52 protein-coding genes (2 of these 52 only partly in view) are annotated in these 57,671 nt (G+C 71.7%); 26 read left to right on the forward strand and 26 right to left on the reverse strand.

Going from position 1 to position 57,671, the window contains the following annotated elements:
* The 3 genes from purL to purS form a co-directional block, all read right to left on the reverse strand.
* On the reverse strand, positions 1-1,581 hold the 5' portion of the coding sequence (purL, locus tag O3597_RS24060; RefSeq protein ID WP_281602465.1) for a phosphoribosylformylglycinamidine synthase subunit PurL. It extends 1,215 nt beyond the left edge of the window; 1,581 of the gene's 2,796 nt are visible here — the first part of the coding sequence; the start codon lies at positions 1,579-1,581; its stop codon lies off the left edge, out of view.
* Positions 1,582-1,648: 67 nt separating this feature from the next.
* A complete protein-coding gene (purQ, locus tag O3597_RS24065; RefSeq protein ID WP_164446663.1) occupies positions 1,649-2,332 on the reverse strand; it encodes a phosphoribosylformylglycinamidine synthase subunit PurQ in 684 nt (227 codons plus the stop codon).
* Positions 2,329-2,592 (reverse strand): phosphoribosylformylglycinamidine synthase subunit PurS, encoded by a 264-nt coding sequence (gene purS, locus O3597_RS24070; RefSeq protein ID WP_164446664.1) that lies wholly within the window; start codon positions 2,590-2,592, stop codon positions 2,329-2,331. Before purS ends, purQ begins: the two co-directional genes overlap by 4 nt.
* Positions 2,593-2,985: 393 nt before the next feature.
* Between purS and O3597_RS24075 the strand changes: the two genes are divergently transcribed.
* Together O3597_RS24075 and O3597_RS24080 are read left to right on the forward strand one after the other, a co-directional pair.
* Positions 2,986-3,666 carry a trypsin-like serine protease gene (locus O3597_RS24075; protein ID WP_093403817.1) on the forward strand — a complete coding sequence of 227 codons (681 nt, stop codon included), beginning with the start codon at positions 2,986-2,988 and terminating at the stop codon, positions 3,664-3,666.
* A 25-nt stretch (positions 3,667-3,691) separates the two neighbouring features.
* Entirely contained in the window at positions 3,692-4,255 is a 564-nt protein-coding gene (locus O3597_RS24080) for a YbjQ family protein (RefSeq protein WP_164446666.1), read from the forward strand.
* 105 nt (positions 4,256-4,360) lie between these two features.
* Here O3597_RS24080 and purB read toward each other — a convergent pair whose 3' ends face one another.
* Positions 4,361-5,785 carry an adenylosuccinate lyase gene (gene purB / locus O3597_RS24085; RefSeq protein WP_281602466.1) on the reverse strand — a complete coding sequence of 475 codons (1,425 nt, stop codon included), beginning with the start codon at positions 5,783-5,785 and terminating at the stop codon, positions 4,361-4,363.
* A 96-nt stretch (positions 5,786-5,881) separates the two neighbouring features.
* Here purB and O3597_RS24090 point away from each other — a divergent pair, with 96 nt between their 5' ends.
* The gene (locus tag O3597_RS24090; protein ID WP_164446670.1) at positions 5,882-6,136 is read left to right on the forward strand and encodes a hypothetical protein; all 255 of its coding nucleotides are present in this window, start codon (positions 5,882-5,884) and stop codon (positions 6,134-6,136) included.
* On the forward strand, positions 6,133-6,477 hold the full coding sequence (locus tag O3597_RS24095; RefSeq protein ID WP_164446672.1) for a type II toxin-antitoxin system PemK/MazF family toxin: 345 nt from the start codon (positions 6,133-6,135) through the stop codon (positions 6,475-6,477). The genes O3597_RS24090 and O3597_RS24095 overlap by 4 nt, the downstream gene beginning before the upstream one ends.
* 27 nt (positions 6,478-6,504) lie before the next feature.
* On the opposite strand, the gene O3597_RS24100 is transcribed toward O3597_RS24095, so the two are convergent.
* On the reverse strand, positions 6,505-7,797 hold the full coding sequence (locus O3597_RS24100) for an acetyl-CoA C-acetyltransferase (protein WP_164446674.1): 1,293 nt from the start codon (positions 7,795-7,797) through the stop codon (positions 6,505-6,507).
* A 54-nt stretch (positions 7,798-7,851) separates the two neighbouring features.
* Here O3597_RS24100 and O3597_RS24105 point away from each other — a divergent pair, with 54 nt between their 5' ends.
* From O3597_RS24105 to O3597_RS24135, 7 genes are all read left to right on the forward strand, one after another.
* A complete protein-coding gene (locus O3597_RS24105) occupies positions 7,852-9,225 on the forward strand; it encodes a 3-oxoacyl-ACP reductase (RefSeq protein ID WP_281602467.1) in 1,374 nt (457 codons plus the stop codon).
* 272 nt (positions 9,226-9,497) lie between these two features.
* A complete protein-coding gene (locus O3597_RS24110; protein WP_235944631.1) occupies positions 9,498-10,379 on the forward strand; it encodes a MaoC/PaaZ C-terminal domain-containing protein in 882 nt (293 codons plus the stop codon).
* 84 nt (positions 10,380-10,463) lie between these two features.
* Entirely contained in the window at positions 10,464-11,216 is a 753-nt protein-coding gene (locus O3597_RS24115; protein WP_281602468.1) for an NUDIX domain-containing protein, read from the forward strand.
* Entirely contained in the window at positions 11,213-12,187 is a 975-nt protein-coding gene (locus O3597_RS24120; RefSeq protein ID WP_281602469.1) for a serine/threonine protein kinase, read from the forward strand. The genes O3597_RS24115 and O3597_RS24120 overlap by 4 nt, the downstream gene beginning before the upstream one ends.
* Positions 12,188-12,197: 10 nt before the next feature.
* Positions 12,198-13,157 carry a hypothetical protein gene (locus tag O3597_RS24125; protein ID WP_281602470.1) on the forward strand — a complete coding sequence of 320 codons (960 nt, stop codon included), beginning with the start codon at positions 12,198-12,200 and terminating at the stop codon, positions 13,155-13,157.
* 119 nt (positions 13,158-13,276) lie between these two features.
* Entirely contained in the window at positions 13,277-14,569 is a 1,293-nt protein-coding gene (locus O3597_RS24130; protein WP_281604625.1) for an adenylosuccinate synthetase, read from the forward strand.
* Between the two features lie 54 nt (positions 14,570-14,623).
* Positions 14,624-15,238: a DedA family protein gene (locus O3597_RS24135; protein WP_281602471.1), complete on the forward strand. Its 615-nt coding sequence runs from the start codon at positions 14,624-14,626 to the stop codon at positions 15,236-15,238.
* Positions 15,239-15,249: 11 nt separating this feature from the next.
* On the opposite strand, the gene O3597_RS24140 is transcribed toward O3597_RS24135, so the two are convergent.
* Complete coding sequence (locus O3597_RS24140; protein WP_216592742.1) at positions 15,250-15,888, reverse strand: TetR/AcrR family transcriptional regulator; 639 nt, start codon at positions 15,886-15,888, stop codon at positions 15,250-15,252.
* Positions 15,889-15,955: 67 nt separating this feature from the next.
* Here O3597_RS24140 and O3597_RS24145 point away from each other — a divergent pair, with 67 nt between their 5' ends.
* Genes O3597_RS24145 through O3597_RS24155 form a run of 3 tightly spaced genes read left to right on the forward strand, consistent with a single transcriptional unit; the run spans position 15,956 to position 19,188 of the window.
* Positions 15,956-16,408 carry an SCP2 sterol-binding domain-containing protein gene (locus O3597_RS24145; protein WP_093403799.1) on the forward strand — a complete coding sequence of 151 codons (453 nt, stop codon included), beginning with the start codon at positions 15,956-15,958 and terminating at the stop codon, positions 16,406-16,408.
* Between the two features lies 1 nt (position 16,409).
* Positions 16,410-17,624: an acyl-CoA dehydrogenase family protein gene (locus tag O3597_RS24150; RefSeq protein ID WP_164446683.1), complete on the forward strand. Its 1,215-nt coding sequence runs from the start codon at positions 16,410-16,412 to the stop codon at positions 17,622-17,624.
* A 1-nt stretch (position 17,625) separates the two neighbouring features.
* Positions 17,626-19,188: an AMP-binding protein gene (locus O3597_RS24155; RefSeq protein ID WP_164446684.1), complete on the forward strand. Its 1,563-nt coding sequence runs from the start codon at positions 17,626-17,628 to the stop codon at positions 19,186-19,188.
* A gap of 87 nt (positions 19,189-19,275) precedes the next feature.
* Here the strand turns inward: O3597_RS24155 and O3597_RS24160 are convergent, their stop codons facing one another.
* The 8 genes from O3597_RS24160 to O3597_RS24195 form a co-directional block, all read right to left on the reverse strand.
* Complete coding sequence (locus tag O3597_RS24160; RefSeq protein ID WP_281602472.1) at positions 19,276-24,357, reverse strand: DNA repair ATPase; 5,082 nt, start codon at positions 24,355-24,357, stop codon at positions 19,276-19,278.
* Positions 24,350-26,371: a flotillin family protein gene (locus tag O3597_RS24165; RefSeq protein ID WP_164446685.1), complete on the reverse strand. Its 2,022-nt coding sequence runs from the start codon at positions 26,369-26,371 to the stop codon at positions 24,350-24,352. Before O3597_RS24165 ends, O3597_RS24160 begins: the two co-directional genes overlap by 8 nt.
* Before the next feature lie 142 nt (positions 26,372-26,513).
* Positions 26,514-27,146, reverse strand: a complete 633-nt coding sequence (locus tag O3597_RS24170) for a hypothetical protein (protein WP_164446687.1) — start codon at positions 27,144-27,146, stop codon at positions 26,514-26,516.
* Positions 27,147-27,263: 117 nt separating this feature from the next.
* Positions 27,264-27,860, reverse strand: coding sequence for a hypothetical protein (locus tag O3597_RS24175; protein WP_281602473.1), 597 nt, complete (start codon positions 27,858-27,860; stop codon positions 27,264-27,266).
* Positions 27,857-28,360, reverse strand: a complete 504-nt coding sequence (locus O3597_RS24180; protein WP_281602474.1) for a sigma-70 family RNA polymerase sigma factor — start codon at positions 28,358-28,360, stop codon at positions 27,857-27,859. The genes O3597_RS24175 and O3597_RS24180 overlap by 4 nt, the downstream gene beginning before the upstream one ends.
* Positions 28,361-28,520: 160 nt before the next feature.
* Positions 28,521-29,771 carry a phosphoribosylamine--glycine ligase gene (purD, locus tag O3597_RS24185; protein WP_281602475.1) on the reverse strand — a complete coding sequence of 417 codons (1,251 nt, stop codon included), beginning with the start codon at positions 29,769-29,771 and terminating at the stop codon, positions 28,521-28,523.
* An 84-nt stretch (positions 29,772-29,855) separates the two neighbouring features.
* Positions 29,856-30,794, reverse strand: coding sequence for a type IV toxin-antitoxin system AbiEi family antitoxin domain-containing protein (locus O3597_RS24190; RefSeq protein WP_281602476.1), 939 nt, complete (start codon positions 30,792-30,794; stop codon positions 29,856-29,858).
* Positions 30,795-30,973: 179 nt separating this feature from the next.
* On the reverse strand, positions 30,974-32,263 hold the full coding sequence (locus O3597_RS24195) for an adenylosuccinate synthase (RefSeq protein WP_164446695.1): 1,290 nt from the start codon (positions 32,261-32,263) through the stop codon (positions 30,974-30,976).
* 125 nt (positions 32,264-32,388) lie between these two features.
* On the opposite strand from O3597_RS24195, the gene O3597_RS24200 reads away from it, so the two are divergent.
* Complete coding sequence (locus O3597_RS24200; RefSeq protein WP_281602477.1) at positions 32,389-33,387, forward strand: hypothetical protein; 999 nt, start codon at positions 32,389-32,391, stop codon at positions 33,385-33,387.
* Between the two features lie 76 nt (positions 33,388-33,463).
* Positions 33,464-35,482 carry a chromosome partitioning protein gene (locus O3597_RS24205; protein WP_281602478.1) on the forward strand — a complete coding sequence of 673 codons (2,019 nt, stop codon included), beginning with the start codon at positions 33,464-33,466 and terminating at the stop codon, positions 35,480-35,482.
* A gap of 97 nt (positions 35,483-35,579) precedes the next feature.
* Here O3597_RS24205 and O3597_RS24210 read toward each other — a convergent pair whose 3' ends face one another.
* Positions 35,580-36,008 carry a DUF3151 domain-containing protein gene (locus tag O3597_RS24210; RefSeq protein ID WP_164446696.1) on the reverse strand — a complete coding sequence of 143 codons (429 nt, stop codon included), beginning with the start codon at positions 36,006-36,008 and terminating at the stop codon, positions 35,580-35,582.
* A gap of 249 nt (positions 36,009-36,257) precedes the next feature.
* On the opposite strand from O3597_RS24210, the gene O3597_RS24215 reads away from it, so the two are divergent.
* Positions 36,258-37,502: a hypothetical protein gene (locus O3597_RS24215; protein WP_281602479.1), complete on the forward strand. Its 1,245-nt coding sequence runs from the start codon at positions 36,258-36,260 to the stop codon at positions 37,500-37,502.
* An 86-nt stretch (positions 37,503-37,588) separates the two neighbouring features.
* Here O3597_RS24215 and fbaA read toward each other — a convergent pair whose 3' ends face one another.
* On the reverse strand, positions 37,589-38,614 hold the full coding sequence (gene fbaA, locus O3597_RS24220) for a class II fructose-bisphosphate aldolase (RefSeq protein WP_164446700.1): 1,026 nt from the start codon (positions 38,612-38,614) through the stop codon (positions 37,589-37,591).
* A gap of 190 nt (positions 38,615-38,804) precedes the next feature.
* Complete coding sequence (locus O3597_RS24225) at positions 38,805-39,197, reverse strand: phage holin family protein (RefSeq protein ID WP_166458181.1); 393 nt, start codon at positions 39,195-39,197, stop codon at positions 38,805-38,807.
* 159 nt (positions 39,198-39,356) lie between these two features.
* On the opposite strand from O3597_RS24225, the gene O3597_RS24230 reads away from it, so the two are divergent.
* From O3597_RS24230 to O3597_RS24250, 5 genes are all read left to right on the forward strand, one after another.
* Positions 39,357-39,569: a hypothetical protein gene (locus O3597_RS24230; RefSeq protein ID WP_093403775.1), complete on the forward strand. Its 213-nt coding sequence runs from the start codon at positions 39,357-39,359 to the stop codon at positions 39,567-39,569.
* A 112-nt stretch (positions 39,570-39,681) separates the two neighbouring features.
* On the forward strand, positions 39,682-41,265 hold the full coding sequence (locus O3597_RS24235; RefSeq protein WP_281602480.1) for an LPXTG cell wall anchor domain-containing protein: 1,584 nt from the start codon (positions 39,682-39,684) through the stop codon (positions 41,263-41,265).
* Between the two features lie 229 nt (positions 41,266-41,494).
* A complete protein-coding gene (locus O3597_RS24240; protein WP_281602481.1) occupies positions 41,495-42,928 on the forward strand; it encodes a 3' terminal RNA ribose 2'-O-methyltransferase Hen1 in 1,434 nt (477 codons plus the stop codon).
* On the forward strand, positions 42,925-45,450 hold the full coding sequence (locus O3597_RS24245; RefSeq protein ID WP_281602482.1) for a polynucleotide kinase-phosphatase: 2,526 nt from the start codon (positions 42,925-42,927) through the stop codon (positions 45,448-45,450). Before O3597_RS24240 ends, O3597_RS24245 begins: the two co-directional genes overlap by 4 nt.
* Before the next feature lie 96 nt (positions 45,451-45,546).
* Positions 45,547-46,482, forward strand: coding sequence for a DUF368 domain-containing protein (locus O3597_RS24250; protein ID WP_166458182.1), 936 nt, complete (start codon positions 45,547-45,549; stop codon positions 46,480-46,482).
* Positions 46,483-46,532: 50 nt separating this feature from the next.
* Here the strand turns inward: O3597_RS24250 and O3597_RS24255 are convergent, their stop codons facing one another.
* From O3597_RS24255 to clpB, 9 genes are all read right to left on the reverse strand, one after another.
* A complete protein-coding gene (locus O3597_RS24255; RefSeq protein WP_007073957.1) occupies positions 46,533-46,910 on the reverse strand; it encodes a metalloregulator ArsR/SmtB family transcription factor in 378 nt (125 codons plus the stop codon).
* A 57-nt stretch (positions 46,911-46,967) separates the two neighbouring features.
* Positions 46,968-47,498, reverse strand: coding sequence for an orotate phosphoribosyltransferase (pyrE, locus tag O3597_RS24260; RefSeq protein ID WP_164446710.1), 531 nt, complete (start codon positions 47,496-47,498; stop codon positions 46,968-46,970).
* A 168-nt stretch (positions 47,499-47,666) separates the two neighbouring features.
* Complete coding sequence (locus tag O3597_RS24265; protein ID WP_281602483.1) at positions 47,667-48,482, reverse strand: SDR family oxidoreductase; 816 nt, start codon at positions 48,480-48,482, stop codon at positions 47,667-47,669.
* Positions 48,482-49,192 carry a hypothetical protein gene (locus O3597_RS24270; RefSeq protein ID WP_281602484.1) on the reverse strand — a complete coding sequence of 237 codons (711 nt, stop codon included), beginning with the start codon at positions 49,190-49,192 and terminating at the stop codon, positions 48,482-48,484. The genes O3597_RS24265 and O3597_RS24270 overlap by 1 nt, the downstream gene beginning before the upstream one ends.
* Positions 49,193-49,343: 151 nt before the next feature.
* Positions 49,344-50,159 (reverse strand): hypothetical protein, encoded by an 816-nt coding sequence (locus tag O3597_RS24275; protein WP_281602485.1) that lies wholly within the window; start codon positions 50,157-50,159, stop codon positions 49,344-49,346.
* A gap of 129 nt (positions 50,160-50,288) precedes the next feature.
* Complete coding sequence (locus O3597_RS24280; protein ID WP_281602486.1) at positions 50,289-50,891, reverse strand: DUF4178 domain-containing protein; 603 nt, start codon at positions 50,889-50,891, stop codon at positions 50,289-50,291.
* A 72-nt stretch (positions 50,892-50,963) separates the two neighbouring features.
* Complete coding sequence (locus O3597_RS24285; protein WP_281602487.1) at positions 50,964-51,983, reverse strand: hypothetical protein; 1,020 nt, start codon at positions 51,981-51,983, stop codon at positions 50,964-50,966.
* 70 nt (positions 51,984-52,053) lie between these two features.
* The gene (locus O3597_RS24290) at positions 52,054-52,434 is read right to left on the reverse strand and encodes a hypothetical protein (RefSeq protein WP_164446717.1); all 381 of its coding nucleotides are present in this window, start codon (positions 52,432-52,434) and stop codon (positions 52,054-52,056) included.
* A gap of 62 nt (positions 52,435-52,496) precedes the next feature.
* The gene (gene clpB / locus O3597_RS24295) at positions 52,497-55,088 is read right to left on the reverse strand and encodes an ATP-dependent chaperone ClpB (RefSeq protein WP_281602488.1); all 2,592 of its coding nucleotides are present in this window, start codon (positions 55,086-55,088) and stop codon (positions 52,497-52,499) included.
* 472 nt (positions 55,089-55,560) lie between these two features.
* Here clpB and O3597_RS24300 point away from each other — a divergent pair, with 472 nt between their 5' ends.
* From O3597_RS24300 to O3597_RS24315, 4 genes are all read left to right on the forward strand, one after another.
* Positions 55,561-56,034, forward strand: coding sequence for a hypothetical protein (locus tag O3597_RS24300; protein WP_164446719.1), 474 nt, complete (start codon positions 55,561-55,563; stop codon positions 56,032-56,034).
* Between the two features lie 55 nt (positions 56,035-56,089).
* Entirely contained in the window at positions 56,090-56,737 is a 648-nt protein-coding gene (locus O3597_RS24305) for a hypothetical protein (protein WP_164446720.1), read from the forward strand.
* The gene (locus O3597_RS24310; RefSeq protein WP_164446721.1) at positions 56,694-57,266 is read left to right on the forward strand and encodes a hypothetical protein; all 573 of its coding nucleotides are present in this window, start codon (positions 56,694-56,696) and stop codon (positions 57,264-57,266) included. Before O3597_RS24305 ends, O3597_RS24310 begins: the two co-directional genes overlap by 44 nt.
* 80 nt (positions 57,267-57,346) lie before the next feature.
* On the forward strand, positions 57,347-57,671 hold the 5' portion of the coding sequence (locus O3597_RS24315) for a cation:proton antiporter regulatory subunit (protein WP_164446722.1). Its footprint extends 176 nt past the window's final position; 325 of the gene's 501 nt are visible here — the first part of the coding sequence; the start codon lies at positions 57,347-57,349; its stop codon lies off the right edge, out of view.

A 57,671-nucleotide genomic window follows, 5' to 3' on the forward strand; every position in this document is an offset into this window, starting at 1 on the left:
GCCCTGGTACGGGTCGAGCCGGGCGTACCGGCCGTTGCCGTCCACGGACAGCGCCACGCCCAGCCCGGTGCGCTCGTCGATGCGGATCACACCCGAGTCCTCCGGCTGGGCGAGCACGGTGTTGCCCAGCACGTAGCGGTCGTACTGCTCGGTGACCCAGGTCTTGTCGCAGAGGTTGGGTGAGGCGATCATCCGCAGCACGGTCTCGCGCAGCGTGTCCGGGTCGCCCGGCCGGGGCAGCGTCTCGGCCCGGTCGGCCTGGAGCAGGATCAGGTCCGCCGGCTCGCGCATCGGCCGGGCGTAGACCGGCCCGTCGTCCACGAGCGAGCCCGGCGGCACATCCACCACCAGGTGGTCCCGCCAGGTGATGTGCAGCCGGCCCGGTGAACCGTCCGACTCGGGCGCGGTGACCTCGCCGATCGCGGTGGCCCAGACGCCCCACTTCTCGGCGGTCTTGAGCACCGCCTCAAGCTTCTCCGGCGCGACGACCAGCAGCATCCGCTCCTGGGACTCGCTGGCCAGGATCTCGTGCGGCTCCATCGAGGGCTCACGCAGCGGCACCCGCTCCAGCCACACCCGCATGCCGGTGCCGGCGGAGGCGGCCGTCTCGGTCAGGGCGCAGGTCAGGCCGGCACCGCCGAGGTCCTGGATGCCGACGACCAGTTCGGCGTCGTACAACTCCAGGCACGCCTCGATCAGCAGCTTCTCCATGAACGGGTCGCCCACCTGCACGGACGGGCGACGCTGCTCGCTGCCTTCGGTGAAGGTGGCGCTGGCCAGCACCGAGACGCCGCCGATGCCGTCCCGGCCGGTCTTGGCGCCCATCAGCACCACCACGTTGCCGGGGCCGGTGGCGTCCTTCTTCTGCAGCCGGTCGACCGGCAGCACGCCCAGGCAGAGCGCGTTGACCAGGGGGTTGCCCTGGTAGCAGGGGTCGAAGACCACCTCGCCACCGATGTTGGGCAGACCGAGACAGTTGCCGTAGCCGCCGACACCGGCGACCACGCCGGGGAGCACCCGGGCGGTGTCGGGGTGGTCCGCGGCGCCGAAGCGCAGCGGGTCCATCACCGCCACCGGACGGGCGCCCATCGCCAGGATGTCGCGGACGATGCCGCCGACACCGGTCGCCGCGCCCTGGTACGGCTCGACGAAGCTCGGATGGTTGTGCGACTCGACCTTGAAGGTCACCGCGAGTTCGTCGGAGATCCGCACGACCCCGGCGTTCTCCCCGATGCCGGCGAGCATCCGGTCGCTCGGCGGGGCCTTCTCCCCGAACTGCCGCAGATGCACCTTGCTGGACTTGTAGGAGCAGTGCTCGCTCCACATGATCGAGTACATCGCCAGCTCGGACTGGGTCGGCCGGCGGCCCAGGATGTGCCGGATGCGGTCGTACTCGTCGTCGGCGAGCCCCAGCTCGGTGTACGGCTGAAGTTCCTCCGGGGTGCCCGCGGCGCGCGGCACGGTGTCCACCCCGTCGGCCCAGTCGGTGGCCGCCGGGACGGCGGCGTGCCGGGCCGGAGCGACCGGCTGGGCCGGCACCGCCTCCGGGTTCTCCCGCACCGGGTCCGGGTGCGTGGTCATGACGTCTCCTTGTTGCGCTCGCCGCCCGACGGGCGGGTGAGCCGACCGATGATCCCGCCGCGCACGGTCACGCCGGCGCCCCCACCAGGTGCTTGAGCACCGAGGTGAAGAAGCCGAGACCGTCGAGGGAGGGGCCGGTGAGCGCCTCCACCGCGTGCTCGGGATGCGGCATGATGCCGACCACGTTGCCGGCCTGGTTGGTGATCGCGGCGATGTCGCGCTGCGATCCGTTGGGGTTGCCGCCGACGTAACGGGCGACGACCCGGCCCTCGGCCTCCAGCTGGTCCAACGTCGCCGGGTCGGCGACGTAGCAGCCCTCGCCGTTCTTGACCGGGATCAGCACCTCCTGGCCCGGCTGGAACGTGTTCGTCCAGGCGGTGCCGGTCGCCTCGATGCGCAGGATCTGGTCGCGGTTGCGGAAGTGCAGGTGCTGGTTGCGGGTGAGCGCCCCGGGCAGCAGGTGCGCCTCACAGAGGATCTGGAAGCCGTTGCAGATGCCCAGCACGGGCAGGCCACCACCGGCCGCGTCGATGATCTTCTCCATCACCGGCGCGAACCGGGCGATGGCGCCGCAGCGCAGGTAGTCACCGTAGGAGAAGCCGCCGGGCAGGACGACGGCGTCCACCCCGTGCAGCTCCGCCTCGCCGTGCCAGAGACGGACCGGTTCGGCGCCGGCGATCCGTACGGCCCGGGCGGCGTCCCCGTCGTCGAGCGAGCCGGGGAACGTCACCACACCGACCCGGGCGGTCACGGCCGGGCTTCCGCGGGCTCGTCGGTCTCGACCAGATGGACCGTGAAGTCCTCGATGACCGGGTTGGCGAGCAGCTTGTCGGCGATCTCCCGGGCCCGGTCCAGGTCCGGTTCACCGGTAAAGTCGATCTCGATCCGCCTGCCGATCCGTACCGAGGCGACGTCGTTGACGCCGAGCCGGGGCAGCGCGTTTGCGACGGCCTGGCCCTGAGGATCGAGGATCTCGGGCTTGAGCATGACGTCGACGACGACGCGAGGCACTGGGCACTCCTGACTGTGTACGCAGTTGGGTGCCGACCCACAACGGGCGAGCGCAGCCAGCCTACCTGGCAGATGCCGCACCGGACGCACCGGCCGGACGCCGCTGGAGTGCCGCTCGACCCTAGCCGCACGGACCGATCGGGACCGATACGGGTTCGTTGCGATCCCGATACGGCTTCGTTGCCCGCCACCGATCGATCGCGGGTGGCCTGGCGACGGGAAATCGAGCTGTTACATCACCTTGTTTCAATGAACCTCTTGTGAAACACCTCACCGGGCCCTACGGTACATCGTCAGACGTCGATGTAACGACGTCGCGGTGGCGGATCACCCCCGTCCGTCGCCGCAGGCCGGCCCGGTGAACCCGGGTCCTGGGAACCCCGAAGGAGTCCCATGCGCATCCGATCCCTGATCGCGGTCCTCGCCACCGCCATGGCCGCGGTGATGGGCGCCAGTTCAGGCGCCGTCGCCTCACCCGTCGCTCCCCTCATCATCGGCGGCGGCACCGTCTCCTCGGCGCCGTGGGCCGCCGCGGTCTTCAGCAACGGCTCGTTCACCTGCTCCGGCACGATCATCGCCCCGCAGTGGGTCCTCACCGCTCGGCACTGCCTCGGCGGCTCGATGTCGGTCCGGGTGGGCAGCGTCTACCGCTCCTCCGGTGGTGTCACCCGCACGGTCAGCGCCACCTACGGCCGGTACGACCTGGCCCTGATGCGCCTGTCCAGCTCGGTGAGCACCAGCTACGTCACGCTGGCCTCAAGCAACCCGCCGGTCAACTCGACCAACTCGATCTACGGCTGGGGCATGACCTGCTACAGCGGCTGCTCGGCGTCGAGCCAGCTCAAGACCGCGAGCGTCCGGGTCACCAGCACGAACGTGAGTGACGCGTACGGCGGGCAGGCGATCCGGAGCACCCGGATCAACGGCAACGCCTGGCGTGGCGACTCGGGCGGCCCGCAGTTCTACAACGGCCAGCAGGTCGGGGTGGCCTCCACCGCCGACGGCCAGAGCATCCAGAACTACGGCAGCGTCGCGTACAACCGTGCCTGGATCCGGTCCGTTTCCGGCGTCTGACGCGTTAGCGCCCGTGGCGGCGCGGATGGTGGGCCCTGCGCCTGCCGTCCGCGCCGCGCGGTTTTTCAGCATCCGGGCAGGTGAACAAGGCTCACGATGTACCGCACCCGGGCCTGCCAGCATCGGAATCGTGCTGGTCGTGACGACGGATCAACTTCCCGGCTACGAGATCCGCCAGATCCTCGGCGAGGTGGTCTCCTCCATGGCCAGAACCCGTAACCCGTACCGCGAAGGGGTGAAGAACCTGCGCGGTGGCGCGTACGACCCGATGGCGCCGGACAACCTCACCCGCTGGCGTACCGACTCGGTGGCCCGCCTCGGCGAGGAGGCCCGGCGGCTCGGCGCGAACGCGGTGGTGGGGATGCGGTTCGACAGTCGCGACTGCGGCGAGATGTGGATGGAGATCTGCGCCTACGGCACGGCCGTCATCGTGGTCCCCAAGGTCCCCGACGTGATGCCCCCCGACCAGCCCCTGGTGGCTGCCGAGACCGCCCAGGAACCAGCCTTCGCCGAGGAACCTGGCAAGATCGCCGAGCCCCCCAGCGCCCCCACCCTCGGCACCGCCCCCGAAACCCCCACCCGCGACTAACCCCACCCCGCCTCAGCCGCGTCGATCATGAAGTTGTTGCCATCCCGCCCGGCGTGGCGCGACAACAACTTCATGATCAACGAGAGATGTCCCCGGGGCGCCGAGTTAGAGGATGGGGGGTGGGGAGTAGGCGGCGGCCTGGGGGTGGGACTCGACGATTTTGGTGATTCGTGCGGTGACTGCCTGGATCTGGGCGGGGGTGGCGCCTACGAAGGCGGCACGGTCGGCCACCAGGGCGTCGATCTCGGGGCGGGACAGGCCCAGGCGAGGGTCGGCGGCCAGACGGTCGAAGAGGTCGTTGTCGGGGGTGCCCTGCTCGCGCATGGCCAGGGCGACCGCGACCGCGTGCTCCTTGATCGCCTCGTGGGCGGTCTCCCGACCCACGCCCCGGCGCACCGCCGCCACCAGGATCTTCGTGGTGGCCAGGAACGGCAGGAACCGCTCCAACTCCCGGTTGATCACCGCCGGGTACGCGCCGAACTCGTCGAGCACGGTCAGGAACGTCTGGAACAGCCCGTCGGCGGCGAAGAACGCGTCCGGCAGGGCCACCCGGCGCACCACCGAGCAGGAGACGTCACCCTCGTTCCACTGGTCACCGGCCAGCTCGCCGACCATCGACAGGTAGCCCCGGATGATCACCGCGAAGCCGTTGACCCGCTCCGACGAGCGGGTGTTCATCTTGTGCGGCATCGCGCTGGAACCGACCTGGCCGGGCTTGAAGCCCTCGGTGGCCAGCTCCTGACCGACCATCAACCGGATCGTGGTGGCCAGCGACGACGGTGCCGCGGCCACCTGAGCCAGCGCGGAGAGCACGTCGAAGTCGAGCGAACGCGGGTAGACCTGCCCGACGCTGCCCAGCACCCGACTGAAGCCGAGGTGCTCGGCGACCCGGTGCTCCAGCTCGGCCACCTTCGCCGCGTCGCCATCGAAGAGATCGAGCTGGTCGGCGGCTGTGCCCACCGGCCCCTTGATCCCCCGCAACGGGTACCGGACGATCAGGTCCTCCAGCCGCTCGTACGCGATCAGCAGCTCCTCGGCGGCCGACGCGAAGCGCTTGCCCAGCGTGGTGGCCTGCGCCGCCACGTTGTGCGATCGGCCGGCCATCACCACGTCGGCGTACTCGTGGGCGTGCCAGGCGAGCCGGGCCAGCGTCGCCACCACGCGGTCCCGGATCAGCTCCAGCGAGCGGCGCACCTGGAGCTGCTCGACGTTCTCGGTGAGGTCCCGGGAAGTCATCCCCTTGTGCACGTGCTCGTGCCCGGCGAGCGCGCTGAACTCCTCGATCCGGGCCTTCACGTCGTGCCGGGTGACCCGCTCCCGTGCGGCGATCGAGGCGAGGTCGACGTCGTCGAGCACCCGTTCGTACGCCTCGACCACCCCGTCCGGCACCGGCACGCCCAGCTCCCGCTGCGCCCGGAGCACGGCGAGCCAGAGCCGTCGTTCCAGCCGGATCTTCTCCTCCGGCGACCAGAGGGTGACCAGCTCGGGCGAGGCGTACCGGTTGGCAAGCACGTTAGGGATCGTCGTCACCCCGCCATTCTCGCGATCCCGCGGCACAGGTGGCCGGGCGGGTACCGGGGTGATGTCACCCCACCTCGTTCGTTTACGGCGACGTATACTCGATGGATGACGACGATGATGCGGGTCAGTCCGGAGACGCGGGAGCAGGTGCTCCGGGTCGCAGCCGAGGACTTCGGCGGGGTGACCGCCGACGAAGCGGTCAAGCGTCTGCTCGAAGAGCACTGGCGGGTCAAGGCAGTCGCCGCGATGGATCACTATCGGGCAGCCGACCCGGACGGCTGGGCGGAGTATCTGGTCGAATCGGAGGGGTGGCACCGGACCGACGCGCCCGTCAGCGACCCGTGGGACGAGCAGGAGTGACCCGCGTTCGCCCCTGGGAGATCTGGTGGCTCGACTTCGACCCGACTGAGGGCCGTGAGCAGGCCGGGCAACGTCCGGCCCTGGTCGTCTCGTCCCGTTTCCATCTTGATCTGACCGCAGGCGCATTGGTCAGCGTGCTGCCTCTGACGACCCGGGAGCGACCCGGCTGGCTACACCGGGTGGCGATCGAGGTACCGGGCCGTAAGGCAGGGTGGGTGATCACCGAGCAGGTGCGGACGGTGTCGGCGAACCGGCTGACCGGTCGCGGGCCCGTGTATCGACTGCGCTCGGAGCAGGTCAACGACGTGCGTCGGGTACTCCGGCAGATGATCGACCTTTGAGCCGTCCGCCAACCTCCCGGCCCGGCCTTATCGCTCCAGGATGGCGGTGACGCCCTGGCCGCCGGCGGCGCAGATGGAGATCAGGCCACGTCCGCTGCCCTTCTCGGCCAGCAGTTTGGCCAGGGTGGCGACGATCCGGCCGCCGGTGGCGGCGAACGGGTGACCGGCGGCCAGCGACGAGCCGTTGACGTTGAGCTTGTCGGTGTCGATGGCGCCGAGCGGGGCGTCCAGGCCGAGCCGGTCCTTGCAGAACTCCGGTGACTCCCAGGCCGCCAGGGTCGCCAGCACCTGCGAGGCGAACGCCTCGTGGATCTCGTAGTAGTCGAAGTCCTGGAGGGTGAGCCCGGCCCGGTCGAGCAGCCGGGGCACCGCGTACGCGGGCGCCATCAGCAGCCCCTCCTCGCCGTGCACGAAGTCCACCGCGCCCGTCTCGGACCAGGAGAACCAGGCCAGCACCGGCAGGTTGTGCTCGCGCGCCCAGTCCTCGCTGGCCAGCAACACGGTGGAGGCGCCGTCGGTCAGCGGCGACGAGTTGCCGGCGGTCATGGTGGCCCGTTCGGCGTCCGGCCCCTTGGCGCCGAAGACCGGCCGCAGCGTGCCCAGCTTCTCCAGGGTGGTGTCCGGGCGCAGGTTCTGATCGCGGGTCAGCCCCAGGTAGGGGGTCATCAGGTCGTCGAAGAAGCCCTTCTCGTACGCGGCGGCCAGCCGCTGGTGCGACCGCAGCGCCAACTCGTCCTGCGCCTGCCGGTCGACGTTCCAGCGCAGCGCGGTCTGCGCGGCGTGCTCACCCATCGACAGGCCGGTACGCGGCTCGGCGTTGCGGGGGATCTCCGGCCGGAACGGCTGGGCCGGGCGCAGTTTCGCGGCGATCCGTAGCCGCTCGCCGAGGCTGCGGGCGGAGTTCAGCTTGAGCAACGTGCGGCGCATGTCCTCGTTGACCGCGAGCGGAGCGTCGGAGGTGGTGTCCACGCCACCGGCGATGCCGACGTCGAGCTGACCGAGGGCGATCTTGTTGGCGACCAGGATGACGGCCTCCAGGCCGGTGCCGCAGGCCTGCTGGATGTCGTACGCCGGGGTGCGCGGGTCGAGCTTCGAGCCGAGCACCACCTCACGGGTGAGGTTGAAGTCCTTCGCGTGCTTGAGCACCGCACCGGCGACGACCTCGCCGACCCGCTGCCCGGCCAGACCGAACCGGGCGATCAGCCCGTCCAGGGCCGCACCTAGCATGTCGGAGTTGGAGGCGCTGGCGTAGCGCGAGTTGGAGCGGGCGAAGGGGATCCGGTTGCCGCCGATGATCGCGACCCGTCGAACGTTTTGCACGATCCGCCTCCTCGAAAGTGTTGCCCGCACCTTACTCACCAGTAGGCTACGCCTATGACCGACAGGTATGCGAGCTTCGTCCAGTCGGGGGCCGGGCGGGCGCTGGTCAAGCGCCTCGGGCTGCCCGACCCGCCGCGACTGCGCCGGCACGCACCCGGCGAGCCGATTCTGCCCGGGCTGGTCCTGCTCGGTGCCGCCCCCGGCGGGCGGCTCGCCGAACCGGTCGGCAAGGCCCTGGCCGCCGCCGGGCTCGCGCTGCGCGACCCGGCCACCGCCGTGCCCGATCCGGCAACCGGTCGTACGCCGGAAAGTGCCGCCCTCGTCTTCGACGCTACCGGCATCACCGAGTCGTCCCAACTGCGCCAGCTCTACGACTTCTTCCACCCGCAGGCCCGGGCGGTGCAGCCCAGCGGCCGGGTGATCGTGCTGGGCACCCCGCCGGCCGAGTGCGGCACGCCCCGCGAGGCGACCGCCCAACGGGCGCTGGAGGGGTTGACCCGCAGCATCGGCAAGGAGTTCGGCCGGGGCATCACCGCACAGCTGGTGTACGTCACGCGCAACGCCGACGAGGGGACCTGGACCAGCCTGGAGGGGACCCTGCGGTTCCTGCTGTCGGGCCGTTCGGCGTACGTGTCGGGACAGGTGATCCGGGTCGGCGCTGGCCAGGCCACCGCTCCGGCCGACTGGGACCGCCCTCTCGACGGGCAGGTGGTGCTGGTCACCGGTGCGGCCCGGGGCATCGGTGCGGCGTTGGCCCGGGTGCTGGCCCGCGACGGGGCGACCGTGGTGGCCCTGGACGTCCCGGCCGCCGGGGACGAGTTGGCCGCGGTGGCCAACGAGATCGGCGGCAGTGCCGTGCAGCTCGACCTGACCGCCGCCGACGCACCGGCCCGGCTCGCCGAGCACCTGGCCAACCGGCACGGCCGGGTGGACGTGGTGGTGCACAACGCCGGCATCACCCGGGACAAGACCCTCGGCCGGATGGACGCCGACCGGTGGGACCAGGTCATCGACGTCAACCTGTCCAGCCAGGAGCGGATCAACGACCTGCTGCTGGAGCGCGGGCTGATCCCGGCCGGCGGGCGGATCATCGGCGTCTCCTCGATCGCCGGGATCGCCGGCAACCGGGGCCAGACCAACTACGCCACCAGCAAGGCCGGCGTCGTCGGGCTGGTCGACGCGCTCGCCCCGGCGTTGCGCGAGCGGCAGATCAGCGTCAACGCGGTCGCCCCCGGATTCATCGAGACCCGGCTGACCGCCCGGATCCCGTTGGTGCTGCGGGAGGCCGGCCGCCGGATGAACAGCCTCTCGCAGGGCGGGTTGCCGGTGGACGTCGCCGAGACCATCGGCTGGCTCGCCTGGCCGGCCTCCGGTGCGGTCAGCGGCAACGTGGTCCGGGTCTGCGGACAGAGCCTGCTGGGGGCGTGATGGCCAGACGTAGACGTGGCGACGAGCCGGCCGACGACCTGTCGGTCGGCGAGCTGATCGACGGGCCGACCGAGATCCTGACCCCGGAGATCCGGGCTGCCGCGCTCGCCGGCGCGGCAGGCGACGCGGACCTGGAGCAGACCCGCGACCTGTCCGGGCACGTTCCGGCCGGTGGTGGCGACGCACCGACCGTCTCACCGACGGCGGATCCGGCGGCGTCAACGTCCTCCGGCGCGCGCCCGACCGGCACCAGCGGCGGCGTCCCGACCGGCCTGACGGCGAGCGGGCATCCGGCGGCTCGGGCCCGGGTGGAGTTGCCCCGGTTGCCGGCGGCCGGGCCGTTGTACCGGCGGGCGTTGCTGAACGCGGTGCCAGGGCTGGGTGGGCGGCGCGGTGAGACGGTGCCGGCGGTGGAACTGGCGGTGAGTGGCGTGCCGGTGGATCCGGAGCGGCTGGCCGACTACGACCGGGTCTGCGGGTTCCGCCTCGCCGACCGGCTGCCCGCGACCTTTCCGCACGTCCTGGGCTTTCCGCTGGCGCTGCGTCTGATCACCGCGCCGGAGTTTCCGATCCCGCTGACCGGGGTGGTGCACGTCGGCAACCGGATCACGGTGCGCCGACCGGTCACCGTCACCGATCGGCTGGACTTCACCACCTGGGCGGAGAATCTGCGTCCGCACGACCGGGGGCGGCAGGTGGACGTCGTACTCGTCGGGTCGGTCGATGGGGAGGAGGTGTGGCGCGGTGTCTCGACGTACCTCGGCCGGCAGCGCACCCCGGACGGCGGTGAGCGGCGCGACCACGGTGAGCGGCCCCCACCGCCGGCCGCCACCGCCCGCTGGCAGGTCACGCCCCGGGTGGGTACGGACTACGCGCGGGTCTCCGGCGACCACAACCCGATCCACACCTCGCGGCTGGGCGCACGGCTGCTCGGCTTCCCCCGACCGATCGCGCACGGCATGTGGAGCAAGGCACGGTGTATCGCGGCGCTGGAGAGCCGGCTGCCGGACGCGTACACGGTGGACGTGGCGTTCAAGCTGCCGGTGCCGCTACCCGGCACGGTGGCCTTCAGCGCCACCGCGCTCGATTCGGGCTGGGATTTCAGCCTGCACGACCGGCGGGGCCGCCCACACCTGGTGGGCACCATCCGCTGAGCGGGGCCGGGCACTTGCCCGGCCCTGTCTTTTCCGCTAGGTTATTCTCAAGTCGAGATGTTCTCAGAATGAGAGTTACCAGACGTGAACGAGCAGGATTTCCTCGCCGCCTACGACCCGCACGCCTACCCGGCGGTCGCGGTCACCGTCGACGTCGTCGCCCTGACCATCCGCGACGGCGCTCTGCACCTGCTGCTGATCCGCCGGGGCGAGCAGCCGCACGCCGGCCTCTGGGCCCTTCCCGGTGGTTTCGTCCGGCCGGACGAGGACCTGGTGACCGCCGCCCGGCGAGAGCTGGCCGAGGAAACCGGTCTCGCCGGCGAGCCCCTCCGTCGCGTCCACGTCGAGCAGTTGGCCTCCTACGGCGCGCCCGACCGCGATCCCCGGATGCGGATCGTCTCGATCGCCCACCTCGCCTTCGCGCCCGACCTGCCGGACGCGACGGCCGGCACCGACGCCGACGAGGCGGCCTGGGTGGCGGTCGCCGAGCTGACCAACCGGCAGCTCGCCTTCGACCACGGCCAGATCGTCGCCGACGGGCTGGAGCGGGCCCGCTCCAAGCTGGAATACACCCCGCTGGCCACCCGCTTCCTCGCACCCGAGTTCACCATCGGCGAGCTGCGGGCCGTCTACGAGACGGTCTGGGGGCACCAGCTGCACGCCGGCAACTTCCACCGCAAGGTGCTCTCGGTGCCGGGCTTCGTGGAGAGCACCGGCGCCAGCACCGAACGCGGCGGCACCCGGGGCGGCCCGCGTGCCCGGCTCTACCGGGCCGGTGACGCGCGGCTGCTGCACCCGGCGCTGCTGCGCCCGGCGCGCGAGGAGACGGTGCGATGACCACCGACGAGGCGATCCGCCTGGTGACCACCGCCCGTGACGACGACGAACTGTTCGGTGGCGACGCGCCGGAGCGGCGCTACCGGGAACTCGTCGGCGCCCTGCACCCGGACCGGCTCGGCTGGGCCGGTCCGGGGATCCGGGCCGCCGCCACCGCCGCCTTCCTCCGGGTCACCAGCCGCTGGCGGGCCCGGCGGGTCACCGTGCTGCACGGTTACCGGTGCGGGCGGCCCGCGTACTCCGGCGACCTCGCCGACCTGTACGACGTCGGTGCGGACCGGCTGCTCAAGTTGCCGCGCGACGCGGCCGACAACGACCTGATGGTGCGCGAGCAGCACGCCCTGCGCACGCTCGCCGAACGGGGTGCCCCGCGCTGGCTGCCGTACGTCCCCCGGCTGGTCGACAGCTTCACCCACCGCGACGCCGACACCGGTGCGGAACGCCGGATCACCGTGCTCGGCACCGCGACAGGGCTGCACAGCCTGGTCGAGGTGCGGCGCGCCTATCCGGACGGGCTCGACGGCCGGGACGTGGCGTGGATGTGGCAGCGACTCCTGGTCGCCCTCGGCCTGACCCACCGCGCGGGTCTGGTGCACGGTGCGGTGCTGCCGTCACACGTGCTCATCGACCCCGACGCCCACGGCCTGGTGCTCGTCGACTGGTGCTTCTCCACCGCGCCGGGCGGCCGGGTGCCGGCGATGGTGCCCGACCACGACACCTGGTACCCGCCCGAGGTGCCCGACCGTGGCCCGTGCGGGCCCGGCACCGACATCTTCATGGCCACCCGCTGCATGACCTGGCTGCTGAACCGCGACGCCCCACGCCGGCTGCTCGACTTCGCCCGGGGCTGCCGGCAACGGTTCCTGCGGGCCCGCCCCGACGACGCCTGGCTGCTGCTACGCGAACTGGACGAGGTGCTGCACCGCCTCTACGGGCCGCGCACCTTCCGTCCCTTCACCCTCAACCCCTAAGGAGGCTGCCATGGGCAGCGGAGCATGGTCCACCGATGTGTACGACGCCGCCGACCGCTACCGCCGGGCCACCGGCACCAGCGCCTTCTCCTACAGCGACAGCGGAGCCCGGGTGGTGCACCCGGCGCTGGACCCGCGCGGCGCGGTCCGGGAGAGCCGGGACAGCGCGGAGCACCCGCAGTCGACCCCCGTCGCGGTCCTGTTCGACGTGACCGGCTCGATGGGGCACGTGCCCCGCGTTCTCCAGGCCAAGCTGCCGCAGTTGCTGGGGCTGCTGCTGCGCCAGGGCTACGCCCGCGACCCGCAGATCATGTTCGGCGCGATCGGGGACGCCACCTGCGACCGGGTGCCGTTGCAGGTGGGGCAGTTCGAGTCCGACAACCGGATGGACGACGACCTCGGCCGGATCGTGCTGGAGGGTGGCGGTGGCGGCCAGATGCGGGAGTCGTACGAGCTGGCGCTGTACTTCATGGCCCGGCGCACGGTCACCGACAGCTGGGAGAAGCGTGGCCGGCGGGGCTACCTGTTCGTGATCGGCGACGAGCTGGCGTATCCGCGGGTGAAGACCGGCGAGGTGAGTCGACTCGTCGCGGACGACCTGCGCGAGGACGTGCCGGTGCGGCAGATCGTCGACGAGGTCACCCGCCGCTGGGACACCTACTACCTGCTGCCCGCCGGCAGCCACTACGCCGGCAACCGCCGGGTGCTCGACTTCTGGCGTGACCTGCTCGGCCAGCACGCTTTGGAGCTGGACGACCTGGCCGCGGTCTGCGAGACCATCGCGCTCACCGTCGGTCTCGGCGAACAGGCGATCGACCTCGACCAGGGTCTGCGGGACCTGGACCGGGCCGGCTCGTCCGCCACCGGCACGGTGTCGAAGGCGCTCGCCCGGTTGGGCGGGAGATCGCGGGCCGAGGTGTCGGAGCTGCCGACGGGTCGGACCACCGGTCGCGGAGTGGTCCGGCTGTGACCCGGACGGCGGCGGGTGTGGTCCCGGGTGGCCCGGTGACCGGCGAGCCGGCGGATGCCGTGGCGGGTCGGTGGTCGACGGGCGGGCCGGCGGCGAGGGGGCCGCGCGGCCAGCACGTGATCGTGGTCGACCTCGGGTACGGCGACGCGGGGAAGGGCACCGTCGTGGACTGGCTCTGCGCGACCCGGCCGGTACGGACGGTGGTGCGGTTCAACGGGGGCGCGCAGGCGGCACACAACGTCGTGCTGCGCGACGGCCGGCACCACACGTTCGCCCAGTTCGGCGCGGGCACCTTCCGGCCCGGGGTACGCACCCACCTGTCCCGGCACGTGGTGGTGGACCCGCTGGCCCTGGCCGCCGAGGCGGACCACCTCGCCGCCGTCGGGGTGCCCGACGCGCTCGGCCGACTGACCGTGGACGGTGCGGCGCTGCTGGCCACCCCGTACCACCGGGCCGCCAACCGGGCCCGGGAGCTGGCCCGCGGAGCCGACCGGCACGGTTCCTGCGGGCTGGGGGTGGGTGAGGCCGTCGCGTACGGTCTCGCCCACCCCGACCAGGCGCCCCGGGTGGCGGACTGCCGCAGCCCGGAGTTGCTGCGCCGCCGGCTGACCGTGCTGCGGGACCGGCTCAGCGCCGAACTCGGCCCGCTGGACGCCCCGCCGGTCGCCGACTGTCTGCCCGCGTACCGGGCCTTCGCCGAGCGGGTGGAAATCGTGGACCGGGGCTGGCTCGTCGCGGAGCTGCGCGCCGGCACCTGCGTGTTCGAGGGCGCGCAGGGGGTGCTGCTGGACGAGTGGCACGGCTTCCACCCGTACACCACGTGGAGCACCACCACCGCCGCCAACGCGGAGGCGCTGCTGGCCGAGGCGGGGCTGGCCGGGTCGGCGACCCGGCTGGGCGTGCTGCGTACGGTCACCACCCGGCACGGGCCGGGTCCGCTGGTGACCGAGGATCCGGCGCTCGGGTTGACCGATCCGCACAACCCGACGAACCCGTGGCAGGGCCGTTTCCGATTCGGCCACTTCGACGCCGTCGCCCACGCGTACGCCCTGGCGGTCGCCGGTGGGGTCGACGGCCTGGCGCTGACCCACCTGGATCTCGTCGGTCAGGGTCTCGACCTGCGGATCTGCCACCGCTACACCGACTCGGACGGGCTGGTGCCCGGCCCACCCGGCGACCTCGACCGGCAGGCGGCGCTCACCACCCGCCTGCTGCAGGCCAGACCGGTGTACGACCGCCCGTCGCCGGTCGACTGGCCCACGGCGGTGGAGCAGACGCTGGGCGTGCCCGTCGTGCTCACCTCACACGGTCCCACCGCCGAGGACAAGCGGGTGCGGGCGGTTCAGCTCGACGCCGCCCGTTCCGACCGCGGCACGGTCACCCGGTCGGCGGTGGGTGGAAGGCCCCATTAGCGGTGATCCGTCCGTCCCGCCCCGATGTCCCCGCCCGACGGCGAGCATGTAGCCATGGAGGCCGCGCTCGACCTGCTCCGGCACACGCTCACCTCGCCGTGGGTGTATCTGCTGCTGTTCGGGCTCACCGCCGTCGACGCGGTCTTCCCGCTCGTGCCGGCCGAGGCGGCGGTCATCACCGTCACCGTCCTCGCCACCGGCGGCGAGCCGAATCTGGTGGTGGTGTTCATCGTGACCATGCTCGGTGCCGTGCTCGGCGACCACATCTCCTACGCCATCGGGCGCGGCGGCGGCTCCGGTCGGCTGGATCGTTCGCCGGAGAACAGCCGACGCCGGGCCGGATCGCAGTGGGCGCGGCGGGCGGTGTGCCGGCACGGCGGCGTCATCCTGACCTCCGCCCGGTACCTGCCCGGCGGGCGGACGGCGGTCACCCTGACCATGGGGGCGGTGCGCTACCCACTGCGCCCGTTTCTGCTCTACGACCTGATCGGCGGCGGCACGTGGGCGCTGTACTGCGTGCTGCTCGGCCTCGTCGGCGGGCTGGCCTTCGAACGCGAGCCGATCTACGGCATCCTGGCCGGCATCGGCCTGTCGATCGCGGTCACGTTGCTGGTGCAAGTGGCACGCAGGCTACGCCGCCGCGCCCACCACCGGGCCGCCCGGCGCTGAGGCCCGGCCGGTCAGGCCACGGGCGGATGCCAGGTCAGGCCGTGCAGCAGTTGCCCGGCGCCGAGCCAGGCGACGTTCATCATCTGGGTGGCGGTCTTCTCCGGGTCGGCCTCCGGATGGTCGGCCAGCCAGTCGGCAAGTGACTCGCTCGCACCGACCAGCGCGTACGCGACCACCTCCAGCTCGGTGTCGGCCACCTCGCGCCCCTCGGCGCGCAGCGCGTGGTCGAGCATCCCGGCGACCACCTCCACCAGCCGGGCCCGCATGACGGTCAGCTCACGCGCGAAGGGCTGCTCGGCGCGGGCCTGCCGGTAGAGCACCGCCCAGCCGTCCCGGTGCGCGCCGACGAAGCCGAGGAAGGCACGTAACCCGCGCCAGAGTCGCTCGTCGGCGGGCAGGTCGGGGGCGGCGGCACCGGCGATGGCCTCCACCATCCGGGTGCCCTCGCGGTGCAGACAGGCGACGAAGAGTTCCTCCTTGCTGCCCAGGTACGCGTACACCATGGGCTTGGAGATGCCCGCCACCTCGGCGATCTCGTCCATGCTGGCACCGTGGTACCCACGCCGGGAGAAGATCCGTACCGCGGAGTCGAGCATCTGCTGCTGCCGTACGGCGCGCGGGAGGCGCTTGAAGGCGGGACCGGTGGACACCTTGCGAGCATACCTACTCGTGCGTAAGGTTACGCACGAGTAGCCAATGTCCGAGAGGTGCCTTCCCATGACTGACTTCGACCCGGCCAACTTCGCCAACGTCGGCCCGAAGGAGTTCGCCCAGCTCGTCAAGAACACCCCGGAGAGCAAGCTGGCCGAGGTGATGTCCGGTGACCTGCGCGGCAAGATCCTCGGCGAGGTCTTCGGGCGGATGCCGCAGCTGTTCCGCGCCGACCGGGCCGGCTCCACCAACGCCGTCATCCACTGGAACATCACCGGCGCCCCGGACGGCGGTACCGACACCTACGAGGTGGTCATCGCCGACGGCACCTGCACGGTCAACGAGACCCCGCAGCACGACCCCCGGCTCAGCCTGACCATGGGCCCGGTCGAGTTCCTGAAGATCGTCTCCGGCGGCGCCAACCCGGTCATGATGTTCATGACCGGCAAGCTCAAGGCCAAGGGTGACCTGGGCCTGGCCGCCAACATCGCGAACCTCTTCGACATCCCCAAGGCCTGACATGGCCGAGTTCTCGCTCGACCTGAACGAGGAACAGCGGGATCTACGGGACTGGGTGCACGGCTTCGCCAGCGAGGTCGTGCGCCCAGCCGCGGCCGAGTGGGACACCCGCGAGGAAACCCCCTGGCCGATCATCCAGGAGGCGGCGAAGGTCGGGCTCTACGGCTTCGAGTTCCTCGCCACCTGCTGGGCCGATCCCACCGGGCTGTCGCTGCCGATCGCCAGCGAGGAACTGTTCTGGGGCGACGCCGGCATCGGGCTGAGCATCTTCGGCACCTCGCTGGCGGTCGCCGCCATCTACGGCGCCGGCACCCCGGACCAGCTCGTCGAATGGGTGCCGCAGTGCTTCGGTGACGTCGACTCCCCGGCCGTCGCCGCCTTCTGCAGCTCGGAGCCGGAGGCCGGTTCGGACGTCGCCGCCATGCGTACCCGGGCGACCTACGACGAGTCCACCGACGAGTGGGTGCTGCGCGGGCAGAAGGCGTACGCCACCAACGGCGGGATCGCCGGAGTGCACGTGGTGACCGCCTCCGTCGAACCGGAACTGGGCTCGCGGGGACAGGCCGCGTTCGTCGTACCACCGGGCACCGCCGGCCTCAGCGCCACCCGCAAGCTGCGCAAGCTCGGCCTGCGCGCCTCACACACGGCCGACGTCTTCCTCGACGACGTCCGGGTACCGGGCCGGTGCCTGCTCGGCGGCAGGGAGGCGTTGGCGGAACGCCTGGCCCGCGCCCGCACCGGGCAACGCGCCTCCGGCCAGGCCGCGATGCGTACGTTCGAGCTGTCCCGACCCACCGTCGGCGCGCAGGCGCTCGGCGTGGCCCGGGCCGCCTACGAGTACGCCCTGGACTACGCGAAGGAACGCGTCCAGTTCGGTCGCCCGATCATCACCAACCAGGCGGTCGCATTCACGCTCGCCGACATGAAGATGGAGATTGACGCCGCGCGGCTGCTGGTCTGGCGGGCCTCCTGGATGGGCCGGAACAACCGACCGTTCACCGCCGGTGAGGGCTCGATGTCCAAGCTCAAGGCCGGCGAGGTGGCCGTCTCGGTGACCGAGAGGGCGGTCCAGCTGCTGGGTGGTGCCGGCTTCCTACGGGACCACCCGGTCGAGCGCTGGTACCGGGACGCCAAGATCTACACCATCTTCGAGGGCACCTCGGAGATCCAGCGGCTGGTCATCTCCCGGGCGATCTCCGGGATGCAGATCCGCTGACATGGATCTGCCGTTCATCGTCACCACGCTGACCCGGCGGGGCCTGCTCGCCCCGGGTCGTCCGATCCGCGTCGCATCGCAGCTCAGCGCGCTACGCAAGTGGGGTTGGAGCCTCGCCGGTGAACTGCGCCAGGCGGCGGCCCGGGACCCGGGCCGGGTCGCCGTCATCGACGAGCAGGGCACCGAGCTGACGTACGCCGAACTGCTCGACCGGTCCATGCGGCTCGCCCGCGCGCTGCGTGCCGCACTCGGCGTCCAGGCCGGCGACCGGATCGCCGTGCTCGGTCGCAACCACCCGGGGCTGATCGAGACCATCGTCGCCGCCACCCTGCTGGGCGCGGACGCGGTGCTGGTCAACACCGGTCTCTCAGCGGCGCAACTGGCCACCGTGGCGCAGGAGCAACGACTGCGGATCCTGGTGCACGACGACGAGTTCACCGAACGGACCCTCGGGCTGCCGGCGGACCTGCACCGCCTCGACGAGCAGGCCCGAAACGAACTGATCGACACCGCGCTCCCCGGCGAGCTGCACCCGCCCGAGCGGGACGGCCGGATCATCGTGCTCACCTCCGGCACCACCGGTGCGCCCAGGGGCGCCCGCCGACCCACCCCGAACGGCTTCGGCCCGCTGGTCTCCATCATCGACCGGATCCCGCTGCACGTCCGGGACCGGGTGCTGATCGCCGCCCCGATCTTCCACACCTGGGGGTACGCGGCCCTACAGGTCTGCTTCGCCCTGCGGGCCACGATCGTGCTGCACCGACGCTTCGACCCGGCCGCCACCCTCGACGCCCTGGTGCGGCACCGCTGTCAGGCACTGTTCGCGGTGCCGGTGATGCTGCAACGACTGATTGAGCTGCCGCCGCCGGAGCACCGACCGCCGCTGAAGGTGGTCGCGGTGAGTGGCTCGGCGCTGCCCGGCGGGCTGCCGGCGGCGTTCATGGACACCTACGGCGACGTGCTCTACAACCTCTACGGATCGACCGAGGCGTCCTGGGCTTCCATCGCCACCCCCGCCGACCTGCGCCGGGCACCCACCACCGCGGGCAGGCCGCCGCACGGCACCCGGCTGGAGATCGTCGACGACGACGGTCGACCGGTGGCCGCCGGCCGGGTCGGGCGGATCCTGGTCGGCAACGAGATGCTCTTCGAGGGCTACACCTCGGGCGCCGACCGGGCTCGGCACGACGGCCTGCTGGACACCGGCGATCTGGGCCGGGTCAACACCGACGGACTGCTCTTCGTGGACGGCCGCGCCGACGACATGATCGTCTCCGGCGGGGAGAACGTCTTCCCCGCCGAGGTGGAACAGCTGCTCACCCAGCTCCCCCAGGTGCGCGAGGCCGCCGTCATCGGCGTACCCGACCCCGACTACGGCCAGCGGCTCGCCGCCTTCCTCGCGCTGTACCCCGGCGAGACCCTCGACGCCGAGGCGGTCCGCGAGTACGTCCGGCACTACCTGGCCCGTTTCTCGGTGCCCCGCGACGTCGTCTTCGTCAGGTACCTGCCCCGCAACGCCACCGGCAAGGTGCTCACCCGCGAACTACGCCGCTACTACGGCTGACGTCGGCAGAGGTACCACGACTTGCGGCAACCCGGGCCATCACCTCGGCGGGAAGGCCCCACTTGCCGCAAGTCGTGACGTCGGGGATCAGCGGTCGGTGGCGCGGCCGATGGCGGCGGCGACGCCGCCGACCCGGTCGGCGAGCAGGCCGAGCGCGCCGACCGCCCGGTCGACCGGGTCGTCGCCGGTGCCGCCGAGCGCCCGCGAGCGCTGGAAGGCGTCCTTCACCTCGGCCCAGCGGGCGGCCTGCTCCGGCGTGAGCCGACCGCGTAGCTCGGCGAGCTTGAGCAGGTTGGCCTCCGCGCCGGCCGCCAGGGTCTGCGCCTCACCCAGGTAGTGATCGTCGATCACCGCCTCCAACTCCTCGTCGGTGAGCACCGGGACGATCCGTTCGGCCAGCTTGTTCATGTTCCGGTACGACCCCTGTAGCTGGAACGGCGGTTCGGTGCGGGCGTCGTCGGACTGCGCCGCCGAGGCGATGTACGCCTGGTTGTTGGCCAGCACCACCTGCTGCACCCGCAGCAGCTTGCGCAGCACCGAGACGACCTGCTCCAGCTCCACCGGCTGGTACGGGTGGGACAGCTGGTCGGCGCGGACCGTGTCGTCGCCCCGAGCCATCCGCACCAGCAGCTCCAGGTCGGCCCGGTCCCGACCGGACAGCGGTGCCAGCACCGGGTTCGCGGTGAGCGCGTTCTCGACGTAGCTGAGCGCGAAGACCTCCTCCCGGCCGGAGAGCACGTCGCCGAGGTTCCACACGTCGGCCCGGTTGGCGAGCATGTCCGGCACCCGGAAGCGCCGGCCCGACTCGGTGTACGGGTTGCCCGCCATGCACACCGCGAACCGCTTGCCGCGCAGGTCGTACGTCCGGGTCCGGCCCTCCCAGACGCCCTCCATCCGGCGTTGCCCGTCGCAGAGCGAGATGAACTTCTGCAACAGCTCCGGGTTGGTGTGCTGGATGTCGTCGAGGTAGAGCAGCACGTTGTTGCCCAGCTCCAGGGCGAAGGAGATCTTCTCGACCTCCTGCCGGGCGGTGGCGTCTGGCGCCTCCGCCGGGTCCAGCGAGGTGACCTTGGTGCCCAGGGCCGGCCCGTTGACTTTGACGAAGACCAGGCCGAGCCGACTGGCCACGTACTCCATCAGGGTGGTCTTGCCGTAGCCGGGCGGTGAGATCAACAGCAGCAGGCCGGACTGGTCGACCCGCTTGCCGTCGCCGGTCGCGCCGAGCTGCCGGGCCAGGTTGTCGCCGATCAGCGGCAAATACACCTCGTCGAGCAGCCGGTTGCGGACGAAGGCGTTCATCACCTTCGGCCGGTACTCCTCCAGCCGCAGTCGCTCCCGCTCGACCTCCACCAGCGCGTTGCGTCGCCGCTGGTAGTCCCGGTACGCCGGCACCAGGTCGGTGCGGAACGTGCGGGTCCGGGCCAGCATCTCGTCCAGCCGTACGTCGAGAGTGGAGCCGTCGATGCGCGGATGCGCGCCGAGCAGGCCGCCGACCGTTTCCGTCATCGTCGCCGCGCTGTCCTCCCGCGCCAGGTCGGGGCCGCACAGCTCGACGGCGACCGCCTCCGGCAGGTCGTAGCCGGACAGGCCGCCGTCGTCGGTGGCCAGGAAGGCGGTCAGCCACGCCTCGATCAGCTGGTATCGGCCGGCCAGGTCGTCACCGAGCGCCCTCAGGTCGTCGTCGAACTCGCGGGAGGAACGGGACTGCGGGCCGCCGAGCGCCCGGCGGAACCGGTCCAGCAGGGCACGCGCCCCACCGCCGGTGACGAACCGCACCGGCGGTGCGGCGAGTTCGGCGAACAGGTACTCGCCGGCGAGCGCGGTGCCGCCGGGCGGCACCGGCAGTCCGGCGTCGCGCAGGAACACCTCGATCGCCTCGGCCAGTTGGCCGCAGAGCTGGTCGGTGGCGTCCGCGCCGTCAGGGCGACCGAACCGCGCCCGGGCCCGGGCCAGCGAGGCGGCGCGTGCCGTCCAGGTCGACCGGGCCGACTCGTCGGTGGCGTACCGCCAGAAGAGTTGGGCGGCGGCGCGGTCGGCCGGCGGGTAGCGCAACAGCCCCGCGCCGGCGTGCAGGCGCAGCAGTACCCGCAGGATCTCGGCCGCGTCGTGGTCGTGCACGCCGCGCTCGTAGCCCTCGTCGTAGCGGGTCTCGGCGATCCGCCGGACCAGTTCCCGCAGCCCGTCGACGTCCACCGCCGCCGTGTGCAACTCGTCCAGTCCGGGGCCGTCGCGACCGGCCTCGGCGGCGGCCAGGATCGAGGTGGCCAGGTACTCGGCCCGGTACACCTGCGCCGACTCGGAGACCAGCAACTGGTCCCAGAACCGTCGGGTCTGCTGGAACTCCTCGTCGCGTACCGGGGCGCGGTAGTCGGTGCCGGTCACCGCCACCACCATCCGGCCCTCGGCTGGCACCACCGCCACGTCGATCGGTTGGGTGTTCACCGCGAAGCGGTGCCGACCCAGCCGGATCGTCTCGCCGCCGTCGGCGTACAGGTCGAGCCGGTCGCGCAGGCCACGCCCGGCCTCCTGGCGGGCGGCCCGGACCCGGCCGTCCAGCTCCTCGGCCCGCACCGCGTCGCCGAGGGTACGCAGCTCCTCGACCACCGCGCGCAGCTTGTCCACCATCGGATCGGCCGCGAAGTAGGTGTTGATGTCGTCGAGCGAGCCGAGGGTGCCGGCTCGCCGGTGCACGCTGACCAGGATCCGTTCGGCGGAGGCGACGAGCCGGTCGGCGCGGCGGGCCCGCTCGTCGAGCAGCGCCTGCTTACGGGAGGAGAACGCCTCGTAGATGTCGGTGCGCCGGGTGGCCAGTTCGGCGAGGAAGTCGTCGAACTCGCCGAATCGGGACTCCAGCTCCTCCACCCGCAGCAGCAGCCGGCCCAGTTGCTCGTCGCAGCGCTCGGCGGTGTCCGCCGCCGCCAGCGCCCCGGTGACCGCCTGCCCGAGCAGGGCGAACTCGGCGGCGAAGCCGGCCCGGCCCTCCGCGGCGGCCAGCTCCCGGCGGCGCTTGTCCAGCACGGCGCGGGCCCGGTTGACCGCGCCCAGCACCTCACCGACGCGGCCCAGGATGCCGGTGCGGACGGTCGCGTCGGCGATGTCCAACCCGCCGACCACGTCGGTGATGGTCTGTAGTCCGTCGGTACGCGCGGCCAGCTCGTCGTGGACGGTGCCCGCCTCGGCCACCGTGCCGATCTCGGCGGCCTTCGTGGCGAGCCGCGCGACCTCCTGCTGGTAACCGGTGAACGCCTCGTCGCGGCGCAGGAACTCCACCGCCCGGCGACCGGCCACCGCCAGTTCCTCGTCGAGTCGACCGGCCAGCTCGTCGATCCGGGCGTGGTCGACGTAGCGCAGCTCCCGCAGCGTCTCCAGGTGCCCCCGGGCGCGGCGCAGGCCACCCAACTGGGTGACCCAGTCGTCGGCGGTCAGCGGCGCCTCGCCACGCGCCCGACGGGCCAGCGAGGCGATCTGCTCGGCGCTGTCGTCCAGTTCGGCACGGGCCCGCTCGGTGAGGGTCCGGACCTTCTCGTGCTCCTCCAGCACGGCCGCGGCGGTGCGACGCAGCCCGGCCAGCGGGGTGGCCAGGTCACCGAGGTCGTCCTCGCCGAGCCAGTGGTAGTGGTCGGTGATCCGGGCACAGGCGGCGAGCAACGCGTCGTAGACCTCGGCGGTGGCGGTGCCGTCGACCATCCGGGCCGCCGAGAGGCAGTCGGAGATGCCGCGTACCAGGTCGGCGTTGCCGATCCGCTCCAGCGGCCCGGTGCCGGCCGGCTGCGCCGCCGCGTACGCGTCCGAGACGTACGGCGTCTGCCAGACCTGCATCGGGTGGACCCGGGTCGGTTCCTCGGACACGGCCCGGAACACCACGAGGGTGCCGTCGTCGAACAGCGAGAAGCCGTGGCACGGGATCGGTGCGGCCACCTCCTTGCGGATCGCGTTGTACGGCAGCAGCAGGCTGCGGCCGTCGGCGCGGGCATGGAAGACGTAGAGCACGTCCTCGCCGTTCGGCGAACGCACCACCCGCTCGAACTCCAGCTCCGACACGTCGGTGTCGAACGTCCTGGTGACGCCGGTGACCAGGTGGTATCCGCCCGGAAAGATGATGCCGTGGTCCTCGGGGAGCCGCTGGCAGGCGACGCCGATGCCGTCGAGCCGGACCACCTCCCGGGTGAGCGTGTTGAACACGAGGTGCCGCCACTGCGTCTCCTTGTACGGCCGCAGCCGCAACAGGATCAGCGGCCCCACCCGGGCCCAGTGCACGTCGGCGTCGGCGAGACTCTGCAACGGCTCGTCCACCGGCTCGCTGTAGACGCCCTCGCCGACCTCGGTGTTGTTCTCCACCTTGACGGTCAGCGTGCCGCCGACCGTCTCCACGAAGACCTGGCCGTCGATCGAGATGTGCGGATGCCGGCCGAGGACGTGGTCCTCGCGGGTCGTCTCGGTCCACTCGAAGTCGTGTGACGGCGGGAAGACGTGGTCCCGCTCGCCCCGGCTGTCCAGGTACTCGGGCACCCCGTCGACGCCGACCCGCCACCGCAGCACCCGGATGTCCTCGGTGCGCGGACCGGTCTGGAACACCGCCAGCAGCCGACCGTCGACCCGACGCAGCTGCAGCAGGCGGGCCTGCCGGTAGTAGCGGTACAGCTCACCGAAGTCGCGGACGAACTGCGGGTCGCGGAGCAGGCCGGGCAGCTCGTCGTGGCCCGCCTCGTCGAACCGGAACCCGGCCACCTCCGGTCCGTCGTCACCGCCTTCGCCGGCTTCTCGGGACTCGCGACCGAACCGGTGCAGCGAGAAGACGTCGTCGACGGAGGTCTCCGGCTTCAACCCGATGAACACGTTGTAGCCGAACAGCATCAGCCCGCCCACCGAGACGATGTCCCGGGGTACGCAGTTGTGCTCCGTACGGATCCGTTCGGTGCTCAGCAGCCGCAGCTCGGTGCTGCCGAAGACCTCCAGCCGCCGGGCGTTGAGCGCCTCCGCCCGGCGGGCCAACTCGCCTGCCTGGGTGGCGAGCCGCCGACGCAGCACCTCGTAGCTGCCGTCGTCCAGGCCCGGCCGGGTGCCGACGTCCGCGGCTCCCGGCCCGGTCGGGTCCGAGACGGCCGGGGCCGGTCCGGCGTCGCCGGGCGTACGCCCGACGGCGGCCGGACCGGTGGTCGGCTCACTCACCGGCGCGCTGCCGTGGGCCGGTCAGGGCGGCGACCGGGGTCTCCGCCACGCCGAGGCGCTGCGCGGCCTTCAGCAGTTCCTGGAGCTTGCCCTTGTCCCCGCCGCCGGAGCGCATCTGCTGCATCAGGAACGCCGAGAGGGTGAGGTTCTGCACGTCGGCGCTGTCGATCGAGCCGACCATCCGGGCCAGGTCGTCGGTGAAGCTGGCGCTGCCGTCCAGCCACGGCTGGGCGAGGTTCTTCGCCACGTCGGAGTGGGCCACGAAACCGTCCACGCTCTTGCCGTACGAGATCGAGCTGAGCAGCCGGTCGAAGAAGATGCTGTCGCCGCCGACGATGTCGATGTTCGCCTTCTCCAGGCCGGTGGCGACCAGCTTGGCCTGCGCCTCGGCGACCTGACGCTGGGTGTCCAGCCCGGCCAGCCGGACCTCCTTCTCCAGTTCCAGGCGCAGCCGGTACTCCTCGTGCTCCCGGGTCGCGTCATCCAGCGCGGCCATCGCGGCGGCCTTCTCGGTGAGACCTTCGGCCTCGCCCTTCAGCTTCTCGCGTACCGCCTCGGCGGCGGCCACGGCCTTCTCCCGCTCGACGGCGGCCTCGGCCCGTCCGACCTTCTCGATCGCCTCGGCGCTGCGCTCCTGGACCTGCACCTCGGCCAGCCCGGCCGCGGCCGCCTCGGCCTGGACGCCTTCGGCCAGCCGGATCTTCGCGCGGGTGTCCAGCTCGGCGGCCTGCTGCCGGGCCTCGGCCAGCACCAGTTCCTCGCGGGCGCGGTGCTTGGCCGCCGCCTCGGCGGCCTCCGCCGCCTTGATGTCCTTGACCAGGTTCTCCTGCGCCTCGGCCTCGGCCTGGATGACAAGCGCCTGCCGGGTCCGCTCGGCCTCCTCGACCACCCGCAGCCGCTTGATGTTCTCCTCCTGCTCGGCCACGGTCTTCTCCACCGCGATCCGCTCCCGGATCACCTCGGCGATGGCCCGCTTCTCGGCCTCGACCTCCTTGTCCTTCGCGATCGTGCTCAGCTCGGTCTCCCGGTCCCGGCCGATCACCTCCAGCAGGCGGTCCTTCTCGATCCGCTCGGTCTCGATGGCGATGACCCGCTCACGGTTCTTCTCGGCGACCGCGATCTCCCGGGCCCGGTTCTCGTGCTGGATGCCCAACTGCTCGTCGGTACGGATGTTCGCCGTCTCCGCCCGCAGGCGCTCCTCCGCGCGTACCCGGGTGACCTCGGCCTCTTCGCGGGCCCGTACCGTCTCGATCTCGCGGCGCTGCTTGGCCTCGGCGTCCGCCTGCCGGCGCTCCAGCTCCAGAATCGCCTCCCGAGCGTCGACGTTCTGCCGGGTGATCTCCTTCTCCTCGCTGCGGCGGAACTCGTTGGTCCGCACGTGCTCCAGCGCGGTCAGCTCGGTGATCTTCCGGATGCCCTGGGCGTCGAGGATGTTCTTCGGGTCGAGCTGCGCCATCGGCGTCTGCTCCAGGAAGTCGATCGCCGCGTCCTCCAGGCTGTAGCCGTTGAGGTCGGTGCCGATCACCCGGATGATCTGGTCCCGGAACTCGTCGCGCTTGGTGTAGAGGTCGACGAAGTCGAGTTGCTTGCCGACCGTCTTGAGCGCCTCGGAGAACTTCGCGTTGAACAGCTCCTGGAGGGTTTCCCGGTCGCTGGCCCGCGCGGTGCCGATCGCCTGCGCCACCTTGATGACGTCCTCGACGGTCTTGTTCACCCGGACGAAGAAGGTGATCCGGATGTCCGCCCGGATGTTGTCGCGGCAGATCAGACCCTCGTTGCCGGTCCGTTCGATGTCGATCGTCTTGACCGAGATGTCCATGATCTCGGCCTTGTGCAGGACGGGCAGCACGACCGCGCCGGTGAAGGTCACGTCGACCCGCCGCACCTTGGACACGATCAGGGCCTTGCCCTGCTCGACCTTGCGGAACAGCCGGCTGACCATGAACACCACGCCGAGCGCGACGAGCAGGACAACGGCGAGGAGTACGCCTATACCGGTGGTGATGACATCCATGGCTGGGCGCGCGTGCGATGGCGACCGGCCGAGAAGGCCGGACGGGACGCCGCGCATCCTCCTTTCGGGGCGGCTCAGGGGCAGCGTGGGGCGGGCCGGCCGAAGGGGGTTGACCGGCCGCGCTCGGCGGGTTGGTGGTGAACTATTCGGGAACGTGTCTCAGCGGGTCGAAGGCGGGTCCGGCGGGCATCACCCAGAAGAACTCGCCGTCGGTGTCGTAGTCGTAGATCAACGCGGAGCTGCCGGCCGGCATCCGCTCGTCGCCCGGTTGCCGGATCTGCACCACCGCCGACGAACCGTCGGCCGCGGTCACCTCGGCCTGACCGAAGTCGGCGGTGACCGTACCGGTGCGTACGACGCAGAGGCGGCCGACGAAGGCGTGCCGGGTGGCGTCCGTCTCGGTGGGGAAGAGTCGGCTCAACGGCACCGCGACCAGCCGGGTCACCAGCCACGCGCAGGCCGCGGCGCCCAGCAGGACACCGACCGAGACGGCTATCCGGGTGCCGGAACCGAGCCCGAGGCCGTCCAGCAGGGCGGTGCCGGCGAGACTGACGAACCAGGCCACCGCCACGAGCAGGGAGAAGATGACGGCACTGGGCACACCGCCCAGGCCGAGACCGGCAAGTACGGTGCCCGGTACGCCGTCGACGTCGAGGTCGTCGCCGAGATCCAGCACGCCGGTCAACACCAGCAGCCAGTAGCCGACGACCACCACCAGAAGGAAGCTGAACAGCACGGTCGGAAAGCTGAGCGCCGCGCCGAGAAAGCCGGTCACCGCGTCCTCCTTCCCCGTCCCGGTGGCCCTGGCCGGCCACCGGCACGATGATCGTGACACGGGATGTCAACGGCCCACGGTGGCCGATCGGCCGGTCCAGCCGGCCTGAACGGTCGCCTAACCGAGATTGGCCTCGATGAGGGCGTCCAGCGTCGACCACCGGGTCTTTGCATCTGCTGCCGTCACCGCCAGGAACCAACAGCGCCCGTCCGGTGCCCACGCCGACAGGTACGCCGTGGACGTCGCCGGCTCGTCCGTGGCCAGCACCTCGGCACTGGTCGGGACGGTCACCTCGCGCGGTGTGCCGGGCAGGCCCGGTGGAGCCTCGAAATCGGTCACCGCCACCACCCGGGAAACCGGGCCGGCGCCCTCGTACGCCGACCGGGTGCCGGCCGGCACCACCTCCGGCCGGGCCATCCGCAGCACCGCGTTGGTGGCGTCGACCGGCAGCAGATCGGGCGGCAGGCCCCGCAGCTCGGGTGCGACCGGGCTGGCCGGAGGCCCGACGGAGGACGGCGAAGGTTCGTCGTGCCGTGCCGTCGCGGCCATGACCACCGCCAAGCCGACGACCGCGCACGAGGCGAGCGCGGCGGCGGTGGCCCGCACCCGGCGGCGATGGCGCAGCCGGGCCCGCACCGCCGGCAGCGGATCCGGCGCGGGCGCCCCGGGCTCGGTGGTCCACACCCGACGCAGCGCGTCCCGGACGTCGGTCATCCTGCCGCCTCCATCTCCGGGCGTACCCGGGCGATCGGCAAGCCGTCCCGCACGGTGCCGAGGGCGCGATGACGCAGCGATCGGACGGTCCCCGGGCGGCGCCCGATCGCCGCCGCGATCGACTCGTCGTCCAGGTCGTCCAGGTAGGTCATGACCAGTACCACCCGCTGCAACGGGGCCAGCCCGGCGAGCAGGCGGCGCAGGTGACCGTCGTCCACCCGACCGACCTCGGCACCCACCGGCCTTCCGGCGGTCGGCAGCGACCGGACCCGACGGGCGATCCTCCGCAGCCGGCTCACGTGCAGCCGGACCATGGCGACCTTCGCGTACCCGAGCGGACTGCCGTCGGCCAGGAGCCGATGCCACGACGTGGCCACCCGCACGTAGGTCTCCTCGAGGAGTTCCTCGGCCTGGCCCGGATCGGCGGTGACGGCGCGGGCGTACCGACGCAGCGTCGGTGCGGATTCGCGTACGAACGTCTCGAACTCGTCGGCGTCCATCCCACCTCCCTCACCGGTTAGAGACGCCACCACCGATGCGTCGAGTTGCCGTGTCGGCGGTTGGTTTTCCGACGCGTCACGGCACCGGTGGAACGAGCACCCTCGGCAACGGTAGGCATACCGACAGTGTCCCTTATCGACCTGCCCCGGCACCTGCCCATCAGCCGGGCAGGGTGATCCGGCCGTCGATGGCGGTGGCGGCGATGTCCCGGCGGTAGTGCGATCCGGGCAGCTCGATTCCGCGTACCACCTGGTAGGCGGCGTCGCGGGCGGCGGCCAGGTCCGGGCCGGTGGCCGTACCACAAAGGACCCGGCCGCCGGCGGAGAGCAGGGCGCCGTCGGCGGTCCGGCGGGCGGTGCCCGCGTGGATCACGCCGGGCTGTTCGCCGCCGGTGATCACGTCGCCGGTACGCGGCCCCGCCGGATAGCCCTCGGCGGCGACCACCACCGTCACCGCGGCGCCGGTACGCCAGCGCAGCGGCGGATGGTCGGCCAGAGTGCCGGTGGCGGCGGCGTGCAGCAGCCCACCCAGCGGCGTCTCCAGCAGCGCGAGCACCACCTGGGTCTCGGGGTCACCGAAGCGGGCGTTGAACTCGATCACGCGGGGGCCGTCGGCGGTGATCGCCAACCCGACGTAGAGCAGGCCGGAGAAGGGCGTGCCCCGGCGGCGCATCTCGGCGAGCGTCGGGTGCACCACGTCCCGCATGACCTCGTCCACCAGATCCGGCGGCGCCCACGGCAGCGGCGCGTACGCTCCCATGCCGCCGGTGTTCGGCCCGCTGTCACCGTCGCCGACCCGCTTGAAGTCCTGCGCCGGCAGCAGCGGCACCGCGGTCTCGCCGTCGGTGACCACGAACAGCGACACCTCCGGGCCGGCGAGGTACTCCTCGATCACCACGCGACCGCACTCGCGCGCATGCGCCTCGGCTGCGGCACGGTCGTCGGTGACCACCACGCCCTTGCCGGCGGCGAGCCCGTCGTTCTTGACCACGTACGGCGGGTCGAACCGGTCCAGGGCGGCAGCCGTGCTCGCCTCGTCGGTGCACGGGTAGGCCCGTGCGGTGGGTACACCGGCGGCGGTCATCACCTCCTTGGCGAAGGTCTTGGAGCCCTCCAGGCGGGCCGCCTCGGCCGACGGCCCGAAGACCGCGATGCCCTTCGCCCGAACCGCGTCGGCAACCCCGGCGACAAGTGGCGCCTCCGGCCCGATCACGACCAGGTCCGCGCCCACCTCGACGGCGAGCCCAGCCACCGCCACCGGATCGACCGGATCGACGGCCCGCAACTGCGCCACCGCCGCGATCCCCGGATTACCAGGTGCCGCGATCAGCGCCTCAACAGACGGATCATCGGCCAACGCCAGGGCGAGCGCATGCTCCCGCCCACCACCACCAAGAAGAAGAACCCGCACGCCGAGTCATCCTACCGACCCCGCCGCCAATCCCGTTGATCATGAAGTTATTGCCTCCGACACGCCGTAGCCTGGGCAACAACTTCATGGTCGGCCGCGCTCGGCGGCCATCTGCATGGCCTGTCGCACGATCCAGGGGATGTACTCGGCCTGGAGTGTGTCAGCCCAGGTGAAGCGAAGGACGGCCCATCCCGCGTTGAGCAGTCGGTTCTGCCGACGGCGGTCAGCGAAGACAGCGGCGGGGGCGCTGTGCGACCCCTTCCCGTCAGCCTCCGCGATGATTCGGTGCCGCCGCCAACCCAGATCACCGATGCCGAGCAGAGAGCCATCGTGGTCTCGTACCTCCATCTGAAGGACGTCGGGCGGGACCCGTCCGTCAACGCACCGCAACCGGGTGCGCGTCTCCAGCGGAGACTGTGCCCGGCAGTCCGCCTCAGCGAGGTAACCACGGGCCGCTACCGCCCCACGCCGTCCCCGGATGAGGCGATGGATGGCGGGCAGGTCTTCATCCCGGACCAACCTCTGGTTGAGCGCAGAGTCGACGAGGCACACCGCCGGATAGCGGGGCAACCTCAGGATGAGATCCGCGACTGTTCGTACCGGCACGGTGGCGGCGATCCCGGCAACCTCACCGAGTTGTGTCGGCTCGATCGCGAGTTGGTGCAGCGTAACCTGCGGATCGTTCGGTCTCACCGGCCGCGCGGCGATGCCGGGCACCGAAACGTGGATTTCCTCTGACCTCTGGACGCCGGCGATGTCATACAGCTCGGCGGCCGTCGCCAGCACCGCAGCGGCACCGGGGCCGAATGACGCGACCGCCGCCCTGATCCGCGCCCGGCGCGGCACCCCGTCGTGCAGATCAGCATCCACCAGGTAGGCACCTCTGGCCACCGTGCGCCACCGGCCGGCGCGGCAGAGCCGATGCACCTCGTGCACTGTCAGCCCGGCGGCACGGGCCTGAGCCAACGTGACCACCGAGTCCTGCCTGGCCGCCACCCGTCGGACCACCGTCAACGCATCCACCCGACTGACTGTCCAGGGCCACGGAGACCGACGAAACCCCCTGTGGAAAACCAGCCCCCGCCTGTGGATAACCCCGCCATCCTTATGCGTTGATCATGAAGTTATTGCTCCCGACACGCCGTACGGGTGACAACAACTTCATGATCAACGCGGAGGTGCGGGGTGGGGTGGGGTGGGGGTTAGGGGAGGAGGGGGTGGCGGGTTACGTTTTCTTCGCGGCCGGGGCCTACGCCTATGACGCTGACGCGGGTTCCGCAGAGTTCTTCGATGCGGGCGATGTAGCGCTTGGCGTTGTCGGGGAGGTCTTCCTCGGTGCGCGCCTTGGTGATGTCTTCCCACCAGCCGGGGTGCTCTTCGTAGATCGGGACGGCGTGGTGGAAGTCGGTCTGGGTCATCGGCATGTCGTCGACCCGCTTGCCGTTGATCTCGTAGCCGACGCAGATCGGCACCGTGGGCAGGCCGGTGAGCACGTCCAGCTTGGTGATCACCAGATCGGTGACCCCGTTGAGGCGGCAGGCGTACCGGGCGACGACCGCGTCGAACCAGCCGCAGCGGCGTTCCCGGCCGGTGGTGGTGCCGTACTCGTGGCCGACCTTGCGCAGGTGCTGACCGTTGTCGTCGAACAGCTCGGTGGGGAACGGTCCGGAACCGACCCGGGTGGTGTACGCCTTGCTCACCGCGATCACTTTCGTGATCGCGGTCGGTGGGATGCCGGCACCCACGCACGCCCCGCCGGCCGTCGGGTTGGACGAGGTGACGAAGGGATAGGTGCCGTGGTCCATGTCGAGCATGGTGGCCTGGGCACCCTCCAGCAGGACGGTGTCGCCACGGTCCAGGGCGTCCCAGAGCATCGCCCGGGTCTCCGCGATGTACGGCCGCAGCCGCTCCGCGTACTCCAGGTACTCCTCGATGGTGGCGTCGACGTCGATCGCCTTGCGGTTGTAGACCTTGAACAGCACCTGGTTCTTCTCGCGCAGCGCGAGTTCCAGCTTCTTGCGCAGGATGCCCGGGTCCAGCAGGTCCTGCACCCGGATGCCCATCCGGGCCACCTTGTCGCCGTACGCCGGACCGATGCCCCGGCCGGTGGTGCCGATCCGCGAACTGCCCAGGTACCGCTCCACCACCCGGTCCAGCGCGCGGTGGTGCGGCATGATCAGGTGCGCGTCGCCGGAGATCCGTAGCCGGGACACGTCGACACCCCGCTCGGCCAGGCCGTCGATCTCGGTGAGCAGCACCTTCGGATCGACCACCACACCGTTGCCGATGACGATCACGGCGTTCGGGGAGAGCGCACCCGACGGCATCAGGTGCAGGGCGTACTTCTGTCCGTCCGGGGTGATCACCGTGTGGCCGGCGTTGTTGCCGCCCGAGTAGCGGACGACGTAGTCGACCCGCTCACCCAGCTGGTCGGTAACCTTGCCCTTGCCCTCGTCGCCCCACTGAGCGCCGATGAGCACGATCGCTGGCATCTTCTCGCCTCCAGAAGGCTCGGGTGCCAGATGGCGACCGGTCAGCGAGCCCGGGGTGTCAGGTTAACAAGTAGTGACGGCACGACCGGCAGGGGTCGCGTCGGGAACAGCAGGAGGAGCTACCCGTGTACGACGTGGTGCTGCTCACCCTCGGCTCCGAGCGGGATGCTCCGGGAGCCGGGTGTGGCAGCGGCGGAGCCTGCTGTGGTGGTGGCGCCGCCACCACCGACGATCGCGAGGAACGCTGCGAGACGCCGCGCGTGCCGGTGCTGGCCTGCGCCGATGCGCTGACCGCCCGGGGTGCCCGGGTCGAGACGGTGACCGCCCGGTCGGACGCCGAGATCGACCAGGTGCTGGCCCGGCTGGACGGGCCGTCGCGCCCCGACGGCCTCACCTGGCCGGACGCCGATACCAAGACCCGCCTCGTCGTCGCCGTGGCCGGTGACGCACAGTTGCGTGCGGTACTCCGCCGCATGGTGCGGCGGTACGCGCCACCGCCCAGTCGCCGCCCGACCGACCTGGCCGGCAACCGGACGGTGCCGGACCTGCCACCGGTCGGCGTACTGCCGCTCGATCCGGCCCGCAGCACGACGCACCGCGACCTCGCCGCGCAGCTCGGGCTGCCCCGCGACCCGGCGGCGGTGGCCGCCGCGGTGCTGGACGGCGCACCACGCCGACTCGACCTGCTGCGTCACGACGGTGGCTCGGTGACGCTGGACGGCGCGCTGCTCGGTGCCGCCGGTGAGGACGGCACCCCGCTGCGCTGGCGCGGCCGGGTCGAGGTGGACGACGCCGTGCTGTCGAACGGCGACGAACCGTTGCTCGCCTGCGCGATCGGCAACGCGGGCGGCTACGCCCGACTCGACGACGTGACGCTGCTGGCCGGCCCCGACCCGACCGACGGCCTGGTCGAGGTGGCGGTGGCCGTACCGGTGGTCACCCGGTCGCGGTGGGGCCGGCGCCGGGTACGCCTGGAGGTCCGGCGGGCCCGCGGCCGGGCCGCGTCGGTGCTGCCCCGGGACGAGGCGGCGCTGCCGTATCTGGACGACGGTGTGGCGGGGCAGCTGACGCGCAAGCGGTCCTGGTGGACCGAGCCGGGTGCCTGGGCGGTCTGGGCGGCCTGACCTGAGCCGGCCGGCGCACCGGAGGCCCGGGTCGGCCACTGGGCCTATCCTCGTCAGGAGGAATGGGGAGGACACCGTGGTGGACGACAACGCCGACCGGGTGCACGTGCCCGGCCAGCATGGCATGCCGGAACGGGACATCGAACCACTCTGGCCGCCGGAGCAGATCGACGGCTTCGGCGCGCCGACGTGGGCCGCCCCGCCGCCGGTGCCACCCACCGTGCCACCTCCGCCCGCGCCGCCGTCGCCCGCACAGCCGACCAACCAGCCTCCGGTCACGCAGCCGACCGATCCGCCCCCGGTCGCGGGACCGGCCTATCCTCCCCAGGTCGCGGGACCGGCCTATCCGTCCACGACGGCGGAGCCGCAGCACGTGCCCGGACGGCCGACGCACGCACCCGGTGCACCTCCCTCACCCGCTGACTATCCGTCGCTGACGAACGGCGCGCCGAGCACCACCGGCTGGGAGCCGGCACCCCGACCCGGGCCCGGCCAGGTCGACCTGGACCTGCCCTTCACCCTGGACCGGCCCACCGCCGTCGCACCCACCCGCGACGGTGGGCCGACCGACTCCCATCACCAGGACCCGGCGGACGACGCGGCGGACCTGGTCGACACGGGTGCCGAGGATGACGCGGCCCCGCCGGTGGCCCGACCGCAGACGGAGTCGCCGTGGGCACATCCACCGCAGCGTTCCGGATCCGACCCGCTCACGCCCGCCGAAACGTCGGTCGGGCCGCCCCGCCCCACCTGGGCCGGGCCGGCCCAACCGCTACCGCCGATTCCGCAGCCGCTGCCACCCCAGCAACCCGGCCCGTACCCCTTCGTCGCGCCGCAGCATGGCAGCGCCCCGGTGCCGCAGCCCGGTGCTCCGCTGCCGCCCGTGTCGTCGGATGCCGATGTGCCGCCCGCGTCACCACCCGCCGGCCCGCAGCCGGCGGACGCCGGACCCGGCGGGCCGCCGCAGCCTGAGCCGCCCGCCCCACCGTCGTACGCGCCGGCGCCTCCCGGCCCGTTCCCACCACAGCCGGCCTGGCATCCCGCGCCGTGGCAGCAGGGCGCCCCGCCGACCATGCCGCCGGCACCCCAGCAGCCCTATCCGCAGACCAACACCGCGCCACCGGTGCCGTCGGCCTACCCGGAGCCGGCCTGGAATCCGGAGGCCGGTGCGGCGCCCACCGCCGAGGACTTCGCCCGCCGTCGGCAGGTACGCCCCGCCGACCCGGTCGCGACGACTGGGCTCCGCGCCGTGGTCAACAAGACGGGCCTGGTGAAGCTCCCGCCGGGCCGGCACGAGCTGGAACGCAAACGGGACATCGAGATGGTGCGCCGCAACTTCGGTGGGCTGCGGCAGGTCACCGTGGTCAACCCGAAGGGCGGCGCCGGCAAGACCGTCGCCATCCTGCTGCTCGCGATGACCTTCGGTCAAAATCGCGGTGGATACGTGCTGGCCTGGGACAACAACGAGACCCAGGGCACCCTCGGCATGCGCGCCCAGCAAGACTTCCATTCGCGTACGGTCCGGGACCTGCTCCGGGATCTCGGCCAGTTCCACGGCGCGCAGGGGCGGGTCGGCGATCTGTCGCAGTACGTCCGCTCGCAGGGCGAGGGGATGTTCGACGTGCTCGCCTCCGACGAGTCGGCCACCGGCGGCGAGATGCTCACCGCCGCCGCCTTCGGCGAGATCCGCGAGGTGGTCAGCCGGTTCTACAAGTTGATCTTCGTGGACACGGGGAACAACGTCCGGGCACAGAACTGGCAGGCCGCCATGGACGCCACCGACCAGCTGGTGGTCACCATGTCCGCTCGGAACGACTCGGCGGAGACCGCCGCCCGGATGCTCGACCACCTGGAACAGAGCGGACGGCACCGGCTGGTCCGGCAGGCGGTCACGGTGGTCTCCATGCCACCATCCCGCAAGGAGATCGACCTGCCGGCGATCCAGGAACACTTCGCCGCGCGTACCCGGGCGGTGCTGCTGGCCCCCTACGAGCGGCTCATCGACACCGGCGAGCCGCTGCGCTACGCGCACCTGTCGACGGCCACCCGCGACGCCTGGCTCAAGATCGCCGCTTCGGTGGCCGAGGGCCTGTAGCGGCCGCCGTCGCGCGCCGCCAGCCCGGGCGTACCCGGGGCCGGCGGCGGCACGTCGACGGGTCGGAGCCGGGGCGGGTGGTCCGGCCCGGCACGCGTCAGTTGCTGGCCAGCGCGTCGGCGGCGGCCGGGTCGCAGTCGCGGAGGAACTGGGCGCAGCGGGCCGCCTCGTCCGCCTCGGCGATCGCGTCCGCCGACCGGGACAGCACGTAGAGGCAGCGCAGGAAGCCACGGTTGGGCTCGTGCGACCACGGCACCGGCCCGTGCCCCTTCCACCCGCTGCGGCGCAGCTGGTCCAGTCCCCGGTGGTAGCCGGTACGGGCGTACGCGTACGCCGGCACGACCTGGCCCTGTGCGAACGCCCGGGCGGCGAGCGCCGCCCACGCGCCGCTGTGCGTCGGATACCGGGCCGCCACCTCGGCGAACGCCTCGTCGCTGCCGCTCTGCTCGGCTGCGACCAGCGCGGAGTCGGCCTCGACGTGCGCGGGCAGGAGCGTGGCGGGCGGCTCAGGTAGGAGGTTCTGCATCGCCCCATTCAACCCGCTTCGCACGGCGGCCCGCGAGGGGGTCCGGCGAGCCGGTCGGCTGAACGGCCGAGAGGGCGGTCACGCCTGCGGCCCATGCCGTCGCCGGGTCGCATCCACTACAACTATGGATCCGGAGCCTCCCCAGGAACCGGAACGCGGGAGCCCGGCCAGGCCGCCGGGCTCCCGTCTCATCGCTCGGTCACCCGGGGCCCCGTCCACGGCGTTGCGCCCGCCCGGCAGGATGACCCGATGCCGACTCCACCTCCCGCGGACGTGATCGAGCCGCACACCTGGACCGACGAGATCCAGACCCGGGCGGAGTTCGACCGGCGACTGGCCACCGGCAGCCTGGTCGGGCTCACCGTGCAGGGGCTCCGACTGGACCTGGAGCCCCCCGACCTCACCGGGGTCGAGGTGACCGGGACGCTCTTCGTCGGCTGTCGTTTCGCCTCCCGGCGGGTCGGCGCCGACCTGGTCCGGCGCGGCGCCAACGTGGTGCCGCCGTTCTCCGGGCTGCCGTACCCGACCCAGCCGTCCCACCTCTACACCCCGGAGGAACTCGCCGCCGGCTTCACCGAGGGCGGGTTCGCGGCGATGTACGACACCCGGGTGTACGCGCACTTCCGTGCGCACGGTGGCGCGCTACCCGACGTCCGGGAGGCGCTCGGCCAGCGGCTGCACGACCACGGGGTGGACAACGCGCTCGCCGACGCCACCCGGGCCTGGCTGACCACCCACGGGCCGCAGTCGGTGGTCGGGGTGATGGGCGGGCACGCGGTCCGCCGGGGCAGTCAGCCGTACCGGATGGCCGCGGTGCTCGGCCGGGAACTCGCGCGGGCGCACCGGCTGGTGGTCACCGGTGGCGGGCCGGGCGTGATGGAGGCCGCGAACCTGGGTGCGTACCTTTCGACCCGGCCGGCGGAGGACCTCACCGCGGCCATCGACCTGCTCGCCGCCGCGCCGGACTACACCGATCACGACCGCTACACGGCGGCGGCGCTGCGGGTACGGGAACTCTTCGGCCGGTCGGTCACGCCGCCGGCGAACGGCACCGAGCCGGTGACCGCCTATCGGGCCGACTCGGCCGCGCTGACCACCGGTGACCTGGACTGGGCGGGCTGCGGTGGACTCGCCGTGCCGACCTGGCTGTACGGGCACGAGCCGGCGAACCTGTTCGCGGGCCGGATCGCCAAGTACTTCTCCAACGCCATCCGGGAGGACACCATCCTGCGACTGGCCCGGGGCGGCATCGTCTTCGCCCCCGGCCGGGCGGGAACCGTGCAGGAGGTGTTCCAGGCGGCCACCAAGACCTACTACGGCACCGACGGCGCCAGCGGCGCGTACGTCTTCCTGGACCGCGCGTACTGGACGACGGAGCTGCCGGTGGAGTCACTGCTGCGCCCGCTGCTGGCCGCCTCCCCCTTCGGGGATCTGTCGGACACCGTGCACCTGACCGACGACGTCCACGAGGCCGCCCGCCTGCTGACGAGGTAGGAAGACGGAGCCCGCCTGTGGGGGCGCAACGGCACGGCGGCCGGCCCCGAGTCGGAGCCGGCCGCCGTCCGGGCGACGTCAGAACGTCACTTGGTCATCGTGGTGCCGGTGGAGCGCAGGTGCTCGCAGGCCTCCGTCACGCGGGTGGCCATGCCCGCCTCCGCGGCCTTGCCCCACACCCGCGGGTCGTACATCTTCTTGTTGCCGACCTCGCCGTCGACCTTGAGCACCCCGTCGTAGTTGCGGAGCATGTGGTCCGCCGCCGGGCGGGTGAAGGCGTACTGGGTGTCGGTGTCGATGTTCATCTTCACCACGCCGTAGTCGAGCGCCTCGCGGATCTCGGAGAGCAGCGAGCCGGAGCCGCCGTGGAAGACCAGGCTGAGCGGCTTCTCCTTGCCGTACTTGGCGCCGACCGCCTCCTGGATCTGGTTGAGGATCTCCGGGCGGAGCTTGACGTTGCCCGGCTTGTAGACGCCGTGCACGTTGCCGAAGGTGAGCGCCGCCATGTAGCGGCCCTTCTCACCCAGACCGAGCGCCTCGACCATGGCCAGACCGTCCTCGACGGTGGTGTAGAGCTTGTCGTTGATGGCGTTCTCGACGCCGTCCTCCTCGCCACCGACGACGCCGACCTCGATCTCCAGGACGATCTTGCCCTTGGCCGCCTCGTCGAGCAGCTGGGCCGCGATCTCCAGGTTCTCCGCCACCGGTACGGCCGAGCCGTCCCACATGTGCGACTGGTACAGCGGCTCCTGGCCGGCCTTCACCCGCTCCTGGGAGATGGCCATCAGCGGCCGGACGAACTTGTCCAGCTTGTCCTTCGGGCAGTGGTCGGTGTGCAGGGCGATGTTGACCGGGTACTTCTTGGCCACCTCGTGCGCGTACGCGGCGAACGCCACCGCGCCGGTGACCATGTCCTTGATCGAGGGGCCGGAGAGGTACTCCGCGCCACCGGTGGAGACCTGGATGATGCCGTCGCTCTCCGCGTCGGCGAAGCCCTTGAGCGCCGCGTTCAGCGTCTGCGAGGACGTCACGTTGATCGCCGGGTACGCGTACCGGCCGGCCTTGGCGCGGTCCAGCATCTCGGCGTAAGCCTCGGGGGAAGCGATGGGCATGTCGAACGCTCCTTACTTGCCGCTGTCGGCCGTACGGCCGCTGTTCTCCGTAGGGGCCCGGCCGTGCGGCCGCCTGTCCTACCTTGGGGGCCGGCCGTGCGGCCGCCTGTCCTACCGTGCTGCGCCGGACCGCGCTGTCCTCCGCGGGCAGTATCCCGTAGCGGCACCGGACCGGCACAACCGGGCCGGTTCACCGCCGGTCCGCTGAATCCGGCACCGCGACGCTGATCAGCCAGGTGACCACCGCCATCACGATGGCTCCCCAGAAGGCCGCCCAGAAGCCGTCCACCTGGAACGGCAGGTCGAGCGCCCGAGCGATCCGGTCGGTCAGCAGGAACAGCAGGGCGTTGACCACCAGGGCGAACAGGCCGAGGGTCAGCAGGTAGAAGACACAACCCACGACCCTGATGACCGGCTTGAGCACCGCGTTGACCAGACCGAAGATCAGTGCCACGACGAGCAGGGTGAACGCCGTGTCGTAACCGGTGCGCCCGGTCACCTCGACCCCGGGCACGATCAGCGTGGTGATCCACAGTGCGATGGCGGTCGCCGCCAGTCGGATGAGGAAGCCCACGGCAACCATCCTGGCACCGGCGACTGCCGCCGGTGGGTCGATTCGGCCGACTCGACCGCGACGGCGGCGTACCCTCGACGGCTCGGTGGCCGGCCGGTTGCCAGCACCGCGCCGGCACAACCCTTACGGTGGGTGGGTACCTGTCCGCCGACATCCCGGAGGCATCGAATGGGCCAGCCCGACGAGGACTTCGCCCCCGGCGACCACCTGAGTCCGGAGGAGCGCGACCTGGAGGCCGAGCCGGCCGACGCCGTCGAGCAGGCCGCCGTGGTCGACCCGAGCCAGGTCGACGTCGAGCCGCACCGTGGCCTGGAGGTCGACGACTGGGACGCCATGGAGCAGGCCCGCGTGGTCGGCGCCGACGAGGACGACTACCGCTGATCAACCTTTCGGTCGGACTTCACCCGGAACGGTCGGCACGGGCAGCGAGGATCTTGAAACTTCCTTAACATCCGGGGGCTTCACCTGCACCCTCACGGGAGGACCCCCCTCAATGCTCACCCACTCCACCCGGCGCCGGCTGGCCGGGTTGGGCGTGGCCGGCGCGCTGATCGCCGCCGTCGCCACCCCTGCCACCCCCGCCTCGGCCGAGGAGCCCGACATCTCCTTGGGCGTCTACTTCGGCGACAACACCCTCGCCGCCGGCTCGCCCGGAAAGGTCGACAGCCCGGTCCTGTTCGCCTCCTCCACGGTGGTGGTGCACGACCTGACCGTGCGCTACGACTTCACCGACCTCGCGGGCAAGGCGACCGTGACGTCGGAGAGCGACTCCAGTTACTGCTCGACGCCCGAGCCGAACGTCCTGGTCTGCACGGACCCGTTCGAAGTCGAGCTGTACGAGGACGGCTTCGGCGGCCTCTACTCCGTGGTCATCGCACCCACCAAGGACGCCAAGGACGGCGACGAGGGCACCGTCAAGGTGAGCCTCAGCGCCACCGGCTACGCGGCCGTGACCCACGAGGCCCGGGTGCGGATCGGCGAGGGCGTCGATCTGGCCGCCGGCCCCGAGGAGGAGCATTCCGGTAAGCCGGGCTCGGCGTTCACCATGCCGCTGCGGGTCGGCAACCCGGGCGACACCGTCGCCAAGGGTGCCGTCGCCGTCTTCTACAACGACTACGGGATCCAGGCCAACAAGCAGTATTCGAACTGCACGTACGAGGGAAGCTGGCTGCGTACCTGCCACTTCGACCGCCCGTTGGAGCGGCGTACCAGCTACGTCACCACCCTGTCGTACCGGATCGCGAAGGACTCGTTCGCGCCGAGCCGCGCGTACGGAGAGATCCTCTGGATGACTCCGGCCGAGTTCGAGGACTTCGAGGCGTACGCGAAGGCCCGTGGCGCGAGCTTCGGTGAGCCGGGCACCGGCGGAAAGCTGGGGTTGGACGAGGCCGGCCCGAGCATCGCGGCGCGGAGCTTCCAGGCGGACACCCAGCCGGACAACAACTGGTCGAGCCTGCGGGTGAAGGTCACCGGTAAGAACGGAACCGATCTGGCGGCGGTCGGCGACGAGGTGTCCGGCGCGAAGGGCGACGAGGTGGTGGCCACCGTCGGTTTCCGCAACAACGGCCCGGCCACCCTGGACTACGGCCGTTCCGGTTCCTCGGTCACCCACATGCAGGTTGGAATTCCGAACGGCACCACTGCGGTCAAGGTGCCCGACAACTGCTCCCCCGTGCGAAGCGAGAATGAGTGGGGCGAGCCGGGTGAGCCGGGCGCCCGCCTGTACCGCTGCTACACCAGCTGGTTCATCAAGGCCGGTGACGAGGAGATCGTGGAGTTCGGGCTCCGGATCGACAAGGTCGTGCCGAACGCCACCGGTGACGTCAAGGTCAACGTCGCCTGCCAGTGCGACGGCGGCTTCTACGCCGACCTGAAGCCGGCCAACGACACCGCCAAGCTCGTCGTCAACCCGAGCGGCGGCCAGGGCGGCGACGGCGGTAGTGGTGGTGACGGCGGCGAACTGCCGATCACCGGCGCCAACACCGCGCTGATCGCGGGCGTCGGCGGCGTGCTGCTCGCCGCCGGTGTGGCCGGCTTCGTGCTGGCCCGCCGCCGCCGTACCCACTTCACCGCGTAGCCCGACGCACCCGAACCAACAGCACCACCGGTGCCCCGCCGACCCCTCGGCGGGGCACCCCCCTTTCCCCGCCGCCGCAAGCCGGACCCCAACGGGTTTGTGGGGCAGCCCCGCCCGCGCAGGGATCAAGCCTGACCGCCCGGAGCGGGTGGGGCTGCCCCGCAAACCCCCACCGCACCCCGCCGAAAACAGGACGGCGCAAGATCGAGAGAGCTGACACCATGGGCGGGTGCTGCTCACCCTCACCACCACGCACCAGCCGGCGACGGACCTCGGTCACCTGCTGATCAAGCACCCCGACCGGGTGCACTCCTTCGACGTGCCCGTCGGCACCGCGCACGTCTTCTACCCGGAAGCGGACGAGCAGCGCTGCACGGCCGCGCTGCTGCTCGACGTCGACCCGTTGAAGCTGGCCACTGCCCGGGGTCGCGGCCGGAAGTCGACCACCGCTCCGGAGAGCTTCACCCTCGGGCGGTACGTCAACGACCGGCCGTACGCCGCGTCCAGCCTGCTCGCCTCGGCACTGTCGAAGGTGTACCGCTCGGCGCTGCGCGGCGCCTCCAAGGAACGCCCCGAGCTGGCCGCCCGAGGCATCCCGCTGGAGGTGCGGGTGCCGGTGCTGCGCTGCCGTGGTGGGGCCGACGTGGCGGAGCGGGTGTTCGGTCCGCTCGGCTGGGCGGTCACCGCCACCGCCATCCCGCTCGACGAGTTGCACCCGCAGTGGGGCGACAGTCGATACGTGGACCTGACCCTCACCGGCACGCTGCGGGTCGCCGACGCGCTCAACCACCTGTACGTGCTGCTACCCGTGCTGGACGACGCGAAGCACTACTGGGTGGCTCCGGACGAGGTGGACAAGTTGCTGCGGGCCGGCGCGGGTTGGCTGGCCGACCACCCCGAGCGTGGGCTGATCATCCGCCGCTACCTGGCCCACCGGCGGGCACTGGCGGGTCAGGCGATGGAGCGGCTGGACGCCCAGCGGCCCACCGACGAGCCGAGCGTCGACGACGAACTGGAGGACGCGGTACCGGCCGGGTCGGCGCCCCGGGCGTCGCTGGCCGCCCTTCGCCGGCAGGCGGTGCACGCCGCCCTTGTCGACGCGGGCGCCCACCGGGTGCTGGACCTGGGCTGCGGCGGGGGTGCGCTGCTGGCCACGCTGATCGGTGACCGACGGTTCACCGAGATCGTCGGCACCGACGTCTCCACCCAGGCCCTCACCCTGGCCGCGCGGCGGCTGCGACTGGACCGGCTGCCGGAACGCCAGCGCACCCGGGTCACGCTCCGGCAGTCCGCGTTGACCTACCGGGACGAGCGGCTGTGCGGGTACGACGCGGCGGTGCTGATGGAGGTCGTCGAGCACGTCGACCCGCCCCGGCTGCCGGCGTTGGAGGATTCCGTCTTCGGCTACGCCCGACCGACGACGGTCGTGGTGACCACGCCGAACGTGGAGCACAACGTGCGCTACGAGGGGTTGCCCGTCGGCGCGTTCCGGCATGCCGACCACCGGTTCGAGTGGACCCGCGCCGAGTTCGCCGACTGGGTACGGCGGGTCGGTGCCACGTACGGCTACTCGGCCGTGGTGCATGGTGTCGGCCCGGACGATCCGGAGGTCGGCGCACCCACCCAGATGGCCGTGTTCACCCGTGCGGAGGCAGCCCGATGACCGTCCTCGACATTCCCGAGCTGGCCCTGGTGACGCTGGTCGGCATCTCCGGCTCCGGCAAGTCGACATTCGCCGGCCGGCATTTCGCGTCCAGCCAGGTCCTCTCCTCCGACGCCTTCCGGGCGATGGTCGCCGACGACGAGAACGACCAGTCCGCCTCGGCGGAGGCCTTCGACGCGCTGCACTACGTGGCGGGCAAGCGGCTGCGCGCTGGCCGGCTGACCGTGGTCGACGCGACGAATCTTCAGCCACACGCCCGAGCCGCCCTGGTCCGGGTGGCCCGGGAACACGACGTGCTGCCGGTGGCGATCGTGCTGGACGTGCCGGAGGCGCTGGCCTGGGAGCGTACCGAGGCCAGGTCCGACCGCACCTTCGGCCGGCAGGTGCTGGCCCGGATGTCCCGGGACCTGCGGCGCAGCTACGGCCAGCTGGCGCGGGAGGGCTTCCGCAAGGTGCACGTGCTACGCGGCACCGAGGAGATCGAGGCCGCCGAGATCCGCTACGAGCGGCTGTTCAACGACCGGCGCGAGCTGACCGGGCCGTTCGACATCGTCGGCGACGTGCACGGCTGCCGGGTCGAGCTTGAGGCGCTGTTGACCCGGTTGGGTTGGCGGCTGGACCGTGACGACGCCGGCCGGGCGGTGGACGCGACGCATCCGTCGGGGCGTACCGCCGTGTTCGTCGGCGACCTGGTGGACCGTGGCCCGGACTCGCCCGCGGTGCTCCGTCTGGTGATGGGCATGGTCACCGCCGGGCACGCGCTCTGTGTGCCCGGTAACCACGAGCAGAAGCTGCTGCGCAAGCTGCGCGGTCGCAACGTCAAGGTGGCCCACGGTCTGGCCGAGACGCTGGCGCAGCTGGACGCGGAGCCGGCGGAGTTCACCGCCGAGGTGGCCGCCTTCGTCGACGGACTGGTCAGCCACTACGTGCTCGACGGCGGCCGGCTGGTGGTGGCGCACGCCGGACTGAAGGAGGAGTACCAGGGCCGGGCGTCCGGGCGGGTACGCGCGTTCGCGTTGTACGGCGAGACCACCGGCGAGACCGACGAGTACGGCCTGCCGGTGCGCTACCCGTGGGCCCGGGAGTACCGGGGTTCGGCGATGGTCGTCTACGGCCACACCCCCACCCCGGAGCCGGAATGGGTGAACAACACCATCTGCGTCGACACCGGCTGCGTCTTCGGCGGCCGGCTGACCGCGCTGCGCTACCCGGAGCGGGAGCTGGTCTCGGTGCCGGCGGAGCGCGAGTGGTACGCCCCGGTCCGGCCGCTGACCGCCGCGCCGGCCCGGCCCGACGAGGTGCTCGAGTTGACCGACGTGACCGGTCGGCGGCACGTGGAGCACGCGTACGGCTCGCTGACCGTGCCGGCGGAGAACGCCGCTGCCGCGTTGGAGGTGATGAGCCGCTTCGCGGTCGACCCGCGCCGGCTGGTGTGGCTGCCGCCGACCATGGCGCCCTGCTCGACGTCGCAGTTGGCCGGCTACCTGGAACATCCGGCGGAGGCCTTCGCCGACTACCGGGCGGCCGGTGTGGACCGGGTCGTCTGCGAGGAGAAGCACATGGGCTCCCGGGCCGTGGTGCTGGTCTGCCGGGCGCCGGACGGTGGTCCGTTCGGTCCGGGCGGCGGGGTCGTGCACACCCGCACGGGTCGGCCGTTCTTCGGTGAGCCGCTGGACACGGAGCTGCTGGACCGGGTACGCGCGGCGGTGACCGGTGCCGGGCTCTGGGATGAGTTGGCGACCGACTGGCTGCTGCTCGACTGTGAGCTGCTGCCGTGGTCGGCCAAGGCCACCGGCCTGATCCGCGAGCAGTACGCGGGGGTCGGCGCGGCTGGTCGGGCCGGCCTGCCGGTGGCGGTGGCGACGCTGGACGCGGCGATCGGGCGCGGACTGGACGTGGCCGAGCTACGCGACCGGATGGCCCGCCGCCGTGACGACGTGTCGGCCTACACGGCGGCGTACCGGGCGTACGTGGGCCCGACCGACGGGCTGGGCGGGGTGCGGCTCGCGCCGTTCGCGGTGCTCGCCGGGGCGAAGGGCAGCTACGGCGACCGCGATCACGGTTGGCACCTGGCGATGGCCGACCGGCTCTGCGCGGCCGACCCGGAGTTCTTCCTCCCGACCGGGCGGCGGGTCGTCGACCTGTCCGACGGTGCCGCGGTGCGGGAGGCGACCGAGTGGTGGCTGGCGCTGACCGGGACCGGCGGCGAGGGCATGGTCGTCAAGCCGTACGCGGGTCCGGCCGCCCGCAGCGAGCGGGGCTCGCTGCTCCAGCCGGGCATCAAGTGCCGGGGGCGGGAGTATCTACGGATCATCTACGGTCCCGAGTACACCGAGCCCGAGCAGCTGGCCGCGCTGCGGCGTCGGTCGTTGGGCCGCAAGCGGGGCCTGGCACTGCGCGAGCACGCGCTCGGCCTCGCCGCCCTGGACGCCCTGGTCGACGGTGCCCCGCTGTGGCGTCGCCACGAGTTGGTCTTCGCGATCCTGGCCTGCGAGTCGGAGCCGGTCGACCCACGGCTGTGACCTGGCCGGGCGGGCGACCGCGCCCCCGGTAGCCTGATTGACCGTGGCGGACGCCACACGGGCCAGTGATCGAGCGATTCACGGAACGGAATCTTCATGGCATTGGGCGAACGGGTAGGCCATGTCCTGCGCGGCGCGGCCATCGGCGTGGCCGAGGCCGTGCCAGGGGTCAGCGGCGGGACGATCGCGCTGGTGACCGGCGTCTACGAGCGGGTCATCGCATCCGCCGGGCATCTGGTGAACACGGTGCGGTACGCGGTGACCGACGTCCCGCGCGGGCGCGGGTGGACGCGGGCGGGGCACCAGCTACGGCAGGTGCACTGGGAGGTGGTCATTCCACTGCTGATCGGCATGCTGCCCGGCCTGCTGATCGCGGCGAAGCTGCTCGAACCGCTGCTGGTCGACCATCCGGAGCAGACCCGGGGACTCTTCCTCGGGCTGGTCCTCGCCTCGGTGCTGGTGCCGATCTCGATGGTCGGCAAGCCGTGGCGGGGGCCGGAGGTGGTTGCGCTGATCGTCGCCGGGGTGGCGGCGTTCGTGTTGACCGGACTGCCGCAGGCCACCATCGAACCGCACCCGTTGGTAGTGCTGGTCGCGGCGGCGGTCGCGGTCTGCGCCCTGGTGCTGCCCGGGGTCTCCGGGTCGTTCCTGCTGCTCACCATCGGCCTGTACGAGCCGACGATCAGCGCCGTCAACGACCGCGACTTCGGCTACCTGGCGATCTTCGCCACGGGGATGGTCATCGGTCTGGCGCTCTTCGTCAAGCTGCTCCAGTGGCTGCTTGAGCAGCACCGCCGGATGACCCTGGCGGTGATGGCCGGCGTCATCCTGGGCAGTCTGCGCGCGCTGTGGCCGTGGCAGTCCGAGGACCGGGCCCTGCACGCGCCGGGCGACCACGTGCCGTCCATTGTGGCGCTGTTCCTGATCGGCGTCGCCGTGGTCACGGCAATGATCATCGCCGAGCGTCGCCGGCTACGCCGGGCCGCCCGGGATCTCACCGAGGAGACGTACGAGACGCCGCACGTCCGCTGAAACCACCGCTTGGTGGCTGCCCGGATGGGCCGCCACCAAGCGGTTCCGGTTCAGCGAGCCTTTTTGGTGGCCCGCTTGCGCGGCGGGGTCAGCAGGTCGGCGATCGTGGCGATCGCGGTCGGGACCAACCGGTAGTAGGCCCACACACCGCGCTTCTCCCGTTCGAGCAAGCCGGCCTCGGTGAGGATTCGGAGGTGGTGGCTGACCGTCGGCTGGGAGAGGCCGAGCGGCGCGGTGAGGTCACACACGCACGCTTCACCCTCGGGTGCCGACTGGATCAGGCTGAGCAGCCGCAGCCGGGCGGGGTCGGCAAGGGCCTTGAGGACCCCCGCCAGCCGCTCGGCGTCGGCGCGTTCGATCGGCTCGCCAGCAAGCGGCGAGATCTGAGGCATAGTCATTTCGGCCAACGCAGTTCCCACGTATTCCATCCTTCCACCAGCAGCATCGATCCGCCTGCATATCAGCAGATCCGAATCGGCAGACTTTTACGCCACAAGGCCGAGGTCAGCCAACGTATAGGCCGCCCGATAGGGCAATCCGGCGGCTCGCACCGCGTCGCCGGCACCACGATCAACGATAACCGCCACCCCCACGACCTCGGCCCCGGCCTCGCGAAGGGCCTCGACGGCGGTCAGCACACTTCCCCCGGTGGTGGAGGTGTCCTCCACCGCCAGCACCCGACGGCCGGCGACGTCGGGCCCCTCGATCCGACGTTGCAGCCCGTGCGCCTTGCCTGCCTTGCGGACCACGAACGCGTCCAACGGACGCCCGGCGGCGTGCAGCATCGCGAAGGCGATCGGATCGGCGCCCAGGGTCAGACCGCCCACCGCGTCGTACGACCAGTCGGCGGTCAGCTCTCGCATCACCCGTCCCACCAACGGTGCCGCCCGGTTATGCAGCGTGACGCGACGCAGATCGACATACCAGTCGGCCTCCCGCCCGGAGGAGAGCACCACCCGGCCATGGACCACAGCCAGGTCGGAGATGAATTTGCGCAGGTCGTCGTGGTCCTCCATGGCGATAGAGGGTACTGCGCAAGTCTGTGGGCCGCGTGTGCGGGCCACGTCGGTCAACCCATCCGGTGGACCGATGAGTGGCGATGTCCGGTTACCCTACGTCGATCATCACGGCGGATCGAGTCATGTCTTCCTCTCCGCTGGACGGCCGACCGCCCAGGCCACCGGTCAGCCGCGGTCTCGGCCGATGCGGCCTCGGGTGTCCCGGGAGACGACCTCGAGCAACCGACGCGGAGCGTGCCGCAGGCCCGCCACGGCGAGCTTGTACTTCCACGACGGAACGCTCACCAACTTGCCTTTGTGCAGGTCACGGAGGGCCTCGTCGACCACGTCGGTGGCTTGGAGCCACATCCATCCGGGGGTTTTCGACATGTCGATGCCGGCTCGCTTGTGGAACTCGGTGCGGGTGTAGCCCGGGCAGAGCGCCATCACCCGTACGCCGAAGGGGCGGGCGGACTGCCCGACGGACTCGCTGAAGTTGGTGACCCACGCCTTGCTGGCCGAGTACGTGGATCCGGGCATCACCGCGCCGAAACCCGCGACGGAAGAGACATTTATCACTGCGCCGCTGCGCCGTTCGGTCATCGTGGCCAGCGCGGCGAGAGTCAGCCGCAGGACCGCGTGCACGTTCAGCCGCAGCAGCCGGGTCTCGTCCTGAACAGACGACCGGAGGAACGGCTTGTTGAGGCTGATGCCGGCGTTGTTGACAAGCAGCTCGACGGGTGGCCCATCGGCCAGCCGTCGTTCGACAAGGGCGCAGCCGTCGTCGGTGGACAGGTCAGCGGTGACGGTCTCGGTCTCCACGCCGTTCCGTCCGGTCAACTCGGCGGCCTGGGCCGCCAGCCGGGCGCCGTCCCGGGCGACCAGCACGAGGTGCCATCCGTCGGCGGCGAGGCGGGTGGCGAACGCCGCCCCGATACCCGCCGTCGCCCCGGTGATCAACGCCCATCGTTCGGTCGTCGGTTCGGGCGTCACGGGCGTCATCACCTCGGCGGGTACGGGGGCGACGGCGGCGCCCCGGGCGGCGGGTAGGGCTGGTACGGCGGTGCCGGCGGCTGATAGGGGTGCGGCGCCGGTGGGTGGCTGAACGGTGGGGTGGGCGGCTGGTGCGGAGCCGCGGGCTGCTGGGGTGCCGGCCGACGCCGGAACCAGGCGTTGGCCGCAGGCAGTGCCAGCAGCACGGCTACCACAAGGTAACCGAGCACCTGGGCGATCGAAAGGGTGGCGGTGAGCGGAATCCACCAGGACGGGTGGGCGTCCGGCACCAGAGCGAGCAGCTCGGCGGTCGCCCGGTCGTCACCGAGATCCAGGGGCGTCGCGCGCTGCACGATCAGCGTGGCCAGCCCACCACACCCACAGCACATGCCCAGCCCGGCGACCACCCAGGTCGCCACCCGAGCGGCCGGCAGGCGGGCGGCCAGGCCCAGCGCGAGACCGACGAGGAGCAGGCCGGCGAGGATGCTCAGCACCGCCGACACCACGACCGAGGCCCGCACCAGCGCCACCACCGCGTCGACCTGAGCGGGGTCGGCGTCGGTCTCGGCCGTCGCGCGGAACCGCTCCACCGTGCCGCTGACCGTCGCCAGCCCGGTTGCCGCGAACGCGAACGCGCCGAGCGCCATCACCACAAGCGTCACCGCCGCCAGCACGACCACCGCCGGCCGGCGGGCCGGTGCCTGTTCGGGGTACGACACGACAAGTCCCTCCGGTAGGCGTTCGGAAGCAACCTACTCGGAGGGACCCGTCGCGGTCGTGCCGTACGCGGGTGTCGACGTCACGGGGCGAGCCGAGTTTCAGGCGACGGCCGCCCAGGGACGCCGGCACCCGCGCCGAGCCACCGAGGGGTCAGCCGGGGCGATCGGTGGGCGGCTGCGTGCCGGGCTGCTCCGGACCGTCGGCCGGCGGGGTCTGCCCGCTCGGGTCTCCGGCCGCTGGCTGGCCGCCGGCGGCCGGCGGATAGCCGGGGTCGGCCGGCTGCTGCGAGGTGGCCGGGTAACCCGGCTCGGCCGGCGCGGTGCCCGGGTAACCGGGGGCCGGCGGGTAGCCGGGCTGGCTCGGGTACGCACCGCCGGGCGTCGGCGGCTCCCACTGCTGGGTCGGCTTGCGGAAGAACTCGTTCGCCTTCGGCAGTGCCAGCAGGATCAGCGCCACCAGCAACGAGATCAGGCTGATCACACCGAGCAGGATGGTGACCGGGGTGGTCCAGCTCGGCAACGCGTCTTCCAGCCGACGCTGGATCTCCTCACCGCTGGGCATGTCACCGCTGGTGTCGCCGGGCGTGCCCATGCTGCCGGCGAACCCGCTCAGCTGGCCGAACCCGGTGCAGCAGAAGAGGATGCCACCGACGATCCAGGTGGCGATCCGGGCGCCGTTCTTGCCGCGCAGGTTCAGCAGCCCCAGGCCGAACAGCGCGAACGCCGCCACCAGCAGGAAGATGGCGGTGCCGACACTGACGAGGACCACGATGTCGGCGACGTTCTGCGCCCCCTCGACGGTGGAGTCGCGGTAGGCGTCCTCCATCACGTCGCGGACGGTGCCGATGGTGGTCAGCGAGATGACCACGCCGATCAGTTGGCAGATCGCGAACAGCAACAGCAGGTAGGTGGATATCGTCACCACGCCCGGTCGCGACCGGGCCGGGGTGTTCTGAGGATCGACCATCTTTCTCCCTTCCTGGAACGCGCTTCACCGTATCGGCAACGGGCCATTCCGGCACGACGCGACGCCGAGCGGTGGGCGCGTCACCGGCCAGCCGGTCGGTGGGGATCGATCAGACGGCCGTTGCCCCGCTCAGGAGCCGCTCTGCGGGTGGACGGTCACCCCGTCGCCGTCCAGCCGTTCACCACGGGCCATCTCCCAGCCCGCCTCGCCGTACGCCTCGAAGGTGAGCCGTGCCCCGCCGGGGGCCCGGTAGTCGTGGTAGCGCATGGTGCCGCTCGGCGTCAGTCCGATGGATCCGGATGCGGTGTACCGGGCCTGACCTGACTCGTGCCAGCTGTAGCTCCGCCCGCCGGACTCCACCACCGGCGCCCCCGGCGTGACGGTCGCGTCACGCGGCGCCGACTCCCAGAGCACCAGTTCGAACGCGGGGCTCTCGGCGACCGAGAGCCGGCGCCGACCACCGTGCTCGTCCAGGTCGTCGAGGAGGTGCTCGGCCCACCTCCACTCGCCTTCCACCAGGCGGATTGAGCCCCGCACGGCGTAGGTGGCGTCACCGATCTCGACGATGTCCCCGACCTCGATCCGCCTCGGGTCACGTCGCTGCCCGCCCCCGGACCGCGGCTGCGGCCGACGGTCCGCCGCCGACCGGCCACGCCACCAGCGCAGCGCGCACCCGGCGACGACCAGCCCGACCAGGCAGCCGGCCACCAGGTACGTCGTCGTCCCGTCCACCGGTCACCTCCCGAGACAGTTCGGCGGAGACGTCGACCATGATCCGGGCAGCTGCCGCCCGCCGCCACCCGGCTACCGGTCGGCCTGATCCACCCCGCCGGAACCCGCACCCCCGTGCTCACCACCGCCGGGGGCGGTCGGCCCGTCCGACAAGGGTGGATCAGCCGGCGTCGGTGGAGTCTCCGGACCGGTAGGCGGGGCCGCCTGGGGCGGGAGGTGCCCGGCCGGATCCGGGCCGGGCACGGTGTACCCGGGCACCGCATACCCCGCATCAGGGGCGCCATACCAGGGCGGCGACGGATAGGCCGGCGGATATCCGGCCTGCGGTGGGTGACCGGACGGCGCGGGATAGCCGGGGTGGCTCATGGGCACGGGGTACCCGACCAGGTAGACGTTCGGTATGTCGCGCCCGGGCAGCGGCCAGGCCGTCGCGGGGTCGGTGCGGGGCACGAACCAGCGGTGCGCCGGCGGCAGCGCCAGCAGCAGTACCACCGCCGCCGTGAGCAGGAACACCAGCAGCACACCGAGACCCGTCAACGGGAGAAACACCTCGAACGCGTTCGGCTGGTCGTACAGGGCCTCGATGAAGTTCGACTCCTGCCAGAATTCGTCGTCCGGCGGCGGAACCTCCTCCGGATACGTCTCGTCGACGTACGGCCCGTCGGTCAGTGCGAACGCCAGACCGAACGGGATCAGGAACGCGCCGGCACAGCCCTGGACGACGCAGAGCAGCAGTTGGAGGCCGCCGGCCACGAAGACCATCACCCGGGCGGTGTTGCTGCCCCGGAGCACCCAGCCTGACGTGAGCCCCAACCAGAGCGCCAGCAGCAGGGCCGGCACACCGAACACCGTCGCCATCATGGCGGTGTTCCAGCGTTCCGCGCGTACCTCGTCCGGGTCGGCGTCGGGCACCTGCCGCAGTGCCTTGTCGATCGCGTCGTTCCAGTCGACCGCCGCCAGCACCAGCAGAGTGACGAGGCCGAGCAGGATCAGCACGGTGGCGAGTTGCAGCCAGAAAGCCACGGTGACGGTACCGGGGCGCGGCGGCCGGGGCGGGGGTACGGCTGCCGACGGTTCGGCGGTCGCGGTCATGTCGCGGACGGTACGGACCGTTGGCAAGTCCCCGGCAGCTCCGTTCGGGTGAATCCGAGCGGCGGTCGGATCAGGTGGTGCCGAGGCGCTCGACGGCGTACGCGCCCACGGTGGTGCTTCCCATCACGCAGCCGGTCATGGTGCTCAGCTCCGCGGCGTCTCCGCGCAACGCCGTCCAGGCCGCCCGCCCGGCCGCCGGGTCGAGCCGCTCCAGCAGGGTGGCGGCGTACACGCGACCCGCGGGCGCGCCGCCGGTGAGCAGTCGGTCGAGCAGGTCGCGTACCTCCTCCGGTTGGTCGGTCACGGCCGCCGCGACGCGCTGGTACGCCTCGGTCTCGGGCAGCAACGTGCCCGCGATCCCGACCCGACCGAACGCCAACGTGTTGGCGTGACCGAGTTCCGCGACGGCTCTCGCCAGCTCCGACTCCTTCTTGCGGCGCATCCCGAACATCTCTCCATCCTCGCCCCGGAAGCCCGCCTCCGCTCGTCGGAGGCGGGCCCGGCGCGACAGGTTCAGCTGGACGTGACCGACAGACCGTCCTTGCTGTCCCGCAGGTCGACCCGCACCGTGTCGCCGTCGCGGACCTCGCCGGCGAGCAGCGCCCTGGCGAGTTGGTCGCCGATCGCCGACTGGACCAGCCGGCGAAGCGGGCGGGCACCGTAGATCGGGTCGTACCCGTGCTCGGCGAGCCACCCACGCGCGTCGTCGGTGACGTCCAACGTCAACCGGCGGTCCGCGAGACGTCGACTCAGCCGCGCCAGTTGGATGTCCACGATGGCCCGCAGGTCGTCACCGTGCAGGGCGGCGAAGACCACGATGTCGTCGAGCCGGTTGAGAAACTCCGGCTTGAAGTGCGACCGGACCGTGGCCAGGACGCCCTCGCGGCGCTGCTCCTCAGCCAGCGTCAGATCACTGATGACCGCCGAACCCAGGTTCGAGGTGAGGATCAGGATGGCGTTGCGGAAGTCGACCGTACGCCCCTGGCCGTCGGTGAGCCGGCCGTCGTCGAGCACCTGGAGCAGGATGTCGAAGACGTCCGGGTGAGCCTTTTCCACCTCGTCCAGCAGGATCACCGAGTACGGCCGGCGGCGAACCGCCTCGGTGAGCTGGCCGCCCTCCTCGTAGCCGACGTAGCCGGGCGGTGCGCCGACCAGGCGGGCCACCGAGTGCTTCTCGCCGTACTCGCTCATGTCGATGCGGACCATCGCCCGCTCGTCGTCGAAGAGGAACTCGGCGAGCGCCTTGGCCAGCTCGGTCTTGCCGACACCGGTCGGGCCCAGGAAGAGGAAGCTGCCGGTCGGGCGGTCCGGGTCGGCGACTCCGGCCCGCGCGCGTCGGACGGCGTCCGAGACCGCCGCGACCGCCTCGGACTGGCCGACCACGCGCCCGCGCAGCGACTCCTCCATCCGCAGCAGCTTGGCGGTCTCACCCTCCAGCAGCCGGCCGGCGGGGATGCCGGTCCAGGAGGCGACCACGGCGGCGATGTCGTCCGCGCCGACCTCCTCCTTGAGCATCGCGCCGGCGGACTGCAGCCGAGCCAGCTCCTCCTCGGCGGTGGCCAGCTCGGCCTGGAGCGCCGGGATCCGGCCGTACCGCAGCTCGGCGGCGCGTTCCAGCTCGCCGTCACGCTCGGCCCGTTCCGCCTCGCCGCCGAGCCGCTCCAGCTCCTCCTTGGCGGTGGAGAGCTTGGTGATGTGGCTCTTCTCCAGCTGCCACCGCTCGGACAGGGCGGTGAGCTGCTCCCGCTTGTCGGCCAGTTCCTTGCGTAGCCGCTCCAGGCGCTCGGCGGAGGCGGCGTCCGGCTCCTTGGCCAGCGCCATCTCCTCGATCTCCAGCCGGCGCACCGCGCGCTCGATCTCGTCCACCTCGACCGGCCGGGAGTCGATCTCCATCCGGAGTCGGGACGCCGACTCGTCGACCAGGTCGATGGCCTTGTCCGGCAGGAACCGGTCGGTGATGTACCGGTCGGAGAGGGCGGCGGCGGCAACCAGCGCGGCGTCGGTGATGCGTACGCCGTGGTGCACCTCGTAGCGCTCCTTGAGCCCGCGCAGGATGCCGATGGTGTCCTCGACGGTGGGCTCACCGACCAGCACAGGCTGGAAGCGGCGCTCCAGGGCCGGGTCCTTCTCGATGTGCTCGCGGTACTCGTCGAGTGTGGTCGCGCCGACCATGCGCAGCTCACCGCGGGCCAGCATCGGCTTGAGCATGTTGCCGGCGTCCATCGAGCCCTCGCCCTTGCCGGCGCCAACGACGGTGTGCAGCTCGTCGAGGAAGGTGATGACCTGCCCGTCAGAGTTCTTGATCTCCTCCAGGACGGACTTCAACCGCTCCTCGAACTGGCCCCGGTACGACGCACCGGCGACCATCGCGCCGAGATCGAGCGAGACCAGCTTCTTGTCGCGCAGCGACTCGGGCACGTCGCCGGCGACGATCCGCTGGGCCAGGCCCTCGACGATGGCGGTCTTGCCCACGCCGGGCTCGCCGATCAGCACCGGGTTGTTCTTGGTACGCCGGGACAGCACCTGGATCACCCGACGGATCTCGGAGTCCCGCCCGATCACCGGGTCGATCTTGCCGTCCCGGGCGCTGGCGGTCAGGTCCACGCCGTACTTGGTCAGCGCCTGGTAGGTCTGCTCCGGGTCCGCAGTGGTCACCCGACGATCACCGCCGCGTACCGTCGGGAAGGCGGCGACCAGGCTCTCCTCGGTGGCACCGGCGGCCTTGAGCGCGGCGGACACGGCCCCGCCGACCCGGGCCAGCCCGGCGAGCAGGTGCTCGGTGGAGGTGTATTCGTCGCCCAGGGGGCGGGCAATCTGCTCGGCGGCACCGATGGCGTTGACGAACTCGCGGGCCAACGTCGGCTCGGCGATGCTGGACCCGCGTGCGGCGGGCAGCCCGTCGACGGAGCGCTGGGTGGCGCGGCGCAGCTCGGCCGGGTCGGCCCCGACGGCGCGCAGCAGGCCGGCGGCGGTCGAGCCCTCGGTGTCCAGCAGCGACAGCAGCAGGTGCCACGGTTCAACGGTGGCGTGCCCCCGCTGGTTCGCCAGGGCGACGGCGCCGGTGATGGTCTCGCGGCTCTTGGTGGTGAGGCGTTCGGTGTTCATGGGCTCCCCTGGATCGGTGTGTCCACTGGTACCGACAGAACCAGAGTTGAGTCTATTCCACTCAACCCAAGCGGTGTGAGCTGTGTCACTAGTTGCCGGACGCCAAGTACCAGGTCCGGGTCGGCCCCGCAACACGCTCGAAATACCTCGCCGGACCGAAACGGAGATCCACCGTCACACCGCGTCAACATCATGGCGGCCCGCCCGCGCCGGGCGAGCGCCGCCGAATTCTCCCGACCGCCGACATTCGCGGAGGCCAGCCACTGATGATCGTGCGGCGATACCGCAGCACCCCTCGAATGGCAAGGCCCCTTTACTGAGGGTTCCCACCAGCTGATTACGGGTGCGTTTTGTCACCCCGACGAGGGGTTCCCACCCAGATCCGATTGTTGAAGCTTGGGAATAGACCTCAACCACTCCTGAAAGGACGGGGCACATGCGCGTGACGACGCGAGTCGCGAGTGTTTTCGCGATGGCGGTGGTAACCGTGGCCGGAACGGCCAACGCCGCGCACGCCGCGGAGAAGGACGAGTCGACCGCCCTCACGGCACGGGGCCAGGCCGCGTACCAGCAACAGGGGCGTACCCTCGCCGCCGCCGGTGACTGCGGCGTACGGGTCGACCTGCCACACGCGTCCTACACCACCGACAACCAGATCCACACCAGGGTCGAGTCCTTCTGCCAGGGCAACACGATCGCCAACAACACGATCACCGGCAAGAGTTACCGTTCCCGCTGGTACGGCTGGGAACACATGAAGACCAAGACGACCGGTCCGAAAACTGCTTGGCGTGTTCGGGTGACCGTTGACGTCAATTGCGACAACGGCTCCTGGCACCGGTGGCGGACCGAAGGATTCGGCAGTGGGATTCTCAACGGACAGCCGGTGAGCGCCGCGGCCTACGAAGAGAACGACGACGAGATTCAGTGTGGTTCCAACAACTGATTCCCGACCGGGTACGTATCCGTGGCGCGGGGCCGTCATCGCGTGTGCCAGCGCGGTGACGGCCGCCGTCATGGTGCTCGGCGCGACGGGCTGCGGTCCGGCGCCCGGGCAGAGCGACGGGCCGACCGGCGGCACCCGCCAGGACGGCGACACCCCCTACCTGTCCGACGCGCTGCTCACCGCTCCGCTGGAGCCGCCGGCACTGAGCCTCGTCGCCGGGGCACGACGAGAGCCACTACGAAGAATCATGGTGGACTGGTCGGCTCGTGGCGGTCCGGTCACCGGCCCGCCACGACACGTCGACTGGCCCGCGGCCCGGCTCACCGGGACGACCCGACGAGTGACCATGGAGTTCGGGACAGCACAGTTGCCGTCCCGCGTGGTCCTCTACCGCTATCCCGGCACGGGAGCCGACGGGATCCCGGACGAGGACGCCGGCACCGAGACGATCTGCGGCTACTCGACCCCGGCCGCGTCCTGCTCGCGCACCGGTGGCGGTGACCGGCCGGCCCAGGTAGATGTGGCCCTCGACGTCGAAGCGGGCGGGTACTGGGTCGTGCACGCTGCCTGGCCCGTACTCGTTGGTCGCAGTTCCACCGAGCAGGTGCCCGTCGTGTCGGCATCATGGGTGGTCAGAGTCGACCAGATGGAGGGACGGCATGCAGATCAACGTGACGAGGTGGCTGTCCCTGGTGACCCGTGACGCGGTGGCGTCGGCGACCGCGAGCGTCGGCACGACCGGGCCGGACGGCACCGTCCAGCACCTGTCCGAGCACCGGCTGGCCGCTCCCGGCCTGCTGCGCTGGTCGTACACCGTCAGGGACGCCGACGGCGAGGTGCACCGCCGCTGCGACGGCCGGCACCTGGTGCAGGTGAGCGGCGACGGCGAGCAGCTCAGCTCCCCGGTGCCGGAGGAGGACTCGCGGGACGACCCCCGGTACTTCTACTCGTGGCCGGCGGTCGTGGACGCCTGGTTGGTGGAGTTGCTCCGCCCGGTGGACCTGCTGTCCCGGGTCGTGGTGTCGGCGGTGACCGAGCCGGACGCCACCGGCCTGGTCCACATCGACGCCAGCCCGCTGGGTAACGAACCGTCGCCGTACAACGGCTTCGCCCTGCCGGACCGTCGGAGGCTGCGGATCGTCCTCGACCCCGAGCGGGGCTGCCTGGTCGCGGTGACCGTGAGCCGCGTTGACCGGCCCCCGCTGACCTGCCGGCTCACCGAGTTCGGCTGAGCCGTCAGGCGGCCGTCGCGCGTGTCGTACCCGCTGCGCCGGCTCCGTACGTCCGGCGGCGTGCCGGTAGCGTTGCCGGGGTGCGAGTACGTGTCGAACAGACTGCCTTACCGGGGATCGGTGTCCGCCACGAACTGGTGACGGAGTCCGGCCGTCGCCTGGGCGTGGTCTCCCATCGCAGTGGCCGCCGGGACCTTGTCCTGTACGACCCGGACGACCCGGACGCCAGCGCGGCGGACATCCCGCTCACCGATGACGAGGCGGAGGCGCTGGCCGACATCCTCGGCGCGTCGCTCATGCTCGGCCAACTCTCCGGGCTACGCGAGCAGGCCGCCGGGCTGCTCACCGAGCAGATCGCCATTCCGGCCTCCTCGCTGTACGTCAACCGGCCGTTGGGGGACACCA

Source organism: Verrucosispora sp. WMMA2044 (assembly GCF_027497155.1).
GTDB lineage: Bacteria > Actinomycetota > Actinomycetes > Mycobacteriales > Micromonosporaceae > Micromonospora > Micromonospora palythoicola.

Excerpts from the sequence above, each read along its gene's own strand:
- O3597_RS24075 (WP_093403817.1), top strand. The coding sequence starts at position 2,986 with ATGCGCATCCGATCCCTGATCGCGGTCCTCGCCACCGCCATGGCCGCG.
- O3597_RS24080 (WP_164446666.1), top strand. The coding sequence starts at position 3,692 with ATGGTGGGCCCTGCGCCTGCCGTCCGCGCCGCGCGGTTTTTCAGCATC.
- O3597_RS24090 (WP_164446670.1), top strand. The coding sequence starts at position 5,882 with ATGACGACGATGATGCGGGTCAGTCCGGAGACGCGGGAGCAGGTGCTC.
- O3597_RS24105 (WP_281602467.1), top strand. The coding sequence starts at position 7,852 with ATGACCGACAGGTATGCGAGCTTCGTCCAGTCGGGGGCCGGGCGGGCG.
- O3597_RS24120 (WP_281602469.1), top strand. The coding sequence starts at position 11,213 with ATGACCACCGACGAGGCGATCCGCCTGGTGACCACCGCCCGTGACGAC.
- O3597_RS24125 (WP_281602470.1), top strand. The coding sequence starts at position 12,198 with ATGGGCAGCGGAGCATGGTCCACCGATGTGTACGACGCCGCCGACCGC.
- O3597_RS24135 (WP_281602471.1), top strand. The coding sequence starts at position 14,624 with ATGGAGGCCGCGCTCGACCTGCTCCGGCACACGCTCACCTCGCCGTGG.
- O3597_RS24145 (WP_093403799.1), top strand. The coding sequence starts at position 15,956 with ATGACTGACTTCGACCCGGCCAACTTCGCCAACGTCGGCCCGAAGGAG.
- O3597_RS24150 (WP_164446683.1), top strand. The coding sequence starts at position 16,410 with ATGGCCGAGTTCTCGCTCGACCTGAACGAGGAACAGCGGGATCTACGG.
- O3597_RS24155 (WP_164446684.1), top strand. The coding sequence starts at position 17,626 with ATGGATCTGCCGTTCATCGTCACCACGCTGACCCGGCGGGGCCTGCTC.
- O3597_RS24165 (WP_164446685.1), bottom strand. The coding sequence starts at position 26,371 with ATGGATGTCATCACCACCGGTATAGGCGTACTCCTCGCCGTTGTCCTG.
- O3597_RS24175 (WP_281602473.1), bottom strand. The coding sequence starts at position 27,860 with ATGACCGACGTCCGGGACGCGCTGCGTCGGGTGTGGACCACCGAGCCC.
- O3597_RS24180 (WP_281602474.1), bottom strand. The coding sequence starts at position 28,360 with ATGGACGCCGACGAGTTCGAGACGTTCGTACGCGAATCCGCACCGACG.
- O3597_RS24195 (WP_164446695.1), bottom strand. The coding sequence starts at position 32,263 with ATGCCAGCGATCGTGCTCATCGGCGCTCAGTGGGGCGACGAGGGCAAG.
- O3597_RS24210 (WP_164446696.1), bottom strand. The coding sequence starts at position 36,008 with ATGCAGAACCTCCTACCTGAGCCGCCCGCCACGCTCCTGCCCGCGCAC.
- O3597_RS24215 (WP_281602479.1), top strand. The coding sequence starts at position 36,258 with ATGCCGACTCCACCTCCCGCGGACGTGATCGAGCCGCACACCTGGACC.
- fbaA (WP_164446700.1), bottom strand. The coding sequence starts at position 38,614 with ATGCCCATCGCTTCCCCCGAGGCTTACGCCGAGATGCTGGACCGCGCC.
- O3597_RS24225 (WP_166458181.1), bottom strand. The coding sequence starts at position 39,197 with ATGGTTGCCGTGGGCTTCCTCATCCGACTGGCGGCGACCGCCATCGCA.
- O3597_RS24230 (WP_093403775.1), top strand. The coding sequence starts at position 39,357 with ATGGGCCAGCCCGACGAGGACTTCGCCCCCGGCGACCACCTGAGTCCG.
- O3597_RS24235 (WP_281602480.1), top strand. The coding sequence starts at position 39,682 with ATGCTCACCCACTCCACCCGGCGCCGGCTGGCCGGGTTGGGCGTGGCC.
- O3597_RS24245 (WP_281602482.1), top strand. The coding sequence starts at position 42,925 with ATGACCGTCCTCGACATTCCCGAGCTGGCCCTGGTGACGCTGGTCGGC.
- O3597_RS24250 (WP_166458182.1), top strand. The coding sequence starts at position 45,547 with ATGGCATTGGGCGAACGGGTAGGCCATGTCCTGCGCGGCGCGGCCATC.
- O3597_RS24255 (WP_007073957.1), bottom strand. The coding sequence starts at position 46,910 with ATGGAATACGTGGGAACTGCGTTGGCCGAAATGACTATGCCTCAGATC.
- pyrE (WP_164446710.1), bottom strand. The coding sequence starts at position 47,498 with ATGGAGGACCACGACGACCTGCGCAAATTCATCTCCGACCTGGCTGTG.
- O3597_RS24265 (WP_281602483.1), bottom strand. The coding sequence starts at position 48,482 with ATGACGCCCGTGACGCCCGAACCGACGACCGAACGATGGGCGTTGATC.
- O3597_RS24275 (WP_281602485.1), bottom strand. The coding sequence starts at position 50,159 with ATGGTCGATCCTCAGAACACCCCGGCCCGGTCGCGACCGGGCGTGGTG.
- O3597_RS24285 (WP_281602487.1), bottom strand. The coding sequence starts at position 51,983 with ATGACCGCGACCGCCGAACCGTCGGCAGCCGTACCCCCGCCCCGGCCG.
- O3597_RS24290 (WP_164446717.1), bottom strand. The coding sequence starts at position 52,434 with ATGTTCGGGATGCGCCGCAAGAAGGAGTCGGAGCTGGCGAGAGCCGTC.
- clpB (WP_281602488.1), bottom strand. The coding sequence starts at position 55,088 with ATGAACACCGAACGCCTCACCACCAAGAGCCGCGAGACCATCACCGGC.
- O3597_RS24300 (WP_164446719.1), top strand. The coding sequence starts at position 55,561 with ATGGCGGTGGTAACCGTGGCCGGAACGGCCAACGCCGCGCACGCCGCG.
- O3597_RS24310 (WP_164446721.1), top strand. The coding sequence starts at position 56,694 with ATGCAGATCAACGTGACGAGGTGGCTGTCCCTGGTGACCCGTGACGCG.